Origin of the sequence: Candidatus Cloacimonas sp. (genome assembly GCA_035403355.1) — a bacterium.
Taxonomy (GTDB): domain Bacteria; phylum Cloacimonadota; class Cloacimonadia; order Cloacimonadales; family Cloacimonadaceae; genus Cloacimonas.
The window spans coordinates 1-44667 of the sequence record DAONFA010000016.1; the positions used below are offsets into that span (position 1 = coordinate 1).

40 protein-coding genes and 1 tRNA gene are annotated in these 44667 nt (G+C 39.4%); 18 read left to right on the forward strand and 23 right to left on the reverse strand.

The genetic code is table 11. The features are described 5' to 3' along the window. Positions 1-80: 80 nt before the first annotated feature. Entirely contained in the window at positions 81-809 is a 729-nt protein-coding gene (locus PLE33_05170; GenBank protein ID HPS60635.1) for an XRE family transcriptional regulator, read from the forward strand. Positions 810-1043: 234 nt separating this feature from the next. Beyond that, positions 1044-1220 carry a hypothetical protein gene (locus PLE33_05175; GenBank protein ID HPS60636.1) on the forward strand — a complete coding sequence of 59 codons (177 nt, stop codon included), beginning with the start codon at positions 1044-1046 and terminating at the stop codon, positions 1218-1220. Between the two features lie 322 nt (positions 1221-1542). Here PLE33_05175 and arsB read toward each other — a convergent pair whose 3' ends face one another. From arsB to PLE33_05190, 3 genes are all read right to left on the reverse strand, one after another. Then, complete coding sequence (gene arsB / locus PLE33_05180; protein ID HPS60637.1) at positions 1543-2601, reverse strand: ACR3 family arsenite efflux transporter; 1059 nt, start codon at positions 2599-2601, stop codon at positions 1543-1545. A gap of 95 nt (positions 2602-2696) precedes the next feature. After that, positions 2697-3788, reverse strand: a complete 1092-nt coding sequence (locus PLE33_05185; GenBank protein HPS60638.1) for an Ldh family oxidoreductase — start codon at positions 3786-3788, stop codon at positions 2697-2699. A 13-nt stretch (positions 3789-3801) separates the two neighbouring features. Continuing rightward, positions 3802-4983 (reverse strand): type III PLP-dependent enzyme, encoded by a 1182-nt coding sequence (locus PLE33_05190; protein HPS60639.1) that lies wholly within the window; start codon positions 4981-4983, stop codon positions 3802-3804. Positions 4984-5111: 128 nt separating this feature from the next. Between PLE33_05190 and mnmA the strand changes: the two genes are divergently transcribed. Beyond that, the gene (mnmA, locus tag PLE33_05195) at positions 5112-6233 is read left to right on the forward strand and encodes a tRNA 2-thiouridine(34) synthase MnmA (protein ID HPS60640.1); all 1122 of its coding nucleotides are present in this window, start codon (positions 5112-5114) and stop codon (positions 6231-6233) included. A 643-nt stretch (positions 6234-6876) separates the two neighbouring features. Here mnmA and PLE33_05200 read toward each other — a convergent pair. From PLE33_05200 to PLE33_05235, 8 genes are all read right to left on the reverse strand, one after another. Further along, positions 6877-7467: a hypothetical protein gene (locus PLE33_05200; GenBank protein HPS60641.1), complete on the reverse strand. Its 591-nt coding sequence runs from the start codon at positions 7465-7467 to the stop codon at positions 6877-6879. A gap of 453 nt (positions 7468-7920) precedes the next feature. Beyond that, on the reverse strand, positions 7921-9654 hold the full coding sequence (locus PLE33_05205) for a phosphoenolpyruvate carboxykinase (ATP) (protein HPS60642.1): 1734 nt from the start codon (positions 9652-9654) through the stop codon (positions 7921-7923). 73 nt (positions 9655-9727) lie between these two features. Continuing rightward, on the reverse strand, positions 9728-10906 hold the full coding sequence (locus tag PLE33_05210; protein ID HPS60643.1) for a pyridoxal phosphate-dependent aminotransferase family protein: 1179 nt from the start codon (positions 10904-10906) through the stop codon (positions 9728-9730). A 10-nt stretch (positions 10907-10916) separates the two neighbouring features. Continuing rightward, positions 10917-11978, reverse strand: a complete 1062-nt coding sequence (locus tag PLE33_05215) for an AI-2E family transporter (GenBank protein HPS60644.1) — start codon at positions 11976-11978, stop codon at positions 10917-10919. Then, on the reverse strand, positions 11975-12460 hold the full coding sequence (locus tag PLE33_05220; protein ID HPS60645.1) for a cyclic nucleotide-binding domain-containing protein: 486 nt from the start codon (positions 12458-12460) through the stop codon (positions 11975-11977). Before PLE33_05220 ends, PLE33_05215 begins: the two co-directional genes overlap by 4 nt. 3 nt (positions 12461-12463) lie before the next feature. Next, positions 12464-13114, reverse strand: coding sequence for a protein-L-isoaspartate(D-aspartate) O-methyltransferase (locus PLE33_05225; protein HPS60646.1), 651 nt, complete (start codon positions 13112-13114; stop codon positions 12464-12466). A gap of 2 nt (positions 13115-13116) precedes the next feature. Beyond that, complete coding sequence (surE, locus tag PLE33_05230; protein HPS60647.1) at positions 13117-13887, reverse strand: 5'/3'-nucleotidase SurE; 771 nt, start codon at positions 13885-13887, stop codon at positions 13117-13119. A gap of 11 nt (positions 13888-13898) precedes the next feature. Beyond that, positions 13899-14252 carry a hypothetical protein gene (locus PLE33_05235; GenBank protein HPS60648.1) on the reverse strand — a complete coding sequence of 118 codons (354 nt, stop codon included), beginning with the start codon at positions 14250-14252 and terminating at the stop codon, positions 13899-13901. Between the two features lie 270 nt (positions 14253-14522). On the opposite strand from PLE33_05235, the gene secG reads away from it, so the two are divergent. Then, positions 14523-14861: a preprotein translocase subunit SecG gene (gene secG, locus PLE33_05240; GenBank protein HPS60649.1), complete on the forward strand. Its 339-nt coding sequence runs from the start codon at positions 14523-14525 to the stop codon at positions 14859-14861. 79 nt (positions 14862-14940) lie between these two features. Continuing rightward, positions 14941-15028 (forward strand) — tRNA-Leu (locus PLE33_05245). Positions 15029-15276: 248 nt separating this feature from the next. Here the strand turns inward: PLE33_05245 and PLE33_05250 are convergent. From PLE33_05250 to PLE33_05270, 5 genes are all read right to left on the reverse strand, one after another. Beyond that, positions 15277-15864 carry a hypothetical protein gene (locus tag PLE33_05250; protein HPS60650.1) on the reverse strand — a complete coding sequence of 196 codons (588 nt, stop codon included), beginning with the start codon at positions 15862-15864 and terminating at the stop codon, positions 15277-15279. Next, positions 15845-18472, reverse strand: a complete 2628-nt coding sequence (gene gyrA / locus PLE33_05255) for a DNA gyrase subunit A (GenBank protein HPS60651.1) — start codon at positions 18470-18472, stop codon at positions 15845-15847. Before gyrA ends, PLE33_05250 begins: the two co-directional genes overlap by 20 nt. 12 nt (positions 18473-18484) lie before the next feature. Further along, entirely contained in the window at positions 18485-20383 is a 1899-nt protein-coding gene (gyrB, locus tag PLE33_05260; GenBank protein HPS60652.1) for a DNA topoisomerase (ATP-hydrolyzing) subunit B, read from the reverse strand. 478 nt (positions 20384-20861) lie between these two features. After that, entirely contained in the window at positions 20862-22553 is a 1692-nt protein-coding gene (locus PLE33_05265) for a YgiQ family radical SAM protein (protein ID HPS60653.1), read from the reverse strand. A 64-nt stretch (positions 22554-22617) separates the two neighbouring features. Next, the gene (locus tag PLE33_05270; protein ID HPS60654.1) at positions 22618-22830 is read right to left on the reverse strand and encodes a cold shock domain-containing protein; all 213 of its coding nucleotides are present in this window, start codon (positions 22828-22830) and stop codon (positions 22618-22620) included. Between the two features lie 496 nt (positions 22831-23326). Between PLE33_05270 and PLE33_05275 the strand changes: the two genes are divergently transcribed. From PLE33_05275 to PLE33_05310, 8 genes are all read left to right on the forward strand, one after another. Beyond that, entirely contained in the window at positions 23327-23683 is a 357-nt protein-coding gene (locus PLE33_05275; protein HPS60655.1) for a response regulator, read from the forward strand. Beyond that, positions 23683-24582 (forward strand): hypothetical protein, encoded by a 900-nt coding sequence (locus PLE33_05280; GenBank protein HPS60656.1) that lies wholly within the window; start codon positions 23683-23685, stop codon positions 24580-24582. The genes PLE33_05275 and PLE33_05280 overlap by 1 nt, the downstream gene beginning before the upstream one ends. Positions 24583-24656: 74 nt before the next feature. Beyond that, entirely contained in the window at positions 24657-25601 is a 945-nt protein-coding gene (locus tag PLE33_05285; GenBank protein HPS60657.1) for a D-alanine--D-alanine ligase, read from the forward strand. A gap of 3 nt (positions 25602-25604) precedes the next feature. Beyond that, positions 25605-26711 (forward strand): hypothetical protein, encoded by a 1107-nt coding sequence (locus tag PLE33_05290; GenBank protein HPS60658.1) that lies wholly within the window; start codon positions 25605-25607, stop codon positions 26709-26711. 10 nt (positions 26712-26721) lie between these two features. Then, the gene (locus PLE33_05295) at positions 26722-27399 is read left to right on the forward strand and encodes a FecR family protein (GenBank protein ID HPS60659.1); all 678 of its coding nucleotides are present in this window, start codon (positions 26722-26724) and stop codon (positions 27397-27399) included. Positions 27400-27411: 12 nt separating this feature from the next. Next, positions 27412-29796 carry a hypothetical protein gene (locus PLE33_05300; GenBank protein HPS60660.1) on the forward strand — a complete coding sequence of 795 codons (2385 nt, stop codon included), beginning with the start codon at positions 27412-27414 and terminating at the stop codon, positions 29794-29796. 7 nt (positions 29797-29803) lie between these two features. Next, positions 29804-29929 (forward strand): hypothetical protein, encoded by a 126-nt coding sequence (locus tag PLE33_05305; GenBank protein HPS60661.1) that lies wholly within the window; start codon positions 29804-29806, stop codon positions 29927-29929. Positions 29930-29936: 7 nt separating this feature from the next. Then, positions 29937-31793 carry an adenylate/guanylate cyclase domain-containing protein gene (locus PLE33_05310; protein ID HPS60662.1) on the forward strand — a complete coding sequence of 619 codons (1857 nt, stop codon included), beginning with the start codon at positions 29937-29939 and terminating at the stop codon, positions 31791-31793. A 239-nt stretch (positions 31794-32032) separates the two neighbouring features. Here the strand turns inward: PLE33_05310 and PLE33_05315 are convergent, their stop codons facing one another. Both PLE33_05315 and PLE33_05320 read right to left on the reverse strand, forming a co-directional pair. Then, positions 32033-32665: an RloB family protein gene (locus tag PLE33_05315; protein HPS60663.1), complete on the reverse strand. Its 633-nt coding sequence runs from the start codon at positions 32663-32665 to the stop codon at positions 32033-32035. Then, positions 32652-33953, reverse strand: a complete 1302-nt coding sequence (locus tag PLE33_05320; protein HPS60664.1) for an ATP-binding protein — start codon at positions 33951-33953, stop codon at positions 32652-32654. Before PLE33_05320 ends, PLE33_05315 begins: the two co-directional genes overlap by 14 nt. Positions 33954-34509: 556 nt before the next feature. On the opposite strand from PLE33_05320, the gene PLE33_05325 reads away from it, so the two are divergent. The 5 genes from PLE33_05325 to PLE33_05345 are packed head-to-tail and all read left to right on the forward strand — an operon-like array spanning position 34510 to position 40032. Continuing rightward, positions 34510-35568: a zinc-binding dehydrogenase gene (locus PLE33_05325; GenBank protein ID HPS60665.1), complete on the forward strand. Its 1059-nt coding sequence runs from the start codon at positions 34510-34512 to the stop codon at positions 35566-35568. 14 nt (positions 35569-35582) lie between these two features. Then, positions 35583-36830: a lysine 2,3-aminomutase gene (ablA, locus tag PLE33_05330; GenBank protein ID HPS60666.1), complete on the forward strand. Its 1248-nt coding sequence runs from the start codon at positions 35583-35585 to the stop codon at positions 36828-36830. A gap of 10 nt (positions 36831-36840) precedes the next feature. Further along, positions 36841-37836, forward strand: coding sequence for a hypothetical protein (locus tag PLE33_05335; GenBank protein HPS60667.1), 996 nt, complete (start codon positions 36841-36843; stop codon positions 37834-37836). Between the two features lie 4 nt (positions 37837-37840). Continuing rightward, on the forward strand, positions 37841-38785 hold the full coding sequence (locus tag PLE33_05340) for a cation diffusion facilitator family transporter (GenBank protein ID HPS60668.1): 945 nt from the start codon (positions 37841-37843) through the stop codon (positions 38783-38785). Then, positions 38782-40032 (forward strand): M23 family metallopeptidase, encoded by a 1251-nt coding sequence (locus tag PLE33_05345; GenBank protein ID HPS60669.1) that lies wholly within the window; start codon positions 38782-38784, stop codon positions 40030-40032. The genes PLE33_05340 and PLE33_05345 overlap by 4 nt, the downstream gene beginning before the upstream one ends. A 297-nt stretch (positions 40033-40329) precedes the next feature. On the opposite strand, the gene PLE33_05350 is transcribed toward PLE33_05345, so the two are convergent. Genes PLE33_05350 through PLE33_05370 form a run of 5 tightly spaced genes read right to left on the reverse strand, consistent with a single transcriptional unit; the run spans position 40330 to position 44336 of the window. Beyond that, positions 40330-41055, reverse strand: coding sequence for an energy-coupling factor transporter transmembrane component T (locus PLE33_05350; protein HPS60670.1), 726 nt, complete (start codon positions 41053-41055; stop codon positions 40330-40332). Further along, positions 41055-42401 (reverse strand): ATP-binding cassette domain-containing protein, encoded by a 1347-nt coding sequence (locus tag PLE33_05355; GenBank protein ID HPS60671.1) that lies wholly within the window; start codon positions 42399-42401, stop codon positions 41055-41057. The genes PLE33_05350 and PLE33_05355 overlap by 1 nt, the downstream gene beginning before the upstream one ends. Beyond that, positions 42401-43327, reverse strand: a complete 927-nt coding sequence (locus tag PLE33_05360; protein HPS60672.1) for a hypothetical protein — start codon at positions 43325-43327, stop codon at positions 42401-42403. Before PLE33_05360 ends, PLE33_05355 begins: the two co-directional genes overlap by 1 nt. Continuing rightward, complete coding sequence (locus PLE33_05365; GenBank protein ID HPS60673.1) at positions 43324-43863, reverse strand: ECF transporter S component; 540 nt, start codon at positions 43861-43863, stop codon at positions 43324-43326. The genes PLE33_05360 and PLE33_05365 overlap by 4 nt, the downstream gene beginning before the upstream one ends. Beyond that, complete coding sequence (locus PLE33_05370) at positions 43863-44336, reverse strand: cytidine/deoxycytidylate deaminase family protein (protein HPS60674.1); 474 nt, start codon at positions 44334-44336, stop codon at positions 43863-43865. Before PLE33_05370 ends, PLE33_05365 begins: the two co-directional genes overlap by 1 nt. Positions 44337-44667 lie beyond the last annotated feature (331 nt).

The window sequence follows — 44667 nt, forward strand, 5'->3', positions numbered from 1 at the left end:
ACAATTTATCTTGTCTACGGATGCATAATCTTACCCATACGGCAAAAGGTCAAGCGAAAAATGACCTTATAGGAGGAATAATGGACCCGAATGACGTCGGCAGCAGACTGGGAATGCTGATTAAAGCAATGAAATTGAAGCAGTACCAGTTCACAGAAAAGTTTGGCATTTCTGCCAATTCTTTGGACCGCTACAAGAATAATGAGAGGTTTCCCGACCCTCAATTCATGGCCAGATTGATCGATGCCGGAGTGAATGTGAACTGGCTCTTGAGGGGTGAAGGCAGTATGTTCATCCTGGCTCCCTGGGAGTTGGGAGATGATATCCGGACTACCAAGAAAGTCCAGATTGTGGATGGCAAACCGGTCTTAATGAATGATCTTGATAAGACTTACATTCGTACCTCAGTGTTCCCGATCGCAGCGGAAATAGCCGCTGGATCACCCATCGATGTCCCGGAAGGTATAGAACCAACGGATACAGTCGAAGTCCCCACTCGTTACATTCCCTTCGGAACGGACAGCTACATTGCCTTCCAAATCAATGGTCATAGCATGGAGCCTCAGATTCTGCATGGAGACGTTGTGCTAATCAGGAAGCAGATTACCTGGGATGGTCTGGATGGGAAGATCTGTGCCGTCAGATACGAGACAGGCATTACCCTGAAAAGGATACAGTATGATGAGGCTCGCAAGGGAGTTGCCCTCCAACCCCTCAATAAAGACTACCGGATCGAGTTTATAGACGCTGATCAGAGTCAGTGGCTTACGATGATCGGACCCCTGGCACTTCAGTTAAGGCTCTATTAAATTCGCAAACCATTTCAGAAAATCTGATGTTCTGAAAATACCCTAAATTGAGGGCATATTTGAAGGAATCGTGATATCGATACGTCCAAATACGTCCAAAGACCACTGTGACACAGTCTAAAGCCAGTCCTATCTATCTCCCCAACCTATAAACCTTTAAGACCTCTGTGACACGTGATATCGATTTGAAGGTTTGGGTGAGAACTTATATTTAGGTTAAATTGAGAATGGAGAATGGAGAATGGAGAATTGAGAATGGAGAATGGATTTAGCGAGATAGCGAGATGGCGAGATGGCGAGATGGGAATAGAGGGTAAGAACAAATTATATTTTTTTTACAAAGAGAGAAAGAGGATTTTGAACAAAGAGAAAAAGAGAAAAAGAGAGAAAGAGAAAAAGAGATTAAATTGAGAATGGAGAATTGAAAATGGAGAATGAAAATAGTAACGCAGAATTTGATCTAAGGTTTTTAGGTTCTGAAATTTCCAAAAAAACAAAATCCCTAAAATCCCTAAAATCCCTATAATCCTGTTCATCCCAGACCTATTAATATCCTCTAAATCCTTAAATCCTGAAATCCTCGTTTCTGAAATCCTATCCGTGTTATCTGTGATTTTTTAGTACCGGCGCTCGCTGTAGCGCCGAATAAATAAGGCGGAACGGCGTCCGCCTGTACAAAAAACGGTGGAACGGCGTCCGCCGGTACAAAAAACGGTGGAATATAATCTAAACTCTAATTTGCAGGAAAAAACCACTGCCTTGTTTTATTAGCTATGCTTACCAGATTAAGCATAACGGGAACTTCAACTAAAACGCCTACAGTGGTAGCCAAGGCAACTGGTGAATCGGCTCCGAAAAGAGATATAGCTACTGCCACTGCAAGTTCAAAGAAATTGGATGCTCCAACTAAAGCTGCCGGTGCTGCAATATCGTGGGGTAATTTTATATGTTTGGTGAATAAATAGCTTATAAAGAAGATTAAATAGGTCTGAATCGTAAGTGGAATGGCTATCAGGATAATATGGAGAGGATTATTGATAATAACTTCTCCTTGAAAAGCAAAGATAATAACCAGGGTAAGCAACAAACCGCTAATAGTAACATTATTGAATTTGGGAATAAAGGTTTTCAGGAAATAATCCTCTCCCCTATGTTTTATCACTGAATATCGTGTTGTTGCTCCTCCAGCTAAAGGAATAACAACAAATAAGATAACGGAAAGAATTAATGTATCCCAAGGTATTTTTATTCCGCTAATGCCCATCAGGAATGCTACAATGGGTGTGAAAGCAACCAGAATTATCAAATCGTTTGTAGCTACCTGAACAACTGTATAAGCAGGTTTACCATTGGCTAAATGGCTCCAGACAAAAACCATTGCTGTGCAAGGTGCAGCACCCAACAAAATAGCTCCCGCAAGATAATCTTTGGCTAAATTTGCAGGTATAACAGATTTAAATACAATATAAAAGAAAAACCAGGCAATTCCATACATTGTGAAAGGTTTAATTAACCAATTTACAATCCAGGTTACAATTAATCCCTTGGGGTTTTTCCCCACATTCTTAATGCTGGTAAAATCTACCTTCATCATCATCGGATAGATCATTAACCAAATAAGAACGGCTATCGGAATTGAGACCTGGGCAAATTCAAATTTACGCAGGAAATTAGGTATTCCAGGTATATACCTGCCTATAAGAACCCCGGCTGCCATACATATAATAACCCACAATGTCAGATATTTCTCGAAAAAACTGATGCCTTCCCTTTTGTTTGTTTTCTGCTGCATCTCATCTTCCTATTCGTTGTTTTATTTTTTAAAGGGAGATTTTAAATTCACTGCTAATCCTTAAAAGAATATTAGTATTGGGCATAGAATGTTGGTCAATCCAAACTAAGTAAATTTAAACCCAATTCTTCCTGCATAATTCTGATATTTTTTTCCAGATTGGGGTTTACAGGAACACCTTGTTTACGGACTTTTTGCTCTATTTCATATTCTTTTTCGCCGGCTACATAGATTTTTGTTTTGCCGGGGAAAAGCTTTGAATTTTGTAAATCTCTGCAGATGGAACCGGTAATTTTCTTGAAGTTTTCCACATCTGTAAAAAAATCAATATTGATTGCCATAAAGAAGTGTCCTAAACGGTAAGGAGCAGGTTTACCCTGTTCATCTTCTCCCGTTAAACCGTTCAAATAATTCCCGTTTTGCAAAGCAGCGCAAATAATCTCTACGGCAGTTGCGAGTCCGTAACCCTTATGGCTTCCGGTAATTTCTTCCGTTCCCCCTAAGGGTAACATCGCTGCTTTCTGTTTTAATAAATCAATCAGCAGACCTTTTGTATCCGTGTAGGGTTTTCCTTCCAAATCAATAGCCCAGCCAAGAGGGGTTTCTTTTTCTTCGCGAGCCAGCTGTTCCACTTTACCTCTTTGGGAAATGGAAGTAGCGGCATCATATAAAAAAGGATAGGGTAAATCAGTTGGAGCTCCAAAACATATTGGATTCGTTCCCAAAATGGGAGAAACACCATTAGTAGGACAAATTGAAGGTCGGGCATTGGAAAAAACAAGTCCCATCATATCTTGTTTAACTGCCATTTCTGCATAATAACCGCAAATTCCGAAATGAGTAGAATTACGAACGGCAACAGAACCCAAACCATATTTTGCTGCTTTGTCCATTGCTGTCTGCATGGCTTTTTTACTAATCACCTGACCCATTCCATTATTTCCATCCCAAACAGCAGTAGCATATTTATCGCGGATTACATCAATGCTGGTAACGGGATTTTGAATGCCAGCTTTAATTCTATCATAATACATTTTTAGCCGTCCGATTCCGTGTGATTCAATCCCTCTTAAATCACTGGCAATAAGAACATCACTGCAAATGCGGGCATCTTCTTCCGGCACTCCCAATTTTGTAAAGACCTCTTGCATAAAACGCTGCAGCAGCTCAACCGGCATATATTTCATTTGCTCTGCCTCCTTAATTTTCTTTAAAAATAACGGCTTTCAGGGGAGGAAAGCCATTAAAATTAACACTGGCATAAGTATGGGTGTAGGCACCGGTAGAAAAAATATAAACTTTATCTCCGGGAACGGTTCCTTCGGGCATCCGATAACGATAGTGCTCATAGAGAATATCCATACTGTCACAAGTAGGACCAGCCAATATAATCTCTTCCGCCAAACCCTTACGCGGAAAATAGATGGGGAATTTTATGGATTCATCAATGGTCTCAATTAGACCGCCAAATTTACCTATATCAAGATACACCCATTGATAGAGATTATTTTTGGATTTACGCGCTACATTTATCACTTCGGATACAATTACACCCGCATCTGCAACCAGAGAACGACCCGGTTCTAAAATAATTTCCGGTAAGTTATCACCAAAATCCTCCATTATAAAACGCTGGATTTCTTTGGAATAATCTTCAATGGAAAAAGTGGGATCAACATAGTTGGCAGGAAAACCGCCTCCAATATTAATCATTTGTAATTCTATGCCTTCTTCGGCAACAGCATCAAAGAGATATTTACACCGTGCCACTGCATCATCCCATTGTCCTATATCCCTTTGCTGAGAACCAACATGAAATGAAATTCCCCAGGGTTGTAAATTCATTTTTGCTGCTTTCACAATTAAATGATAGATTGTATCAGGATGGGAACCAAATTTTCTGGATAGAGGCCAATCCGCACCTGTCCCTTCTGTTAAAATCCGGAATAAAACCTTGGAACCGGGAGCATATTTTGCCAAATTATTCAAATCCAACTTGCTGTCAGTAGTAAAAAACCGCACCCCTCTATCGTAAAAATACTTAATATCGCTAACTTTTTTGATGGTATTCCCGAAGCTTAAACGCTCGGGCTCAATTCCCAAATCTAAAATTTGGTCAAGTTCGTAAGGCGAAGCCAAATCAAAATAAGCACCAAGTTCATTCAGCAGCATTATCACTTCCTGCATAGGATTTGCCTTCACTGCATAATAAATCTTATAATCGGGCATACTTGCCTGCAATTCTAAATACTTATTCCTTACTATATCCAAGTCCACAATCAAACAGGGGGTGGTGATATCTTTGGCAAATTCCTGAATTTTTGCAAATCGCTTTTCGTCCATAAAGCGAGCTATATTAAAGATGTAGGGTTCCTTAAACAATGTTTTATCCTCATTACTTAGAATCAATGCTTCCTAAGATTCGCAAAGCCCATAAATGTCAAATAAAAAGTAGTTGACACTTTAGCTGTTTGCATTATAATAAGTTGTAATAAGATAAAGGATATAAAATGCAAAATAAACCTTGTGTGGCAGTTGGAATCAGCGGAGGGATTGACTCCGCAATGACTGCCTATTTACTAAAAGAAAGCGGTTTCAGGGTAATTGGCATCACAATGCAAACCTGGGATAAAAACAAAGCAATGGAGAAAGTGATAAAAAGTGGTTGTTTTGGTCCCGCCCAGGAAGAAAGTATCCAATCCGCCGCTCGTTTATGCCAAAAAATGGGTATAGAGCATTATGTTATTCCTTTGCAGGAAGAATTTCAGCAGAAGGTTATTAACTATTTCTGCCAAACATACTTACGGGGAAAAACACCCAATCCTTGTTTGGTTTGCAATGCCTACATCAAGTTTGCGTTATTGCCCGAAAAAGCACATTCCTTGGGGCTGGAATTTGACTATTTTGCCACCGGACATTATGCTAAAGTGGATTATAATGAAGAATTGCAACGCTACCAAATAAAGAAGGCAAAAGACACTAACAAGGATCAATCCTATTTTCTGGCTTTTTTAACTCAGGAGCAACTGGCACGAACCCTTTTCCCCTTAGGGAATTATACAAAGCCGGAAATAAAAAAAATGGCTGCCGATATTGGGTTTGGCGAACTGGTATCCCGTCAGGAAAGCCAGGATTTTTTACAAAGTTCAGATTTGGCAGTGCTTTTTAAAGCAGAAGATTTTCAGGAAGGGGAAATTGTTGATCTATCCGGGAAAGTTATTGGAACACACAAAGGCATAATAAATTACACTATCGGACAGAGAAGAAATTTGGGAGTTAAGGGTTTTCACGAACCCCGGTTTGTTCTGGAAATTGATGCGGAAAAAAATAGAATTGTGATAGGAACTAAGGAATATTTGTTTAAGAACCGATGTTTGGCAACAAATATGAACTGGGTTTCTATTTCTGCACCGGCAAAACAATTCAGAGCAAAAGCTAAAATACGCTTTTTGCATACTCCCGCCGATTGTATTGTAAACCCTATAAATGATAGCGAGATAGAAGTATTATTTACAGAACCGCAACTTTCTATAACCCCGGGACAGGGTTTGGTTTTATATACAGATGATTTACTTTTGGGAGGGGGTTTTATTGCACTTTCTAACGATAAGAATGCAGAACATAATGTTTAGAAGGTTGAGAGAATTTTTGGCAGAGGGCAGAGAGCGAAGGGCGAAGGGCGGAGGGCAGGGTGCTGAGGGCGGAGAGCAGGGTGCTGAGAGCTGAGAGCGAAGAGCGGAGGGCAGAGAGCGGAGGGCAGGGTGCTGAGGGCAGAGGGTTCATTTTTCCGCATTTTTAGAGGGTTGTGATACCCAAAATCCCTTTTGGGCAACACTTTGATAGCGATGGTGGCGTAAGCCCCTCGTAAAATGCAGCCCCATATCTTTATTTTTTTATATTACCTTGCCTGCACCAAAAAAAAAACTGGGTTACCGGAAGGTATGCGGCAACGAAACACCAGTGTTACCACTAAACGACGAGGACATCGTTTTTCCGATACAAAAAAGCCCTTTTGGGCGACACTTTGATAGCGACGGTGGCGTAAGCCCCTCGTAAAATGTCAGCATCTTTTCTCTTTCTCTTGTTTCTCAGTTCCGCTCGTGTATTACTCATTAAACATACCTTAATCAAGCGTTAATTATTAACGCTTGATCAATGTATGATAAAGTAGTGATTAACAGTTTGAAGCAAGGAAGTAATATGACTCTCAAAACATAGCAGGTTTTTATGAAAGTAACAGTAAAGGAAAGTATAAAAGGATTTTCAGCCAAATTGTCATTCGGCGGAACGGCGTCCGCCGGTACAAAAAAAAGGAGCTATGGCGAGCCCCTTAAATGCCCGTCCAGGAAAATAAACCTGAAATATGCTGCCATAGCCAAACAAATTAAAGACCTCAATCATTCGGCGGAACGGCGTCCACCGGTACAAAAAAAAGGAGCTATGGCAAGCCCAATAAATGCCCGTCCAGGAAAAAAACCTGAAATATGCTGCCATAGCCAAACAAATTAAAGACATCAACCATTCGGCGGAACGGCGTCCGCCGGTACCAAAAAAGGAGCTATGGCAAGCCCAATAAATGCCCAGCCAGGAAAAAAACCTAAAAAATGCTACCATAGCCAAACAAATTAAAGACATCAACCATTCGGCGGAACGGCGTCCGCCGGTACAAAAAAAGTGGCTGAACCTATTGCGAGATAGGAATGATAGCATGCGGATGCCCTTCTGGTATTCCCTTTTTGTAAAAATGCTGTTGGCAAGGCAAGCCAAAGCCCCAAAAAAAGCTCCCAAATTACACTGATTACCCAAATTTAAGATAAACCGGGATTTTACATAATTAAATTTACCAACACTAATTTGTCGCTTCATAAAACTTCCACCTTGAATAAGCAGATATGCTATAAATTTGAAATGAATTCGTGCTTATGCAAGAATAGCCAACAGCTTTTTTTTTCAAGAAATTACATAATTTGTCTAAGAGCAGGAAGAATGACATCGGGTCGTTATTATGAAACCAAACATTTTCGTTACCCAAAAATTGTCGGTTAGAAAATAAGGGTAAAATCGGTTGACCGTAAAGTCAACACTTCGGTGTCGTCCTAAAGGGCTTTTAGCAGAGAGCGAAGAGCAGAGGGTGCTGCAAAGGGAAAAAAATAGCGGGAAAAAAATCCCGCTATCTATTGAACATTCTTTGGGCAAGTTACTTCTTACTGCATAATTTAAAGGGCTTCCCAAGAAGGATGCCGGAAAGCATTTATCCAGGTGGAATTTGGTAAGTCCTTTCTTATCTTGCTGAAAGAGAAATATGCTAGCATAAGAGTTTTAATCGGCATTTATCTGCAGTGCCTGAATCAGTTGTTCCTGAATTTCGGGTTTTTCAGTTAAATCGCTGCTTTGCAGGAAGTCCTTTCTTTGCTGGAATCTATCTTTCAGCAAGGAAATATACAGATCATAGTTTCCGCGCAATTCGGAATTATACTTATCATAGTAACCGGGTAAAATGGCTTCAATGGACTCCTTGGTAGGAATCATAGCTCCGGGAAGTATCTTCCAAGGTTTCCATTGCAACTGGTCCATCAAAATTGCGGTCTGCAGAGTTAGGGATGTATTTAGGGGAATCGGTTCCAGAATATTGTCTGATTCCTTCCAATAGCCACGGGAATTGAAGCAGTAAAAATCTGCTCCCGTATCTGCAACTTTCAAAAATGCTTCCACATCGCGGTAAAGTTCATAAACCCGAAAAGGATTGGCAAAAGGTTCAAAAACGAGTTTATTCAGTTCTTCTTCGGTAACATTTTCGGCGCGATTGCGTTGGGTCATTAAAGCAGCTCCCATTGCTATTGCCAGGTATTTATCCTGCAATTTCAAAGCAGGAGGCAAAACTGAATCCTTCATCAGCCAAACCAGTGCTTTCGGAAAACCGCAACGGTTAACATAATTGCCTAAAAGAGAACGGTCTAACAAAGCTCTACCATTGGAATTACGAATATCCTGTCCGTAGGGAATAAGCTTGTTATTTACATCTAAAACGGTATGATTCATCAAAGCTAAAGTATATTTCCAATCGGGATGATTTACGGGACGGCTATCCGTTTTATCAAATAAAGTTGGCTCCCAAACGCGGCAAAGTTTATTTTCCAGGTCAATCTGGAAAGCATCATCGTGTAACACAACCTTGGAAAAGCCCTTAGGCAAGGTTCCGGCATTATCGGCATTATTGGTATGACTGGATTTCCCGGTACCGGAAAGACCGTAAAAGGCGATTGATCTTTTACCCAGTTTGTGATATTCAGAATTTTCACAGGTGCCAAAATCAATTTCTTTAATTCCGCCATGGCAGGCAGCCATTCCAATTCTGATGCCGGAAGTCCAAGCCATCGTTAAAGTTCCCTTTTTGCGTTCGCCAAAATAACGCATACCCAGGTTTACGATTACATTGTGTTTTTCATCCACCAAAGCCAATTGCGGTGCCCCTACATTATTATAAAAATCATCATCGCAGGTCCATTCATTAAAAGCAACCAGTATAATATCTTGAATAGGCAGCTTGGGGCTTGCTTCATATTGCTCTTTCAACGATTCATAAGGAGCAAAATTCAGCAGCCAGAAAAATACATTTGCTGCATCGCTTTCGGTGGTGATAAAGGTTGCTTTCAGCATCAGGTCTTGATCCATACCTAAAATTGCTTCGGCTTTAATAAGGGGGTAATGTTGCATTTGCCACACTGCTTCGCGAAAATCTCCCTCCACCTTATTTTTCTGGGAAGGATTTAAACGATTATAAAATCTGCGAGCTTTTGCTGTTCTGCCAATGATGTTACCGTGGCAATCGTTAATAACTTTGGCATTTTCAGGCAGATTATGCAGTTTAACGAAATCAGGATACATCGGCAAATCGGTAACGCTAACTCCGGGTTGATTTTTTGCCAGCTCGTATGCCTCCCTGATATCCACCTTCCGAACTAAATGATTATTCATCAAGGTTTCGGCAATTGCTCGGACAGGAGACATTTCTTTGATGTTGGAATAGTATTCCACACTGCTTTTGCTTGCCATTTTTTCCTCCATATATGGCTTAATTTATATTTCCAAAACAATAAGGCATCGCTATCGCGACACCCTATATAAATTATATGATATGCAGTTCCTTGCCAATTATTTCGAATTTATCCAGTGCCATATCCAACTGTTCTTTTGTATGCGTTGCCATAAAAGAAGTTCTAATTAAACAGGAACTGGGAGGAACAGCAGGTGGAACTACAGGATTGATAAAAACTCCTTCTTCTCCTAAGCGACGCCACATATTAAAAGTGGTCATCATATTACCAATATGCAAGGGAACTACAGGCGTGCAACTGGCTCCGGTATTATAACCCATTGCCTTAAATTCCGTTAACATATAATTGGTGTTATCCCAAAGCTTGGCAATGCGTTCCGGTTCTTCTTTTATAATTTTTAGAGCTTCCAAAACACTGGCAGTTGAAGCAGGAGGAAGTGATGCGGAAAAAATCAGAGCTCTGGATTTATGCTTTAAATAGTGAATAAGGGCTTCATCTGCAGCAATGAAGCCACCTACAGAAGCCAGGGACTTACTGAAAGTGCCCATAATAAATGCTGTTTTATCCGTTAAACCAAAATGAGCAGCTGTGCCAACTCCCTGATTTCCCAAAACACCTAACGAATGAGCTTCGTCCACCATCACTTCAGCATTGTATTTTTCCGCCAGTTCTACAATTACAGGAAGATTGGCAATATCCCCTTCCATAGAAAAAATGCCATCAACTACGATTAGGGCATTTTTTCCTTTAATTTCTTTTAGAACCCGTTCCAAAGATGCCATATCGTTATGCTTAAAACGCAGCATTTTTCCTTCTGCAAGTAAGGCACCGTCTATAATGGAGGCATGATCATATTTATCCGTAATTACAAAGTCGTTTTTACCAACCATAGTTGAAATACAACCAACATTTGCCTGATAACCTGTGGGATAACAAATCGCTTCTTCTTTGCCGACAAATTTTGCCAATTCGTTTTCCAGCTCTATATGAATATCCAAAGTCCCGTTCAAAAAACGACTTCCTGCACAGCCACTGCCATATTTTTGGATGGCTTTGATGGCTGCTTCTTTCACTCTCGGATGATTAGTTAGCCCTAAATAGCTGTTTGAACCCATCATCAACATTTTTTTCCCGTTGCAGATAACTTCTGTATCCTGCTCGGAAGTAATTTCACGAAAATAAGGATAATAGCCCATAGCCATTACTTTTCGGGCATCCGTAAACTTGTAGCATTTATCCAGTAAACTCACATTTTCCCCTTTAGATTATTTTAAAATCTTTCAGATTACTATACAAGACCTTAACCAAGCTGTATGTTATATATACAAGAGGGACTGATATCAGCATCCAGAGAATGCCTCCATACCAGCCACCGGCAATTAAAGTAAGAAGAACTAACAGCGGGTGCATATTAATTGTCCCTCCTACAACTACGGGATAAACAATATTATTATCAATCAGTTGCACAATATACATCGCTAAAATTACATAGATTGCCGAAAGAATTGTGCCCCCATTCAGCAAAACAGTTACTACAGCTAAAGCTCCCCCTAAAAAAGGTCCAAAATAGGGTATTATATTTGCCACTCCTGCCGTGGCGCCAATTAAAATGGAATAGGGCACTCCTACAATGGTAAGAGCCGTGGAAGCTAAAATACCTACCGCTATTATTTCAAAAAGGATAGCCCGTAAAAAATTACCAACTGTGCTGTCTATTTTCCGCAACATAATAATAATCAGCTCAAAATAGCGGTTATTGAACATACCGATAATGCCTTTTCGCAGCTTATATTTATCCTTCAATAAAAAGAAGCTGATCAAGGGAACGGTGGCAATAATGGAGATCGTGGAAAAAATCTTCTGGTAATTATCTATCAGCAACTTCGGTAGCTTAGCCAGAAAAACATTGGTCTGATCCAAAATATCTACCAGCTTGGCAGCAGTTCCCAAACCGGGAATTTTGGTATCCAACTCCAGAAGAAATTCGTATATGCGTCTGATGAAAGGTAAAGTAATGATATATTGACCAGTTAACCTTTCTCCGCTGCTTAAAATATTTATCAGATTATTTCCCTGCTGAATTAAAGCCGGAACTAACCGCGAAGTAAACCAGGCAATAATTCCGGCAATAACTAAATAGATTGTTAACACAGCAAGCCAGCGAGGAATCTTTTTGCGTTCCAGCCAGCCCACGAAAGGATCAAGAAGATAAGAAACAACAAGGGCATAAATAAGATAAGCTATGATGGAATGATAAAAGAACAACCCCAGCACAATCAATGCCAAGAGCAAAAAATAGAATATCCGCTTTGTCCAGTTCATTGCCCGGTAGCGCTTCCTATAGCTGAAATGTTTAGAATATAGTTACTTAATGTCTTACAAAAAGCTACTAACAGTTTTAATCCCAAATGCGGATTCTGCTTTATTAAATCCATCAGGTCATAACGCGATATTGCATAAGCCGCTACTTCCTTTTTGGCTATGGCTACACTACTGCGAGTATCTTCCGTAAACATATCAATTAGCCCTAAAACCTGTAATTTATGAACTAAATTATGCCCTTGAGGATGAGTAATTCCCGTCACTTCCACTTCCCCGGAAAGAATAAAATAAATCACTTCCAGCGGATTATCTTTATCATAAAGCAATTCCCCGGCTTGGAAACTGCGTTTATGTAAGAAATTATCAAGTAAATAGAGCTCAAAGGAACTAAGCTCGCTTAAAACATCAAACTGCTTTAAATCGGCATATTTATCCGGTTTTTTCCAGATTGTTTTCAGCCAGGCATAAATATCTTTTAACACTCTTCACCTCAACAATTTGTCATCACAAACAAAAGGCACGAAAGAACAACCGCCAGCTTCGGCAATATCCAATCCCGCTTCTGTTTTTGTAACAATATATAGAATTTGAAAACCGCCTCCGCCAATGGGAATAGCCATTTTGCCATTTAGTTTTAACTGCTCCACCAAGCGTTTAGGAACTTCCTGTGCCGCCGCTGAAACGATAATCTTATCAAATTCCTTGTGCGGGGGATATGCTTTTTGCCAACCGCTGTGTCCATCTCCAATCCGAAAATGAATATTGCGGTAACCGGCATTGCGTAATACCTTCTGGGCATTTAGAGAAAGAGTTTCCAAGCGTTCAACCGTGCAAACTTCTTGCACGATTTCAGCTAATAAGGCACTTTGATAACCGCTGCCGGTACCAATTTCCAGAACTATATCCGTTGGCTGTAAATCAAGCAATTGCAACATAATAGCAATCATCAATGGCTGGGAAATTGTTTGTCCTTCTTTAATCGGCAAAGGACGGTTTTGGTATGCGTAATCAAGGTATTCCTGCAAAACGAAATTTTCTCTCGGAACCTTGCCAATGGCATCCAAAACGGCAGGAGAAATTATACCTTCCCTTTTTAGCTCGTTTACCAGAAGTAACCTTTGATCTTCAAAACGCATTCTCAGCTCTCCAATTGCAACAGATTATTCTCTTCCAGCCAGTTTAGAATGTGCGGAAATTCTTCATCCCTTGTAAGCTTAAAACCTAAAGGAGTTAGCGAAATATAGCCGTTATTAACTGCTTCGGCATCAGTTCCGTTTTCTATATCCCAAACAGGAATATCTCCACCTACTTCATAAACGAAACCCTGCTCACTTTCTTCAATAATCTTAACAAAATTATAGTATTTACGGTGGCCGGTGCGAGTTAAACGAATACCCTTAATTTCTTCCACAGGAAGGTTCGGAATATTGATGTTTAGAACTTCAAAGGGCTTAGCCAGATTCGCAATGCCTAAATCTAACATTCTCCGCATCCAGTATGCTGCCACTGCATATCTTTGATTTTTATAGGAATTTATAGAAACAGCTATTGCTCTATTACCTAAAAGCGCTGCTTCCATGGCTGCTCCAACTGTTCCTGAATAGAGAACATCTTCCCCCATATTCTGTCCGGCATTTATTCCTGAAATTATTAAATCCACCGGCTCGGTAAGAATTTTTTGTAACGCAATAACAGAACAATCAACGGGCGTTCCGCTTACGGCATATTCATTTTCAGCAATTATATTCACTTTCAGCTGCTTACGGATGCTTAAAGAATGCGATGCTGCACTTCTTTCACTATCGGGAGCTACAATCGTAATTTTATGTCCGGCATTTTTCAGCTCTTCCGCTAAAGTTCTTATTCCGGGAGCTAAAATACCGTCATCGTTAACTAATAATATCTTCAATGCTTTTTCTCCTAAAAAATACGCTGCTGATTGAGAAAAATATAAGCCACTGCTACCAACACAATAATTACTATCAGGATAAACAACCAGTTGCTCTGAACAAACTTAACAACAGCAGGTCTATGCTTTCGTTTGTGAGGAAATTGAACTTTCCTGCGGGAAAATATCCGTGCCCAGAAAGGCCTTCTGAATTTAGCATTTATCCTTAGCGAATGCTGATCCGGTTTCAGCCACTTAACTTTCCCGTATTCATTCAAATAGGGCTTAAATCCTAAAGAAGTGTAATACTTTTTTTGAGCTTCGGTAAAGTCCCCAACTTTATCAATATCAAGCTCTTCTAATATTATAGCGTGTTTTCTTGCCATATATTATTCCTCTTTTTTCATTATGTATAAAAACAACAATTTCTGTCAAGCCAAAAAATCGGACTGCCTCTTTAAGTAAAAATGCTATCCTCCGTTTCTTGATAGCACAAATAAAGCAGCAGAAATAGTTATCAGACCAATTGGGTGAACAGGTAGCCAACTTTCACTTCAGCATAAACTGCAGGCAGATGAACTTTTTGGTTGACAGAAAAAGGGCTCCTTTTTCTTAGTTACAAAAATGAAGTTTAATGCTTTGCAAAGGATAGACCAATGGTTATATATACGATTGCCTTAATTATCCATGTGATAATCTGCGTTGCCCTGGTGCTGGTAATTTTAGCACAGACATCCAAGGGAGGTTTGGATTCCAATTTGGGTGGAGCTGCAATGAATGTTTTTGGAGGAAGCGGTGCCTCCAAATTCTTGAAGAAATGGACGCAAATTTTGTCCGTGGTTTTTGCTGCCTCCTGTCTTTTGCTTGCCTTTTTGGTGAAAGATGTATCCAACAGTCCCCTTACCCGTATTCAGGAACGCCAAAAAAAGATTAATCCTACCGAACAGAAAGCAGCACCTGCAAAACCTGCTGCTAAACCGGCAACTACAAAATAGAAAAGCACTTAGCTAATGAATTCCGGTTGGCAAGGAATAACGAGATAATATATATTCCAAATCGGAAGCAAAGATAAAAGCAGAAGTGGTGGAATTGGCAGACACGCAAGACTAAGGATCTTGTGCCTGTAATGGGTGTGCGGGTTCGAGTCCCGCCTTCTGCACCATTTTTCATTAAACGGGTTTGTATGTCTCTTCTTTTTTGAAGATGATATCCCTGGGCATTACAGTTGCAATATTGAAGTGATAGTTACATTATTAAATCCTGAGATTATAGAATAGCTAAGTGTAAAGTATATTTCGCAAGTGAACAATTAGTTTCTGATTCAGCATAAACGAAAGACATTCATTAGGGCAAAGTGGAAGCTGACAACCCTTTTTTCCCTTACTGCTTAAAAGAGTTACGGCAGTTCCGCTATCCTTTGGTTTTCTGGAAAGTTACCGAATGCCCTAAAACATCTATAACAAAGTTATTGGCAGAGGCAATATCCTTATTATAAAAAAGATAGCCATCTTTTATGCCTCCAGGTAATAGTTCCCCCCAAGGGAAAGCAGTATTAACCAGTTCATAATACATTTCCTGTTCTTTATCCCGATCTGCAATATTATAGCTAAAGACATTATCGGCAAATGGATTGCTAATATCCTTCAGCATCATTTTTCTTTCCAAATCCGCAAGAATATAATCTACAGGAATGGGATCATACTGTTTCTGACGGCAAAGTATGCTGAAAGAACCTTGCTGCAGTTTTATACGCTGTCCCGATTTGTTTTTAATGCTGATATACAAAGAGAAAAAGCGATTATTGATTTCCTGATAGCTGCCGGGATAGCTTTGGGGCTTAATTACAATCATTAAAGTATCTGTTCGGATAATAGCATAGCGGTTTTCACTTTCGGCTCCGGCAGCTGGCACAAATTGACTTACTGAACAAGCTACCGGCAGCAGCAAAATTACTGCCGGCAGCCAAATTTTCCAGAGTTTATTCGTTGTCCTCTTCATTATCAAGTTCTTCATTTTCCGGCTCTTCCATTTCTTCGTTGTCTTCATCTTCAGCAAGGAATTCTTCTTCAGTATCCGAGCCCTCAAGCTCTTCCAGATTCAGAGCAGGATTTGCCTTTAAATTTTCCACTTCTTTATCTATGGATTCTTCATCCGGTTCACTGTGCACAAGTGAAATATCGCGCACTACATCATTGGATGCAAGATTTATCAACCGCACCCCTAATGTATTTCTTCCCACTACTGAGATTTCGGAAATGCGTTGCCGAATAATCATCCCGCCTTGGGTAATAATTATCAAATCGTCATCATCGCGAACCAGCATTAAGGATGCCAGGTAGCCATTACGCTTATTGGTTTTAAGAGTAATTACACCCATAGAACCTCTTTTGGTAACGGAATAGCTGGAAATAGGACTTCTTTTACCGTAACCGTTTTCGCTGATAGCCAGGATAGTGGAAGAATTGGGATTACCGTTTTCCAATTGATCTTTAGCGGTAGCAATAGTCATTGAAATAACGAAATCTTCATTGCGTAAACGAATTCCTCTCACACCTTGCGAAAACCGGCTTACGGAGCGAATTGCACCTTCACTGAAACGATTGCACTTTCCTTGATGAGTAGCCAGTAAAATATCGTCTCCCGTTTCACAAATACGAGCATCTATCAATTCATCATTTTCTTTCAGTTTAATAGCTTTAATTCCATTGGAACGAGGATGGGAAAAAGCCACTAACGGACTTTTCTTCACTAAGCCGTTGCGGGTGCACATAATAATATTCTGTTCCGGATGGAAATCCTTCAAGGTGACGAATGCCTTAATTCTATCTCCTTCAGCAAGTTTCACCAGATTTACAATTGCCTTGCCGCGAGCTGTTCTGCTTGCCTCGGGAATTTCAAAAACCTTCAGCCAATAGCACATTCCCTGGTCGGTGAACAGCAGAATGTAAGAATGCGTGCTGGCAACAAAGATATATTGAATAAAATCCTCTTCTTTCAGGTTGGAAGCGTTTAAACCCTTGCCTCCTCTGCCTTGAACCTTATAAGTATCTACGGGCAGGCGTTTTACATAGCCATCGTGAGTAATGGTAACGACTACAGTTTCGTCCGCAATAAGATCTTCCAGATTGAAAGTTCCCGCCGGAGCAGGAATGATAGTTGTTAACCTTTTATCGGCAAATTTATCTCTCAATTCTGCTGTTTCCTGTTTAATCAGGTTCATTCTCAGTTCTTTATGTTCCACCAGTTCCGTGAGACGGGCAATAGTAATCAGCAATTCCTGATATTCTGTTTCAATTTTATCGCGTTCCAAACCGGTTAGCCGTTGTAAACGCATCTCCAGAATTGCCTTTGCCTGGATTTCGCTTAAGCCGAATTTTTCCTGTAAACCGTTGCTGGCATCACTTGGGGTTTGGGAAGCACGAATTAAAGCTATCACTTCATCCAGATGGTCCAGGGCAATTTTCAAGCCCTCTAAAATATGCAACCGTTCCTTAGCGTTACGCAATTCAAATTCAGTGCGTCGCAAAACAACATCGTGGCGAAAATCAATAAAGTTCTGTATCATTTCTTTCATATTCACCACTTTGGGAACGCCATCTATCAGACAGAGGTTAATTACGCCGAAAGTTGATTGCAGTTGGGTATATTTATACAGTAAATTACGCACCACTTGAGCGTCCTGATTGCGTTTCACTTGAATTACCAAACGCATGCCTTCGCGTCCTGATTCATCACGAATATCGCTAATTCCTTCAATTTTCTTATCCTTCACCAGCTCCACCATTCTTTCAATTAACAGCGTTGTGGATAGTTGATAAGGTATTGAACTGATTATTACTTGTTCTGCATCATTAGGCAGGTTTTCAATTTTGGTTTCTCCCCGCATAATAATTTTGCCTCTACCGGTTTCAAAATAATCTTTTATCCCTTCGGTTCCCAAAATAAAACCACCGGTAGGGAAATCGGGTCCTTTTATATATTGCAGTAAATCCAGTGGCTGCAAATCGGGATTATCTATTAAGGCGATAACCGCATCACAGACCTCACCGATATTGTGAGGAGGCATATTGGTAGCCATTCCCACAGCAATTCCGGAAGAACCATTTACCAGTAAATTAGGAAAACGAGCAGGAAAAACTACCGGTTCTTGGCGTGTTTCATCATAGTTACTTCTAAAATCAACTGTTTCCTGATCCAATTCTGCCAGCAATTCCATCGTTATTTTTTGCAAGCGGGCTTCTGTATATCGCATTGCGGCAGGCGGGTCTCCATCTATGGAACCGAAATTTCCCTGACCGTCAATAAGAGGATAGCGCATAATCCAGGGCTGAGCCAAACGCACCAAAGTGGGATATACAACCTGTTCTCCATGTGGATGATAGTTACCACTGGTGTCACCGGCAATTTTGGCACATTTACGAAAATGACCTCCCGGGGTTAAATTCAATTCGTGCATCGCATAAATTATTCTGCGTTGAGAGGGTTTCAAGCCATCCCGAATATCAGGTAAAGCGCGAGAAACGATCACACTCATAGAATAATCCAGGTATGCCTGTTTTAGCTGTTCTTCAATTTGCACGGGGATAATTTTTGATTGATCAGACATCTATTTTACTCCTTAAACATCCAGATTTTTTACATACCGGGCATTTTCCTGGATAAATTCCCGGCGGGGTTCAACTTCATCACCCATTAAAATAGTAAACATTCTATCCGCTTCTATAGCATCATCCATCTTAATTGCAATCAATTTTCGGTTTTCAGGGTCCAGAGTGGTTTCCCAAAGCTGTTCTGCATTCATTTCTCCCAGACCTTTATAGCGTTGCACGAACACCCCTTTTTCGCCAAATTCCCGAATTGCTTCATCGCGTTCGTCTTCATTATACACATAAACTTTCTGTTTGCCTTTTCTAACCAGAAAAAGAGGAGGCATAGCAATATACAGTTTACCTTCTTCAATCACGGAACGCATATAGCGATAGAAAAAGGTCATCAGCAAAGTGGCTATATGCGAGCCATCCACATCAGCATCAGCCATAATGATAACTTTATGATAGCGTATCTTTTTAATGTCAAAATCCTGTCCAATTCCAGCTCCTAAAGCTAAAATTATCGGCTGTATTTTTTCATTATTCAGCACCTTATCCACTCTTGCTTTTTCTGTATTCAGCATTTTTCCCCATAGCGGAAGAATGGCTTGAAAAGAACGGTCTCTACCCTGTTTAGCACTTCCACCTGCAGAATCTCCTTCCACTAAAAAGAGTTCTGTTTTTTCCGGATCACTTAAAGTGCAGTCCGCCAGTTTTCCAGGCAGGGAGCCACTTTCCAAAACTGTTTTGCGACGGGTAAGTTCTCTGGCTTTTCTGGCTGCTTCTCTTCCGCGAGCAGCTAAGATACTTTTCTGGGCAATATTTTTAGCTTCTGCGGGATGTTCTTCAAAATATTCCATCAGTTTCTCATAAACGGCACTATTTACAATCCCTTCCACTTCCGAATTTTGCAGTTTGGTTTTGGTTTGACCCTCAAACTGGGGATTAGTAATTTTTAGTGAAATTACGGCTGTAAGCCCTTCTCTGATATCTTCTCCGGAAGGAGTAACTTTCTCATTTTTAAGCAGATCGGCATTTTTGATATAAGTATTGACCGCACGCGTTAAGCCACTTTTAAATCCGCTTAAATGTGTTCCCCCTTCAGTAGTATTAATATTATTGGCAAAACTGAAGATATTTTCCTGATAGCCCTCATTGTATTGCACGGCTACTTCAAATTCCATCCCTTCCCTAATGCTGGAAATGTATATCGGATTGGGAAAGAGCGGTTTTTTGTTCTGATTTAGATATTCCACAAAGCTTTTAATGCCACCGTCATATTTAAAATCATGCATTCTGCCGCTGCGTTCATCTTTCAAAATAATCCGCAAGCCGCAATTCAAAAAGGCAAGCTCTCTTAAACGCGATGTTAAGTAATCAAAACTAAATTCCGTGGTCTCAAAAATGAGCGGGTCCGGGTGAAAAGTTACCACTGTGCCTGTTTTATCAGTATCGCCTAAAACCTTCAATTCGGTTACCGGGATGCCTCTTTCAAAACGCATATAGTATTCCTTGCCGTCTTTGAAAATATTCACTTCCAAAAAGTCCGAAAGGGCATTTACTACGGAAACGCCTACACCATGCAGACCTCCCGAAACCTTATAACTTTTGTCATCAAATTTGCCGCCTGCATGCAGAACTGTTAGAACCACCTGCACTGCTGGAACTCCCATATCTTTTTGAATATCCACAGGAATTCCGCGTCCATTATCCTCCACTTTCACATATCCTTCCTGGGTTATAGTGCAAGTGATTAAATCGCAAAAACCTGCCAATGCTTCATCAATGGAATTATCTACCACTTCATAAACAAGATGATGCAATCCGCGTTCTCCGGTGCCTCCAATATACATTGCAGGGCGTTTTCGGACTGCTTCCAAACCTTTCAGCACTTTAATATTGCTGGCTGTATAAGTTGAGCTTTGCATATTCTATTGTCTCCTATAATGTTATGAATAATGCTAAGGATTTTTCTCCGAGCTGCTGATGAGCTATCAAATTTGTATCCTTAATTTGTTGCCATACTAAATGATATAAGGTTATTGTCAAGCATTTTCTTTCTCTCTTTTGCTTTTATAACCTTCTATCTTTCAATGGGTTATAATGGCTTAAAAATTTTATTTTTGCGGCGGGACAAAATGCACCCATTTTCCCCCTTTTTTCCCCTTTTGTTTACTCCTTGCCCTACCCCATATACTGCCCGTATCATTCTCGTATCGTTCCCGTATCCGATACGGGAATCTTATCGGCTAATTATAGCTATTACAAAGCAAGGGAGTAAGTGAATAATGCAAAATGGAACCGCAATAAATAAAAAACAGCAGAAAATCAATTAAATTTTACTGATATGCTTGTTTGCCCGGTAAACAAATAATAGTGTAACCATCATTAGTGCTGATTTAGCATTCATTTCTTATGTTTTGGCTTTCCGGGTGTTCCGGGTGTAAAAGAATCCGTAGAAGAAAGAATTAGTTCCTTTTGTTTGCGGATTTCGGAGGGTTTGGGAATATGGATTGGTTCTCCCGTTTCATAATCCAACCCGGTGTAAAACATACAGGTGGAAATTGTCATTGGAGTAGGAGTAAATTCCTGCACTTGTTCCACCTTCAGTTTATTTCTTTGCAGCCAGTTACGCAGTTTATAAGCATCATCCATCGTAGTTCCGGGATGCCCAATTATAAGATAGGGAATAAGTTGTCTTTTTAGTCCTGCTTTATTAGTATAGAAATAGAACTTGCGGCTAAATGCTTCAAAGCTATTGATGTTGGGCTTATTCATCAGGCGTAGAACCTTAGGAACAGAATGTTCCGGCGCAAGTTTTAGCCGTCCACCCGTATATTTTGTAGCAATAGCTTCAATGTAGTTATCATCTGTAACTGCCATATCGTGACGGATTCCCGAGGCAATGAACAAATGTTTGATATTAGGTAAGCTGCTTATCTTATCCAAAAGTTTCAGCTGGACTGAATGGTTAATTTGCAAATTGGGACATAGCCCAGGAACCAGACAGGAACTTCTTTTACAATTTGCAGGAAAGCCAAGTTTACAAAAAGAAGCATACATATTAGCTGTAGGACCTCCCACATCGGAAATTGTGCCGTTATGTTTTTGTGCTTCTTGTAATAGCGATTCTTCTGATCGGGATTGAATATTGCGTCCCTGATGACAGGATATAGCACAAAAATTACATCCGCCATAACATCCCCGGTGAGAAGTGATGGATTCCTTTATTTGTTCATAAGCAGGAATTGGATGTCCGGCATATTCAGGATGAGGATAATAAGTAAAAGGCAAACCGTAAATAGCATCCATTTCTTCAGAGGAAAGAGGTTTTGCGGGAGGATTATGCTTTAACCAGCGTCCTGCTGTTTTTTGATAGATGGTTGTAGTTTTGTAGTTTTCCTCAAATTGCCTGGTCATCCTGTAAAAAGTATCCTTTGCGAAACAATTTTCTGCCTCGGGTAATACAATATCATCTTTTCCCGGAGGATTAGCAGCAAAAACAACGCTGGAAGGTAAATTCTGAATAGATTTTAGGGGAACTCCATTTTGCAATAGGGCAGCCAGTTCCGTTACCGGTCTTTCACCCATTCCATATAATAAAATATCGGCTTTGCTATCTGCTAAAATGCTGTTGCGAACTTTATCCTGCCAATAATCGTAATGGGCAATTCGGCGCAAGGATGATTCAATGCCTCCAATAACAATTGGCACTCCCTTAAAAAGACGCCTTAAAATATTGGTGTAAATAATGGTAGCCCGGTCTGGACGCTTGCCGGTTTTTCCATCGGGACTGTAGGCATCATCGGTTCTGATTTTTCTTTGTGCTGTCCAATGATTTACCATAGAATCCATATTGCCTGCGGTTATACCAAAAAAAAGACGCGGTTTTCCTAAAACTGTGAAAGCAGAATCCTCTTTCCAGTTTGGCTGAGCAATAATCCCCACTCTAAAACCCGCTGCCTCCAAAGTGCGTCCAATTATTGCTGCAGCAAAGGCAGGATGGTCTATGTAGGCATCTCCGCTAATCAGAATAATGTCTAAATCATCCCAACCTCTTGTTTTCAGGTCGGATTGGTTAACAGGTAAAAAAGGCATCAATTAAAAAGGGGTAACGGCTTGTTTCACTTGCCATTACCCCTGAAAAAAGGTAGGCATCTAATCAGGGATTGACCCTGATAATATTGATTGCCTGAATGCCTTTGTCCGTTTCCATCAGATCAAAAGTAACCAATTCGTCTTGCTCCAGAACTTTCAATTCTCTGGGAGAATTGGTAACTATAGATTTCCAATGAACAAAGTATTCCTTGTTGTCTTCAGTAATAATAAAGCCATAACCTTTATTCTTGTTAAACCATTTAACTTTTCCTTTCATACTCACCTCGTATATATTTATCTTGATACCATAAAAAAATATAGGGCTGATTATGTCAACAAAAATGTCCGTTGCTTATCAGAATAAGGAAAAAAATTAACGGAGGCATCGTTACTGGACATTGAAAGGACATTCCTTCAGCCGGCATAAAGTAAAAATATGCTTTGCCTGTATTTTTTTTGATTTTTGCAATACTTCAGCTGTCCCGAAACGAAAATTAGTTGTAGGACTATTAAATAACCTGCTTTATTTACCTTTCTCTCTTTGGAGCTATATTTGAGGATAGCTAAACTCAGCAAAAAAAGTTTTTTGGGGGGTTTTTAAAACAGCCCCTCATAAAGATGTAACCTCACTAATTTGCAGAGGATTGTCCTTTTTTTTGTTAAATCCAATCTGCCCACTGTCTGCAGAGCGTTTTGCATTTTTAGGTTGACGAGTTGAGATATTTGATTATAATAGGATACATAAGATAATCAATAAATTTTGAGGAGCTTATATGAGGCCTAAACTTCTATTAGTAGATGATGATAAATTACTGCGTGAAGTTACGGGTGATTTTTTATCGTCGCACGGTTATGAAGTTGATTTGGCTGAAAATGCAGATAGCGCTTTGGAAAAATTTGAACCCGGAAAATACCGTTTAGCTTTAATTGATTATCTAATGCCTGGAATGAATGGATTGGAACTAATGAAGATTATTATGAAACAAGACCCGAAAATATTTTGTCTGATTATGACCGGCTACCCGACAGCTGATTCTGCTTTTCAATCTATGGTGGATGGTGCGTCTGATTATATCATCAAACCGTTTCAGCTGAAAGAACTATTAAATACTATCGGTTCCTACATTTAATGCTGGAAATTGAACTATCCTCACCTAAGCTTATTCCCAATCGGAAGTTAAATGTTTGGAGCAATCCTGTTTTTATGCAAACGGTAGCGGATATATCTGCTTTTCGCCCCTGGCATTTAATCTGTTACAAAGGAACTACAATAGTTGCCGTTCTGCCTTTATATGAAAAGAAAATCCTGGGTTACCCCATCTTAAAACGCTCCTCTCTATCTTACTATCAGGGTTTAAATCTCTGGCTGGAAAACGATTCCTCCCCGGCAAGGAAATTACTGGATGCCTTACAAATTACAACAGCAATAGCCAAATATATCAACAGAAATTATAAACGCTATCGGATTAACCTTACTCCCGAAACCTATGATATTAGAGGTTTCTTATGGAATAAGATGAAAGTAATTCCATTTTATACCTTTATTCACAATTTGGGCGAAACGCTAAATCCCCTTCCGGATAAACGAAGAGACCTTGTTTTAGCTGAAAAACAAAACTATACCTTTATTGAAGAACTGAATATTGAGGAATTCATCAATTTATTGAAGCAGTTGAAAGCAAAAAAAAGCTGGAATCCCGATTGTGATTACCAAGGTTTGGCAGAATTTATCCGTATTTTATATCAGGAGAAGATATTACGCCAAATGAATTTGAAACTGGACAAGGAAATAGTGAGCAGTAACCTTATTTTACAAGATGGCAGCAGGGTTTACAATATCTATCAGGCAACTGCCTCCAATGCTTTAAAAAAAGGAGCCAGCAGCTGGCATACCGTTAAACTGATTGATTTATTACAGTCAGAGGGCTTTCAAGAACTGGATTTTTGCGGTAGCAGCATTCCTGAAATAGCCAGATTTAATAGCGCTATCGGTCTGCAGCTGAAATTATTCTTTCAAATTCGGTCTTAAGTTATGGTTTCAAAATGGATAATTTGCTTATCTGCCGGGGAAAAACTACGGCAGGAGAAAAGGATTAGTGCCAAATGGGAAAAATAGTTGTTCTGAAAGGGGGATTATCTCCCGAAAGAGAAGTATCTCTCGTTAGCGGTGCAGAAATTGCCTCTGCCTTAAAAAATATGGGTTATTCCGTTATAGAAATAGACCCTGCCGATTATTCCAAAGTTTCTGATTTATTATCTGCCATCCAATATGAACAACCGCTGCTTGTTTTTAATGGTTTACATGGTGGCAGCGGAGAAAATGGTGAACTTCAGGCAGCTCTTTCTTTGGCAGGAATTAAAGTTACCGGTTCCGGCTTCAAAGCCAGCTGCCTAAGTATGGATAAATATATTTCCAAACTGATAGCAAGTGCGGAAGGAATTCCCGTTCCCAAATATATTCTAATGCGGGAAGACCTTTTGGAGGACTATCAGGAAACTGAAGATTATTCCGGCTTTTCCAGTCAATTGGGACTACCCATAATAGTAAAACCAAACGATGCCGGTTCTTCTGTCGGAATTAGTAGAGTAGAATGTTTGGAGGATTTGAAACCAGCAGTCCAAAAAGCATTGCAATATTCACAAAGCGTGCTTTTGGAAGAATATATCCCGGGTAGGGAATTAACCGTCACAATTATTGATGCTGAAGCATATCCCGTGGTAGAAATTATACCGCTGGAGGGTTGGTATGACTATACCAATAAATATACGCACGGCAAAACAAAATACGAGGCACCAGCTCAAATTGATGATACCGTAGCCAAACTTTTACAGCTCTATGCTTTAAGGTTATGGAAAGCATTCGGTTTAAGCGGTTATGCCAGAATTGATTTTCGCTACGATGACCTTAAGCCCTATTTTCTGGAAGTAAATACTTTGCCTGGAATGACTTCCCTTTCTTTAACTCCGATGGCTGCTAAGGCAGCAGGAATGTCTTTTCAGGATTTACTGCAAAAAATAATTACTGTAACTGCTAAGGCAGGGAGGTAAAAAATGAAACGCCGGATACTAATTTTTTGTATCGTTTTAATGCTGCCAGTTTTAGCTGCAGCAAGAGCAGATTTTGAGGTTACTTTCTCACCCAAAACCATTAGGGTAAACAGTTTCAGTTCTGCCAGCTTTGATCCTTTTGTACCGGAACTGCAACCTGTTCTAACTACTCTAAATATTAGAAATACAGGCACTACTCCTGTAAAAATAGACCTGAAATTGGTTTTGGCGTGGAATAATATCTCACTGGTGGAGACAATCTTCAGCTCCAAAGAGAATTTGAACTCCTGGATTTTAACCAACAGAGATTTAATAACCAACAAAGCAAGCTCTTCTTTTGATTTTAAACCCGGCAGCGGTGGAATAACGGTTCAGCAGGCAATAGAAAAGAGTTCTACTTTAAAATCAGCTGTTTTAGCGGGCTATTTTCCCGATGGAGAACTCAAATTCAAGGTTTGGGTAAGAGAATATTCAGAAACTGACTTTGATGATAATAATGCGGTCTCCGATGATTTTACAATAATAATTCGCAATGCCGGAAATATCACTTTGCTTTCCCCCGGAGTTCCCATTGGCAAAACACCGGCATTAGTCAGCGGTTTTCCGCTAAGCTTTTTATGGAATTCCCAGCTGACTGATTTTAACAAGTATAAGCTCATTATTAAAGAGTTTCCTCCTGGAAATCCTCCTTCTGTAAACACTGTAGAAAGAACGGGAGCTGTTTTTTATGAAACCCCGGATGGCGAAAATGAAAACATCGGTTTTGCCGATTTCCTGCCTTTTACAGGAGGCAACTATTATGCCTGGAAAGTGACAACCGCTTTAACAACTGAATTTAACCCCCAAAAGCAAAACACCGGTAATAATATCCTTTCCAGTAACTGGTATGTTTTTCAGTTTGTAGATGAAAAAAGTGCTTCCACCAGTATTTCCGAATTTCAAACCCACCTCAATATGCTGCAAAATGATACATTGCTGAATCTTTACACTGAAGGTTATCTGCCAACAGGCATTGTGATTATTGACGATAGAGCATATAGCGGTCAGGATGCGATTAAGCTAATTGATGCTTTGTTAGGACAGGATATCTCAGTTGAGCTAAAGGACTGAGGAGGTAAAAATGAAAAAGCTATTTCTTTTCGCTATAATCCTCATTCTGGCTGTCAATTTGCTGGCACTGGATTCGGTAGCAATTATTTCCGCTTCCAAGGGAAAAGTGGATTTACACAGAGCTACTAAAGTAATTAAACATAAAACCGGCGATATGTTGCAAAACAACGATGAAATACGCACCGGAGGAGAATCCTTCGCTGCCTTTAAATATATAGATGGTTCTTCCACGGTAAAAATCTTTTCCCATTCCGTAGTGAAGGTTCTCGCTTCCACCAGCAATAATAAACTGGCTAAAATAGTTAAACTGAACAAAGGTAGTGTCTTTTCCCAAATAAAAAGTGATACAGGACCTTTTGCTGTGCAAACACCAACTACTGTTGCCTCCGTTAAAGGAACCGGTTTTCTGGCAGAATTTGATGAGCATAAACAAACCAAATTCATCGTTACCGAAGGAGAACTGGAATTAAAGATTTTGGATAAAACGGAAACTCAATCCGTTGCCGCAGGAAATACTGCTATCATTCAAGCAGATGGAACTTGTGAAATAAGACCTGTTTCAGCAGTAGAATTAGAGGAACTGAAACAGGTAGAACAGCAATCCCTGCAGGAAAAAGAAAACAAGAAAATGCGCATCCCGGTTGTTGATCCCAACGGACAAACCAGGTATATTGAAATAACCTGGTAGGAGGGTATTAGAATGAAAAAGCAAATTTTAATGCTGCTCTCCATTGTCTTTATTACCCAACTTTTTAGCGTTGCTCTCTTAAATATTTCTCCTCAGACCTATAATTTTAACAGGGCTTGCGATTTGAGGGTAGAGGTTCAACAGGGCTTAAGTGACATAGCCAAAATGAAGGTCTATTATCGTATCGGTAAAACTGAACGTTGGTATAGCGAAGAAATGAAACAGGATAACCCCGGGGCAATTTATTTTCCGGCTTCCATCCCCGTCCAATATTTAACTACTGAAACCATAGAATATTACTTTTGTGCTGAGCTGAACCAAGGAAACAAAGAATACTTTCCCCCTCAAAATGAAACAGCCCCAAACTACTTTCTGGAACCGGATATTGCCTCCGGAGAAGCAGAACCCGGCTTCGTTCTCTTAACCGATAATCCAATTATTTCAGCAGCAGAGGGCTATTTGCTGGTAGTTTCTTTCTTTGCCTTAAGTGAAGAAATTGATTCTGCCAGCATTGAGGTTTGGGTAGGAGGAAAGGATGTTACCGCTTCAGCTAATATTAGCTCTCCCCTGATTGTTTATAAAGACGAAAACCCTCAAAGCGGAAACAAAAAAGCAGTTATTCGGGCAAAAAAAGATGGAAAAACTATCCATTCTCCTGTCTGGTCAACCGAAGTTTTACCCTCAAGTAAAACACTAAAGCAATTTATTTATCAGGGAACTGTGAATTTTGCCTCCAATTATTATAATTATTCCGATGAGGATGCTCTTGGTTACACAAAAAGTGATGCCGCTACCTGGACTGATTTCTATGGAAGTTACGGAATATATTCTATGCAGGCAAACCTCTATTTATCCTCTCTGGAACACAGTAACAGTCAACCCGTTAACCGCTATACAATTGGATTTAATATTCCTTATCTGGATTTTTTTGCCGGGGACTATGCTCCCACTTTCAGTCAATTAACCTTAAACGGCAAAAATATGAAGGGAATTTATTCCCGCTTATACTACAAAGCCCTATCGCTATCTGTAACTCACGGACAAACAGTTCGCAAAACGAAAAACGAACTTGATCTTGATTCCGAAGTAGAAGGTATGCAAAAATCGGGAACTTTCAAACAGGAGGCATTCGGAACCCGTTTACAAATTGGCTATGAAGAGCCCTTTTTCATCGGTTTTAGTTTTACCCGGCATAACGATGTAATCAGTTCTCTGGATAGCACTTACTATCAATATACGAAAGCAGACAGCATTGGTAACAAGAGTATCATTTACACTACTAAAGCACAAGAGAATGCAGTTTTGGGAATGGATGCCCGAATTAATATACCTGCACAGAAAGCAGTTTTAGGAGCAGAAATTGCCACTTCTCTTTTGAACACCAATACTATTCCAGGAGCCATATCTCAGCAGGATTTGGAAGATTATACCGGCGAGGATATTCCTGTTGATCCTCAAGATTTCAGCGATTTGTTCGTTTTCAATAAAAATATGATTCCTTTTCTGCCCTGTCGGGAAAGTATTGCCTGGCTTATATATTACCGGAATTACTTTCGGAATAATATGTTCGGTATTCAATATTCCGAAACCGGCTCTGCTTTCAATGCTTTTGGCGCTTCCTATCAAATGCCTGATAGCAGAGTTATTTCTCTTACCGATAACTTCAATGTTTCCCGCTATTTTATCTTAAGCGGTGGTTTGAACTTAATTGAGGATAACCTTTCAGGACATAAAAGCGAAACTAACAATACCACTTCCTGGTATCTGCAATCTATCTTGCGTTTAACCAACCTGCCCTATTTCAAACTGGCTTATTACAATAATCTAAGTGAAAACAAGCAAAACAAAAACATCGCTTCCACTTTCCAGAAAGCAAAAAACAGCTCCCAAAACATAATTTTCGGGATCGGCTATAATATCACGCAAATTCCTTATGTGCCTACGCAATTGGATATCAGCTACAAAACGGGAACCGATAACAGCAAGAAAAGTAACGAAGAGCTAAGCGACAATAAAAATAGCGGTTTTAATTTAACGATGTTAAATCGTTTGCAAATGATACCTCTTACTTTGCAATTTACGATGTCCCTGAATAACAATAAAGACCCTTTAGCCATTACCAATAAAAAGGGCAAGAATAATAATTTCTTTATGGGAGCTTCTTACAGCTTATGGGAAGATAATATTAAACCCTATACCAATTTCCAGATTGTAACAGCTGATGGAGCTCAAGGTGATAGAACTTATCAATATTACACTTTGGGGGTTGAAGCATATCCCTGGAAAGCTTTATGCATCAATACCAATATTGCCTTGGCAAATTATAAGAATAAAGAGAACAGTGTTTATAACTACAATAATTTTGTTTGGAGAGTTCTGCTTTCGCAGCGGTTCTAAAATAATAATGAAAGAACAAATGCAGCTCCCTGTTTTGCAGCATATTATAATAAAACTGCAGGATAATTTTTCCTGTTTTCCGGTAAAATCAGGATGCTATTTTATTGCTGCCAAACGGGGTCTTGCCTGTTGAGGTTTATATGCCATTAAAAAAAGTCCTCTTCTATCTGTTAATTATATTGCTGATAGTAAAAATCATCTTTGCTATCCCCTTCTTTAAGAACATTGAATCTAAAGCCCAGGATTTGCTTTTCTGCCTGCGAGGCAAATTGCCTGTTTCCGATAAAATAGTTATTATTGGAATTGATGATGACAGCTTTAGTGCCTTAAATGAAACCTGGCCCTTTCCCCGTTCTTATCATTCCAAGTTAATTGAGAACTTGAACCAGGCGGGAGCAAGGCAAATAGTTTTTGATGTGGAATTTACCGAAAAAGGTTTTCCCGAAAGTGATTATCAGTTAGCAGAAACGGCAGCTAAATATCAAAATGTAATTTTTGCCGGTAAGATTTTACCTGCCAAACATCCCGGAGAACCAACTCAGATGATTCCTCCAATTAAAGCTATAACCGATTTCAATCTGCCTTGGGGAATTGTGAATATGGAAGCTGATGCTGATGGCTTTATTCGTAAATACACTCTATTTGAGCAATTTGATAAAACAAAACTCTACAGCATCGGCATTGCTTCGCTGGCAAACTATAGGGTCTATCAAGATACTTGGGCTGAGCATATTAAAGTGAACGGCAAAGCATTGCATTTAACTGATAAAAGCATTCCCCTTGCGGATAGAAACAAAGCAATCATCAATTTCAGAGGTCCTGCGGGAACTTATCCTGCTTTTTCTTATGCCAGCATTTTGGATGATTCCACTTTTACTATGCCTGGTTATCAGGGTGCGGAAATAGATGAATTCTACGAAATCAGAGATAGTGGCGTTTTAAAAGATAAAATAGTTCTGGTGGGAGCAACTATTGATGAATTACACGATAAATTTCCTACTCCTTACGGTGGCGAATGGACTTCTGGAGTGGAAATTCAAGCTAACTTTCTGGATATGGTTCTAACCGGAAATTACTTGAAAAAAATGAATCCCTGGCTGTTTTTGCTGATAGAAATTATTCTGCTGCTTGGGCTTTGGTTACTTTTTAAAGTGTTAAAGCCCCAGTTTTCTGCCTTGGCTCTAATCGGACTGCTGATTATTTTATTTATTATCAATCTCTTGCTATTTAACAAAGCCGGTATTATTTGTCCCATAGCGCAAACGGTTATTCTGTTAATTCTTATCTATGTTGCCAGCATTTTAAATCACTATTGGGTAACGATGAAAGAAAAACGCTTTATCCGAAATGCGTTTCAGCAATATCTTGCCCCGGAACTGGTCAGTCAGCTTCTTGCCAATCCTAAAAGTTTAAAATTCGGTGGTTCTTTACAGGAAATAACTGTTCTGTTTTCTGATATCCGCAGTTTTACTACCTATTCCGAAAAACATTCTCCGGAAGAAACAGTAAATATCCTCCATGAATACCTTACGGAAATGGTTAAAATAATAATCAATAATCACGGTATTCTGGATAAATTCGTAGGTGACGAAGTTATGGCTCTTTATGGAACCCCGGTTGCTCTACCCAATCATTCTTTTGATGCCTGTAAAACAGCTTTGCAAATGCGCACCCGCCTCTCTCAATTACAGGAAAAATGGCAAAGCGAAGGCATTGAACCATTTGATATAGGTATCGGAATTAATACCGGAATGGCTGTTGTAGGAAATTTGGGTAGCGAACAAATCTTTGATTACACGGCTATTGGCGATACAATTAATTTGGGAGCACGGCTGGAAGGACTGAATAAAGAATATAATACCTTCAATCATATAATCATCAGTGAGTTCACCTATGAAAAAGTTCAAGACCTGGTCAATGCCAACTACCTGGATGAAGTGAAGGTTAAAGGAAAAAACATTGCAGTTAAAATATACGAACTGGTTAGTTTGAAGTGAGTAAGTAAAATATAGAGATAGCTTTCGGGAAAAGTTAAACCCAAATAATGCAGCCGGGAAAAATGGAAGGGCAAATCCTTCTTCTCTACCGAAAATGGAGTATTCTATAAGAACTGGAGAAACTGAATTTGCAGAATCGGAATCCGGCTACTAAACCGCAGAATATACTTGTTATTTAAAGTTATAGTATTCCTCGGGTTTTTATGAATCATTAAGGTTCTAAATTAACCTGATAGTTTTTATGAAATTCCTTTCTGTAAATCATCCAGAAACAGTATCAAATTATGCATTTCAGTATAAGAATAATCTTCATTGTTTATTCTGGGTTTGGAGCATATTCTTTGGGAGTTTTGGATGGCTGTTTCCAGACCACCTTGCAATTTTATATAGAGACCGGCAATATATTTCTGACTTTTACAGTAATCAGGATATGCTTTGCATAGTTCATTTTTAACTTCATCAAAAGAAGTAAAGCATTTATCGGTATTTTTAAAGTGTAAAAGAAACCAAAACTCTATACAGGGCTTGGATTCAATTATTGTTAATCTTTCTTTTGCTTTAGCCATAGATTCCACTTTTTTCTTTCTCTCATTGTATTCAGTTGTTTGGTAATTGTTATAGATAACATCCAGGTCTAAAACATAAAAGATATATAAGTAATTTGGTTCCTTGCGTTTAGAGAGTTGTTGTTCTATTTGCTGGAATATTTCCTTAAAATTATTATTACTTAGCTTTGGTTCTATCCTAATGCCTAAGTTCTTATATCTATCTTTTTTAAGGCAAGTTAAATATTCTTTTTCTGTTTCGCCTTCACAATAAACTAATATTACAGGTCTGAAAGGTCTGGAGTGTTTACCTCTATTCTGTGTCATTTTCATCCTCCAAGAGAGTGCTTCCCAAATTTGGTAAACCGCCTATCAATCCTTTTCTGTAAATACTTTCTATGGAATGTTCTTTGCGCACAGGATAATCAGAAACGCTGGTTAGAGAAGTGCTTCCATCTTCTTTTCTATCAGTAATCCAGATAGCATCTCTGCGTAGGATATCTTTTTCTTTTAAGATAGCCGTATTTTGAGAGGTGAATATTAATTGTCCCCCACCTTTATTTCTTAAAAAAGTAGTGATGAAATGAATGATAAGATCAATATGCAAAGAACTCTCAATTTCATCTATAGGAACTATCCGGTTTTTATATATTAGCTCAAATAGAATTCCAATCAAGCCAAAAAAACTCTGAGTTCCGGCTGATTCCAGATTATAATTTAGAACAAAAGTTCCTGAAGGGGTTTTATGGGTAAATTCTTTTTTAAGACGATATAATTCACCTATCTGTTTATTTCCTTCTCTTTCTTTATGTTTTTCTTCTATTTCTGCTCTTAAACTTGGTGGTAAATCTCCTAACGATATTATCTTTTTTTCCATATTAAAATCTTCTATCCAGAAATCAGCCCTCTTCAAGAGTTCTAAATATAGAGGTTTATATTTTTTTTTCTGTTCCGAACTGTCTAAATAAGTAAGATAATTGAAGTTCAAAAGATCGGTTGTATAATCCAAAATAGGATTCATAGTTCCAGTAAACCAATTCCTTGCTTCCTGAAGAACCCCAGAATATTGCATTGTGGCTATTTTTGAAAGAATGGACTGGTTTTGGACAGTTAATTCCAAAGCATCTTGTTGTTTCTTATCAACAGAGGCATTCTTCCAGCTATATTGATACTTGAATTCATTCTTATCTATAAGGTTGCGCGAGAAGACAGTTGACCTTCTTCCTTGGGGAAAATAGCTTAGATTTTCCTGGATGATACATTTTTCGTTTAATTCCAGATAGTAGCTATAAACAATCCCCTTTTGCAGAAATTCAACCTCAAAAATTGAGGGCTTATCTTCATCCATTGCAAACGGAACTATAGGAATTGGAATTTCTTTATTAGTAGATGTATCACTTATAAATTGTTGTAAAAAATCCAAAGCCATAAGTAGATTAGTTTTTCCGGAAGCATTTGCTCCATAAATCATAGCCGCTCTTAAGATTCTTCGCTTTGGTTTTTCAACTGAAACTACATAATATTCCTCCAGGGTTTTATCACTGGTGGCACGAAAATCCAAAGTTACTTTATCCCTGATGGAAAGGAAGTTTTGGACACTGAAGGTGATAATCATTTTTTTGACTCCTTGTTGTGCACTTTTTCTGCATACTGATACCAATAAAATTGAGCATATTATAATGTCAAGCTATTTTTTGCAGTTTTTCTGTAAATTTATTGTTCTCTTTTTACTCCCGCTGAAGATCAGAATTTAAACTCCCCAATGCCTGTATAAGTGATAAATAATAATAACTCAATTGCCTACAGCCCCTTAGAGAATTCATTTTTCCAGGGGTTATTTGCCTATACTTGCTAACGCTATACTTTTCAATAAGTTCCCTTATAATTCCCATATCGCGATACGGGAACGATACCGGAATGATATGGGGGTTATATCGGAAGCGGTAAAGCTTAAAATGAATATTAAAGAAAGTTAGTTTGGAAACCGGAAAAGGAAGGAAATTTCACTGCAGGAAACAGCTTACAGGCATAATAGCGGAACCCTTTGCAGCATAAATTGTTCAGGGTATCCACCTACAAAAGAATTGACAGCTAAGGCATTTATAAAAAAATGGGTTAATACAGCTAATGCGAATAAAAATAAAAAAATAGACACTACTTCAGGAGGAGATATGAAAAGTAATGGATGCAGATATGGAACGCACAGGGTAATTGAGCCCTTAGGTGTTTTGCCCCAGCCGGCAAAAATTCTGAATAATGATATGAGCGAAATTTGGGACAACGAAATGCTGGTTGATGTTATTCGTTTGAATATAGATTCCGCTTCCTTTCATCAGATAAAAAACAAGCTTATTGCCCAAGGGCATAAAGATATGGAAAAAGCATTCGCCGAACATGCCATTGACCTTACCAACAGAACCGGCAAGCATAAAAATGAAGATACCGGTTCCGGAGGAATGTTCATCGGCAGAGTTGCCGCTATTGGTGATAAATTTGAAATGAAAGAAGAAGTGAAAGTAGGGGATAAAATTGCTTCTCTGGTTTCGCTATCGCTAACTCCTCTCAAAATAAATAAAGTGAAAAAAGTGCTGTTAGACAAGGATCAAATGGAAATTGAAGGGCAGGCAATTCTTTTCAGCAGCGGCGTTTATGCCAAGTTACCGGATGATCTGGATGAAAATTTGGCGCTTTCCGTTTTGGATGTTGCCGGGGCTCCTGCACAAGTGGAAAGATTAGTAAAACCGGATGATACCGTAGTTATTATTGGCGCTAACGGTAAAAGCGGAATTTTATGCAATGCTGTAGCCAAAGAAAGGGCTGGAGTTTGCGGAAAAGTGATTGGCGTTGTTCGCAATGAAAACTATATTTCCACTTGCAAAACAACGGGTTGTGATGAAGTAATCATTGCTGCAGCAACTGATGCCATCACAATAGAAAAAGAGGTCTCCCGGCTTACTAACGGCAAAATGGCGGATGTAGTTATCAATGTAGTAAATACCAGAGATACGGAACTGCCGAGTATTATGGCAGCCAAAGAAAGGGGTTTGGTCTATTTCTTTTCTATGGCAACTTCTTTTACAAAAGCAGCTTTGGGTGCAGAAGGCATTGGTGCCGATGTAGATATGATGATTGGTAATGGTTATGCTCATCATCATTCAGAAATTGCTTTGGATTTATTACGCCACAATCCTGTTTTAATGCAGATTTTTAAAGAACGCTATACGGATTAAACAAAGAGGTCAAAATGAGCAAGATTATTGACATTAAAAGCATTGCCACTCCTGAACAATGGAATGACTGGCATTGGCAAATTCAAAATCGGATAACTACTTATGAAGAGCTTACCAAATACATTGCCCTGCAGCCCGAAGAAGAAGCTGTCTTTAAGGATAAGGCATTTTCTTTTCGGATGGCGATTACTCCTCATTATCTTTCGTTAATTGATCACAATAATCCTTATGATCCAATTCGTTTACAGGCAATTCCGCGGATTGCAGAAAGCCATATTTCAGCATCCGATATGGCAGATCCTTTAAGTGAAGATGCCGATGCTCCTGTTCCTGGAATGACACATCGCTATCCTGATCGGGTTTTGCTGCTGCTAACTGATCAATGTGCAATGTATTGCAGGCATTGTACCCGCCGTAGAAAAGCTGGTGAATATGATGCCCCGATGCCTGATGAAAATGTAGAAAAAGCACTGGAATATATTAAAGAACATAAAGAAGTGCGCGATGTAATCTTAAGTGGAGGCGATCCTCTCACTTTAAGCGACGAGCGTTTGGATGATTTATTAAATAAATTGAGCCAGATTGACCATATAGAAATAGTGCGGTTAGGAACAAGAACTCCGGTTGTTTTACCTCAACGCTTTACTAATTCTCTTTTAACTATTTTGAAGAAATACAAATTTGTCTGGTTAAACACGCATTTTAATCATCCCAATGAACTTTGTGAGGACTCCTGCCAAGCCCTTAGCAAAATTGCTGAAACCGGTATTCCGATGGGCAATCAATCTGTTTTGCTGAAAGGTGTAAACGATAATGTGGATGTAATGAAAGCCCTGGTGCATAAACTGGTGAAAAATAGAGTTCGTCCTTACTATATCTATCAGTGCGATCTTTCTGAAGGCATCAGTCATTTCCGCACTCCGATAGCCAAAGGAATTGAAATAATAGAAAGTTTGCGAGGGCATACTTCCGGATTATGTGTTCCTACCTATGTTGTAGATGCTCCCGGGGGTGGAGGTAAAATTCCTGTTATGCCGAATTATGTAATTTCTCAGATGCCGGGAAGAGTTATCCTGCGTAATTATGAAGGTTTTATAACAGCATACACAGAACCGGAATTTGAAAAACAGGACGAAAATAATTACCGTTCTCTTTGTGCCGAAGAATATAAATCCACAGAAGGCATAATGGCTTTGCTGCGGGGTAAAAAAGTTGCTATAGGTCCCGCAGAAACAAAGCGTAATCACCGTAGAAAACAATAAAGAGGACTTTTTGGATTTCTCCTGGATTTCCGATAGGCGATATAAAAATATAGCTATTGCGGGGATCTGTAAAAACGCCGGTAAAACAACGGTCCTGAACTATATTTTGGCAAATTATCCTTATCGTTGGGGTATTCTGAGCACAGGACGCGATGGTGAAACGGAAGATGCTCTTTATAAAACACCTAAACCCGAAGTTATGATTCCTCAGGGCTGCCTTTTCTGCGCTGAAGCAAAAACATTGCTGCCACTCGGCTCGGAAATAAGCATCCTGGCTAAAACTCCTTTTAGTCGCTCCAACAGGGAACTTTGGATTGCCCAAAGCGAAATAGACCTGAAAACGGAAATTACCGGTCCCGCAACTGTTTATGAACAGCTCGCCTGTGCTGATTTAATGAAAAAACTGGGAGCGGAAAAAGTTCTGATTGATGGTTCCTTTGACCGGAAGTCAATTGCCTTAAGCAATGCCGTGGATGCTATAATATTAAGTGCTGGAGCCAGTTTTGGCAATGCTCAAACAATAGCTGAAGAACTGCAACGGCTGATAACTTTATCCCGCATTGAAACTTACAAAAGCCCTGTCTTGCAACAGCTTGCCACCCAAAATAATATCCTGATTAAAGATAAGGGAAGATGGCATTCCACCGGTCTGGCATCCTTGATTTCCAATTCTACAAAACTAATGGAAATATTAAGCCAAACCGCAAAAATAAGCCATCTCTATATTCCCGGTGCCTATACCAGCAGTGTAAACAATCGCATCGGAAAACAATTAAACGGTATTCAGCTTATTTTTCGGCACCCGGAATGTATTAAACTAAGCAGTGACGAACTGAAGCATTTTTTAGAAAATCAGAAGCCCCTTACCCTAATTCCTTTCAAGCTGAAAGCAATTACTTTAAATCCCCACGGAGTAGGAAGTAGTGATATAGATGCGGATGAAATGCATAGTTTTTTACGCCAAATTTTTCCCGATTATCCTTTGTTAGATGTTATGGAGATATAAATAAGTGGCTGATAGAGATAGTATTACTCGCGTAACCGTAAATTTGGGTTTGTTTTCCAATATCATTCTATCTATTGCTAAAACCTTCATTGGCATTATAGGACATAGCGCTGCCCTATTGGCAGATGGAGTCAATTCTACTTCCGATGTGGTCTATTACATAGCAGTTAAAATATTTATGAAACAAGCGGAAAAGCCGGCTGATGTAGAACATCCTTACGGTCACAGACAGCTGGAATCCATTTCTGCCCTCGTAGTTGGAGCTTTTATTCTTACTACCGGAATTGCCATTTTTTGGGAATCTATCAATAAGGTCTATGATTTAATTTCCAAAACCGAAATCGGACATCCTCTTTCCGTTTGGACTTTAGTAATCGCTATCTTTACCTTTTGCTTGAAAATCTTTCTATATACTTACACCAAAAGAAACATACCCAAAACTAATAATCCTACCCTTAAGGCATTGGCAGATGACCATTTGAATGATATTATGGCTGCGGTTGCTGTTTTTATTGGTGTCCTCTTTGGTCGGCTTGGTTATTATTGGATGGACCCTGCTGCCGGAGCTATAGTTGCTGTTTATATCGTGAAAACGGGCATAGAAATAATTATCGAATCCTCTCAGGAATTGATGGATTACCTTCCCGATGAAGGTTTCTGTAAAGAACTGAAAGATGAAGCTATGATTGTGGATGGAGTTCGCAGCATTGAAGAATTGGGTATTCATCGTTTTGGTCCTTACTTCACAGTGAATATGACAATTACTGTGGATGGAGATATCAGCGTGGATAAAGGAAATATGATTTCCGATACAGTAGAAAAACGCTTGCTAAATAAATTCAGTTCCGGCTTAAGACAGGTACATATTCATTACCATCCTTACCTGGAAAAACAACCCTCCCCGCAAACCGAAACGGATTCTGTTACAAAACCTGGAGTTATTGTATGAATTGGGGAAAAAGTATTCTTCTTTCCCTCATTTTTCTGCTTGTAGCCACTTTCTGTATCGTCAGCATTATGGGTATCAATCAAAAGCACGATCCAATAATAAAAACTAACGAACTAAAACCCTCTGACCCTTGGATAACGGAAACAATTCCTGACGGAGGCAGCATATTTTCTGTGCTGGCGGATTTAGATTTGCCCCTGAAAGAAGTTGGTTTACTGGCTTTTAAGTTTGGCGATTATATTGATGTTTCTACTATTCAACCGGGAGATACACTAAAAATAATGCTTTCTCCCGATAAATTACACATTGCCAAAATGATGTTTGTGCAGGAACCCACTACGCGTCATCATTTCACTGTTAGTGGTGATTCCCTCATCTACAATATTGAGACCTTACCGGTTACCAAAACAAAACGCATTCTGGAAGGTAGATTAACAGAAACCCTGGATGCTTCATTACTGGCAATGGGTTTTACTCCTCAAGATAAACAGGCAATAAATAACGGCTTGGAAGCAGAAATAAATTTTGCCCGGGATGCCCGTAACGGCGATACTTTTCGCATCTTTGTAGAGGAACGCATCTTTGAGGGAAAAACACTTCCCGGTAAAAAGATTTTCTATGTTCAATATAGCGGTGAACGAACCGGAAACCGTGAACTTTTCCGCTATGAGGATGCAGAAGAAAATTCCGTGTTGAACGGACTTTATACCAAAGAGGGAAAAAGTTGTCACAGTAACGGTGTGGGCTTTCCTTTATCCGTTATCCACCTTGTTTCTACTTTCGGTAAACGCATTGACCCTTTTTATGGAACCTGGGCTTATCATCAGGGAGTTGATTATCGGGCAGGTTATGGAACCCCTGTTTATGCCGTCGCTAATGGAACAGTAACGAATTCCGGTTACAATGGTGGCTTCGGTAATGAAATTCGCCTAAAACATCCCAGTGGACTTACAACTCAATATGCACATCTTTCCTCAGTAAGCGTCCGCAAAGGACAGAGCGTAAAAAAAGGACAAATTATTGGACGCGTTGGAGCTACCGGAAGAGCTACAGGTGCTCATCTGCATTTTGGGTTAATAAGAGGTAAAAATTATATCAATCCTACGAACCTGAAAATGGTAGGAACCGAAAAACTGAATGAGACCCAACTGGAAAGATTTAGAACGCAGCAACAGAACATTCTGCAAGAAATGAATACCTTGCAGCAACCTAAAGCTGTGGTTGCCGGTAGCATTTCCCGCAGCTGATATTTCCCGCAAACTATGTTTCCCGCAGATTACGCGAATTTTATTTCACGCAGATTTCGCATATTTTTATTTCACGCAGATTACGCTGATTTCGCAGATTATATTTTTATAAACTGAAACCACCAAATGCATTGAGAGTTTTCTATAATTACAATTGTGATATTCATTACTCATCTTAAATCCGACAAATCCCTTTTCTAATTCTCATCTGCGTAATCTGCGAAATCTGCGTAATCTGCGTAATCTGCGTGAAATAAAATCAGCGTAATCTGCGGGAAACAAAACCTGCGGGAAATATCAAATCAGGGTAACAAATACTACCAATGCCCCGAAAATAAGCAAACAGAAGATATCCCGATAGCTGAACTTCTGTTGATGCAGTATATTGCGTTTGCCTTCACTTCTAAAACCTCTTAATTCCAAAGCGATGGCAGAAGTTTCACTGCTTCTGATTAGTTCTGCCAATGCCGTTACAGATAGTTGTTTATAAACCTGTAAGCGTTTGGATAATGATAACTTGGCTGCATCAATTCCCCGTAATTTAAGTCCCGTTACAAATCCCTTCAGTTGGCTTAAAAACTTGGGAACTAAATGGATAGCATAAGATAGCATAAAAGAAAGCTCTTCAGGTAAACGCAAAGCTGAAAATGCTTTGGAAAATTCCGTGTAATTCATAACAGCTAATCCTTTAGCACAATAAATAACGGTTAGTAAACGCAAAGTTAGCTGCAAAGAAAGAAGAACTGCTTCCCGGGTAATTTTGATTATGCCATAAGACCAAAGCAGTGTTCCTTTATGCCTGAAAACAATTTGGAAGAACGCTAATATCAACAAAAACGGCAAAGTATGCCACAGCGTTTTGAATACTTTCAGCCAACCGTTTTCCATCCGCCAACCGGCATAAAGCATTGCCAGAATAGTAAGGCACAATAAAGAAACCGGCTTTTTGGCAATAAAAACAAAGGTGGAAAGCAACAAAACAATGCAGATATGAGTTAACGGGTGCAGAGAACTGTTTTTCATTACTTTTCTTCTTGCAAGGTTTGATTTTGAAATGAGAGCACTCTATTAAATATATCTCTATGCTCTTCCAAAGAATGAGAAACAATCAGCATTCCCGGATAGTTCTTGCTTTTATATTGCAGTAATTGCAGTAGTTGCTTGCCGGCATTTTCATCTAAAGAAGCAAAGGGCTCATCCAATATCCAGAATTTAGACAATAAATAAGGCAAAATTTGCTGTGATACCATTTTCTGCTGTCCTGCAGAAAGCTCTGTAAACAAAGGGTCTTCTTGCAGGGGTAAGTTTATAAGCTGTGGCAGGGCTATCTGCCAAAACAGCCAGTTTTGTTTAACGCTTATTCCTAAAAGGTTTTCTCTGGTTATCTGGCTTTGATAATAGAAGTGAGCAAAGTTCTTAGAATCCAAACCCTGGAGCGGCTTTCCCTGCAATGATATTTTCCCTTTTGCAGGTTTTTGGATACCTGTTAATAACTGAAGGAAAGTGCTTTTACCGGCTCCGTTTTTCCCTTGCAACAAAATATTATCCGTGCTCCAAATTGTCAGAAACAGGTCTTTAACAATAAATTCTGCTTTAGGATATGCAAAACTGAGCTCTTCAATATTGTAAAGAACTTCCGAAACAGGTTTGATGGCACAGTCCCGTTCATCCTGCCAAGGCAAATCTGCCTCGGTGAATATAGAATTATTTATAGCCAGGGGTTGTAAGTTTTCCGGTAAAGTGTATGAATCATCAGCTATTCCTTCAATTAACGGATTGTGATCTGCAATTATGATGATTTTACCTTGCTCTTTCTTGTTTTTAAGCCACTTTAAGACCAAATCGGTTGCCTGTTTATCCAATCCGTTTAAGGGCTCATCTAAAAGCAGTAAGGGAGGGTCAATTGTCTCCGCAACAGCACAAAGCAAAAGTTTTTTCTCCCCTCCGCTAAGCGTGGAAGGGTCTCTTTGTAACATATTTTCCAGTCCAAATTGCCCAGCTGCCAGGTTTATTTTACTCATCAATTTTCCCTGAGGCAAGGCAATATGTTCCAAAGCAAAAGCAAGTTCGGATAGGCAATCGGGAAAAAATAACTGTGCTTCAGTATCGCTTAACTGATGCCATAAATAGTGATATTTTTCTTTCAGGGGAATCGTTTGCAAATCCATATCCCCTAAAAGAATGTTGCCGGTAGTTTGGGCTTTCACATATTCCGGAATTATTCCACTGATGGCATTCAGCAATGAACTTTTTCCGCTGGCATTATGTCCCTTTAAATGAAATATACAGCCCTCAGGAATTTTTAGCTTGATACCCTCACATAATTTCCTTTCCTCAAAGGAAATACCGAAATCCTTCAAGATAAGCATCAGAAAAGCTCTATGAAAAGCGCTCCTTTAAAAACCTGCGGTTCAGCTAAGGCATCGGTAAAATTCATCACCTCTTCCCCATCCTCAAAAACAATCCTGAATTGCATTTCCTGAGTTGTTTCCCAATGCAATGTTTTCGCCAATGGAATAAACTGATTGATAGCATCATCGCTAATTAACGCATAGTTATCACATTGCAGATAAATAACATCCTTCATCCACATTCCACCCGGAATTTGGGGACTTTTTAAATTGTAATGCCCTTCAGCTGTTTTTTCCAGAATTGCCCCCTCCAAATGCAAAGGATAGGTTAAATGCTGTTTCAGTCCATCTCTGCTGTATAAAATAACCTGTTTTTCTTCCGCTTCTGATAAATCCATCAAAATATCACTGAGAAACCAACCTTGTGTTTTTACAAAGGGTTTGGGGTCTTGCTGCAAGGGATATTTTTTTAAGGCCTCCTGCATAAGATAAAAACGACGGGGACGAATTAACGGCTGAAAATTTTCCAGCACAACGCGCTCCAAACCTTTAATCCATTGCATTTCTCTTAAAGCAGGAAAAATTAGACGCAGCATATTTTCCTCAAAAGGAACTCCATCCTGACCTGTAACAATGTAGCTTTCCAAAGAATCAAATTCAGCTTTTTCCAAAGTTACCTGATAGCGGTCTGAGGACTCCAAACGGATAGTGGCAAAATCGCCTAATTTCTGCTGTTTCAACCAAATATCAAAGCGAAAACCCTGCCAGGTGTTAAGACGCACAGTTCCATCTTTTTCCCGGGTAGTTTTTATTTCCTGCATTTCCTTTTTATACAGTTCAGCATTGTCATAATAATGGCTAATGCCTTTAGTATCTATTATTTCCAAAGATGATAGGGTTAAAATAACTCCAAGTATGATTAAAAGACACAAATCCTTCTTCATTGAATAATCCTTGCTCCCTTTAGTGATTGATATATGCCGAAACCAAGATAGCCGCCTAAAATACCGGAACTAAATGCCGTACAAGTATTGAAAATAATTATCACGGTTGGCATCCGAAAAAAAATGGCAGAGGATATCAAAGAACCGGTTAAATTGGCACAACCGCAAAGAAGTAAATGAGTTATCAGTTTGTTCTTATAAGGCAGCAGCCAAAATAACAGGTCAGCAATTATCCCCGGTGCCGTATATGCCACCAAAGAAAAAGCACCCATCTTTCCTGCCATTCCAATCAGCAATACCAGAATTGACTGTAACAGACCAAAAAGCGTTCCTGTAAAGGGCTTATCTACTATTACAACTGCTAAAACCAACCACAGCATATAAAGTCCACCGGTAATTGAACCACCAGGTATGCCCAAAGGAGTGGAAATTAACTTAGTTACAGGATTGATAACCTGCTTAATTGCAATTCCCAAAGCAGCTATGGAAGTGATTATGATTAAGTCCTTTACGCTAAATTTACGAAAAATGCTCATTAGATTAGTTTCTTTAGCGTATTATTTTTCAAATCAAACTTGATAAGCTCAACACCTGCTTCCCGAAAGAGTTCTTCCCCTAATTCATCAGGATAGGGTTCAGCTATATAAACGGTTTTGATTTCAGCATTAATTATTAGCCGGGCACAAATACTGCAGGGTTGATTGGTACAGTAAAGAATGGCACCCCGAGTGGAAGAACCATTGATAGCTGCTTGAATAATAGCATTTTGTTCGGCATGAACTCCTCTGCAAAGTTCATGATTTTTACCGGAAGGAACATTTTGCTGCTCTCTTAAACAACCAATTTCTGAGCAATGAGGAACACCTTTAGGGCTGCCGTTATAACCGGTAGCTATAATTTGATTATCCCGAACCAAAACAGCACCTACTTTTCGGCGCAAACAAGTGCTGCGCCTGGAAACAAGATATGCCATCTCCATAAAATACTGTTGCCAGGAAGGTCTTTCCACTCTTTTTTCTTCCCTTCTGTTTTTTTGCTATCTTTTGCAAGACCTGCTTTCTGTCAAGATGGAAGGTCAACAAAAGGTTTTTTCTCTTCATAAAGGGAAAAGAGAAATGAAGTAACTTGGGTCTATTAACTCAGAGCAGGGAATATAAGGGAAAAAGAATAAAATAAAACATCTCCTGTTCTTTTATCTGTGTTATCCGAAAGAGATATTTATAATAAATCAGGGTTACTGTCTATTTTACCATCTCACTATTTTATTTTACCATCATCATTTTGCGGCACCGGCTTTTTCCTTCGGTTTCTAAACGCACAAAATATATTCCGCTGGCAAG

Excerpts from the sequence above, each read along its gene's own strand:
- PLE33_05170 (HPS60635.1), top strand. The coding sequence starts at position 81 with ATGGACCCGAATGACGTCGGCAGCAGACTGGGAATGCTGATTAAAGCA.
- PLE33_05175 (HPS60636.1), top strand. The coding sequence starts at position 1,044 with ATGGAGAATGGAGAATTGAGAATGGAGAATGGATTTAGCGAGATAGCG.
- arsB (HPS60637.1), bottom strand. The coding sequence starts at position 2,601 with ATGCAGCAGAAAACAAACAAAAGGGAAGGCATCAGTTTTTTCGAGAAA.
- PLE33_05185 (HPS60638.1), bottom strand. The coding sequence starts at position 3,788 with ATGAAATATATGCCGGTTGAGCTGCTGCAGCGTTTTATGCAAGAGGTC.
- mnmA (HPS60640.1), top strand. The coding sequence starts at position 5,112 with ATGCAAAATAAACCTTGTGTGGCAGTTGGAATCAGCGGAGGGATTGAC.
- PLE33_05200 (HPS60641.1), bottom strand. The coding sequence starts at position 7,467 with ATGAAGCGACAAATTAGTGTTGGTAAATTTAATTATGTAAAATCCCGG.
- PLE33_05205 (HPS60642.1), bottom strand. The coding sequence starts at position 9,654 with ATGGCAAGCAAAAGCAGTGTGGAATACTATTCCAACATCAAAGAAATG.
- PLE33_05215 (HPS60644.1), bottom strand. The coding sequence starts at position 11,978 with ATGAACTGGACAAAGCGGATATTCTATTTTTTGCTCTTGGCATTGATT.
- PLE33_05225 (HPS60646.1), bottom strand. The coding sequence starts at position 13,114 with ATGCGTTTTGAAGATCAAAGGTTACTTCTGGTAAACGAGCTAAAAAGG.
- PLE33_05235 (HPS60648.1), bottom strand. The coding sequence starts at position 14,252 with ATGGCAAGAAAACACGCTATAATATTAGAAGAGCTTGATATTGATAAA.
- secG (HPS60649.1), top strand. The coding sequence starts at position 14,523 with ATGGTTATATATACGATTGCCTTAATTATCCATGTGATAATCTGCGTT.
- PLE33_05250 (HPS60650.1), bottom strand. The coding sequence starts at position 15,864 with ATGAAGAGGACAACGAATAAACTCTGGAAAATTTGGCTGCCGGCAGTA.
- gyrA (HPS60651.1), bottom strand. The coding sequence starts at position 18,472 with ATGTCTGATCAATCAAAAATTATCCCCGTGCAAATTGAAGAACAGCTA.
- gyrB (HPS60652.1), bottom strand. The coding sequence starts at position 20,383 with ATGCAAAGCTCAACTTATACAGCCAGCAATATTAAAGTGCTGAAAGGT.
- PLE33_05265 (HPS60653.1), bottom strand. The coding sequence starts at position 22,553 with ATGCCTTTTTTACCTGTTAACCAATCCGACCTGAAAACAAGAGGTTGG.
- PLE33_05270 (HPS60654.1), bottom strand. The coding sequence starts at position 22,830 with ATGAAAGGAAAAGTTAAATGGTTTAACAAGAATAAAGGTTATGGCTTT.
- PLE33_05275 (HPS60655.1), top strand. The coding sequence starts at position 23,327 with ATGAGGCCTAAACTTCTATTAGTAGATGATGATAAATTACTGCGTGAA.
- PLE33_05280 (HPS60656.1), top strand. The coding sequence starts at position 23,683 with ATGCTGGAAATTGAACTATCCTCACCTAAGCTTATTCCCAATCGGAAG.
- PLE33_05285 (HPS60657.1), top strand. The coding sequence starts at position 24,657 with ATGGGAAAAATAGTTGTTCTGAAAGGGGGATTATCTCCCGAAAGAGAA.
- PLE33_05290 (HPS60658.1), top strand. The coding sequence starts at position 25,605 with ATGAAACGCCGGATACTAATTTTTTGTATCGTTTTAATGCTGCCAGTT.
- PLE33_05295 (HPS60659.1), top strand. The coding sequence starts at position 26,722 with ATGAAAAAGCTATTTCTTTTCGCTATAATCCTCATTCTGGCTGTCAAT.
- PLE33_05300 (HPS60660.1), top strand. The coding sequence starts at position 27,412 with ATGAAAAAGCAAATTTTAATGCTGCTCTCCATTGTCTTTATTACCCAA.
- PLE33_05305 (HPS60661.1), top strand. The coding sequence starts at position 29,804 with ATGAAAGAACAAATGCAGCTCCCTGTTTTGCAGCATATTATAATAAAA.
- PLE33_05310 (HPS60662.1), top strand. The coding sequence starts at position 29,937 with ATGCCATTAAAAAAAGTCCTCTTCTATCTGTTAATTATATTGCTGATA.
- PLE33_05315 (HPS60663.1), bottom strand. The coding sequence starts at position 32,665 with ATGACACAGAATAGAGGTAAACACTCCAGACCTTTCAGACCTGTAATA.
- PLE33_05320 (HPS60664.1), bottom strand. The coding sequence starts at position 33,953 with ATGATTATCACCTTCAGTGTCCAAAACTTCCTTTCCATCAGGGATAAA.
- PLE33_05325 (HPS60665.1), top strand. The coding sequence starts at position 34,510 with ATGAAAAGTAATGGATGCAGATATGGAACGCACAGGGTAATTGAGCCC.
- ablA (HPS60666.1), top strand. The coding sequence starts at position 35,583 with ATGAGCAAGATTATTGACATTAAAAGCATTGCCACTCCTGAACAATGG.
- PLE33_05345 (HPS60669.1), top strand. The coding sequence starts at position 38,782 with ATGAATTGGGGAAAAAGTATTCTTCTTTCCCTCATTTTTCTGCTTGTA.
- PLE33_05350 (HPS60670.1), bottom strand. The coding sequence starts at position 41,055 with ATGAAAAACAGTTCTCTGCACCCGTTAACTCATATCTGCATTGTTTTG.
- PLE33_05355 (HPS60671.1), bottom strand. The coding sequence starts at position 42,401 with ATGCTTATCTTGAAGGATTTCGGTATTTCCTTTGAGGAAAGGAAATTA.
- PLE33_05360 (HPS60672.1), bottom strand. The coding sequence starts at position 43,327 with ATGAAGAAGGATTTGTGTCTTTTAATCATACTTGGAGTTATTTTAACC.
- PLE33_05365 (HPS60673.1), bottom strand. The coding sequence starts at position 43,863 with ATGAGCATTTTTCGTAAATTTAGCGTAAAGGACTTAATCATAATCACT.